We start from the raw sequence: 57671 nt of genomic DNA, 5'->3' as shown, positions 1-57671 counted from the left end.
TCTGAACGGAATCAAAGGAACCCTTGATAATGAACAAAAGCATTATGAAGTGGTCATTACCAAAATTTTGCCGGAAGTGAAGGACGGGCAGTTTCTGATAGAACTTAACTTTACCGGAGAAAAGCCGGAGAACCTGAAGATAGGAATGACTTTCGGCCTGAAATTAAAACTCTCTGCAGATACACAAAGTAGAATGATTCCCAAAGGAAATTTTTTCAAAGAAACCAATGGAAAATGGATCTTTGTAGTCAATGCAAATAAAGCCGGGAAACGAAACATCAGCCTTGGAAGAGAAAATCCGTTGTATTATGAAGTCGTTTCAGGATTAAAGACCGGAGAAAAAGTGATTACATCAGACTATTCTGACCTGAAGAAATATGAAATTCTTGATATTAAAAAGTAAAAAGATGAATATTTTTAACCTTTTATTATTACCATAAAAAAGTATAATCAATGATAACATTCAATAGATATTACCATGATCAATATAGATAAACTTTCAAAAATTTATACAGCAGAAGATGTGCAGACGCACGCACTGCATGAAGTCAGTCTGAGCATTAAAGAAGGAGAGTTCCTGGCCATAATGGGGCCTTCAGGTTGCGGAAAATCCACTTTTCTTAATATTCTGGGACTGCTGGATACCGCTTCAATGGGATCATATCAATTTGAAGAAACCCAAATGATAGGATTAAGTGAAAAAAGGAAATCGGAAATCCGAAAAAAGTATATCGGATTTATTTTTCAGAACTTTAATCTGATTGATGAATTAACCGTTTATGAAAATATTGAACTTCCCCTGATTTACAACGGAATTTCTTCTTCGGAAAGAAAAAGAAGAGTAGGAGAAATCATGGAAAAGATCAATATTGCTCACCGGGCCAAACATTATCCTCAACAACTGTCAGGAGGACAGCAGCAAAGAGCAGCGGTTGCAAGAGCTTTAGTTACAAAACCCAGGCTGATCCTTGCCGATGAACCGACAGGAAATCTGGACAGTTCCAACGGGAATGAAGTCATGAATCTCCTGGCAGAGCTTCACAGAGAAGGTTCCACGATTGTGATGGTGACCCATTCCTCGTACGACGCAGGCTTTGCATCAAGGATTATCAATATGAAAGACGGACAAATTTTTAATGAAGAATATGCTTCCCGGCGAAAAGATGTATTTGCAAAAGCCGATGCGGGAGCATTTGAATAGTTCTGAATCGTTTCGTTACCTATCATTAACTGTAATACTACCATTATGCTGACCAACTGGCTTACAATCGCCTTCATCAATTATAAAAAGAACGGGTTGTCTACCCTGATCAATCTGTTCGGGCTTACCATAGGCCTTACAGGATTTATGCTGATCCTGATGCATTGGAATGATGAGGAATCTTATGAAAAATGGAATCCGAAAAAAGATCAGATCTATGCTTTTCAGTCCTTCTATAAAAGAACAAATTTTTACGGGGATAATATCTCTTACCCACTTGCCTTTAATGCATTGAAGACCATTCCGGAAGTGCAGGATTTTGTTATTTTTAACGGTTCGGACATAGGCGTCAAGATGACCACAAAATATACGACAACCTTTCAGCAGGGAGGTTTTACTTCATCAGAAAGTTTCCTTACCTTCTTTCCTTTTAAAATTATCTCAGGACGTGCAAAAGATGCCTTGAAATCAGATACCTCCATTATCATTTCCAGACAGGCTGCGATAAAATTATTCGGAACAATCAACGCTGTCGGTGAGTCGTTAAAATTTGATGATAAAAATTACATCGTTACCGCGGTCTATGAACTCCCTGAAGGTAACAGTCAGATTAAGCCTCAATTTGTTTTCAAGCCTGTGGAAGGGTTCAAACATGATAAAGAGCAATGGAATAACTTCAACTACGGATGTTTTTTCATGCTTAAAAAAGGAGCTGCCCCTGCGAATTTTGAAAATAAATTTAAGGATATCCTTATGCTGAGATCAAGTATAGATGCCAGGGGAACGGGAATGACTACAGCTCAGTTTTCAGATCTTCACGGGCCGAATAGTGTGCAGTTGATCCCATTGGATCAACTTAAGCTTCATGCAAAAGCATCATGGTTTGGGGCAGGAGATTTCAGAACGATTATGATCCTATTTTCCCTGTCTGTCCTGATTGTTATCCTGTCTGCCATTAATTTTATCAACCTGAAAACGGCTGAAGCTTCACAGAGAGCAAAAGAAGTTGGCGTTAGAAAAGCGATCGGAGGAACAAAACTGTCCCTGATGCTTCAGTTTTTTCTGGAGACGTTTATCATTTGTTTATTGTCCTACTTCCTGTCTCTGGCACTTACAGAACTTTTACTTCCTGCTTTTAATCAATTTTTCAACAAAGAAATAGAGCTGAAAGACTGGCATATTTATCTGTATTCTTTGACCATGGTCATTGTAGTTACTTTATTATCCGGGTTAATTCCTGCTTTCTATCTTTCAAATTTTAAAACCATCGAAACGCTGAAAGGCAATTTCTCCCGAAGCAAACACGGTGTCTGGCTCAGAAACGGAATTCTTACGCTACAGCTCGTTATTTCCTCATTTTTCATCATTGGAGGTCTCATTGTACATACGCAGGTAAAATATATGATGAACAAGGACCTTGGGTTTAACGGAAATCAGATCATGATGATTAATTTCAATGAATCCACTCCAAAAGCCTGGCTGAAATATGAAAGGCTTAAAACTGAAATTTCGAAAATCAATGGAGTAGAAGACGTTTCTTTCGGGGAATCGGTTGCAGGAACCGGACGCAGAAGCAGTTCAAATATGGATTATGAACAACAGAGCATCAATGCAGAAAATAGCGCTATGGATTATAACTACCTCCAGTTTCTGGATGTGAAGTTACTGAAAGGACGCTGGCTCAATCCTCATTTGGCATCAGATACAATGAATACAGTTATTGTCAATGAGGCATTTGTTAAAAAGTTTGGATGGACTGATGAACAGATGTTTCAGCGTGAAATAAAGCCCGGATTTGATGAAGGGAAAAAATATAAGGTTGTGGGAATTGTTAAAGATTTTAATCTAAGAAGTCTTAAATACCAGGTAGAACCTATCATGTTTTTTCATTACAAACAATCTTCCTGGAAGAGATTTAATGTATACAATATTCAGGTTAAAATAAAGGCTGATGATATCGAAGGAACAGTGGCAAAACTAAAAAAATTCTGGCAGACTTCCGCCGAGCCGGGATATCCTATTGATTACTATTTTCTCAATCAGAAGTTTGCAAAGACTTTTGAAATGTACCAAAAACAACAGACTTTGTTTACTATTCTGAATGCCATGGTATTGATGGTGGCTTTATTGGGACTTTTTGCCCTTTCTTCTCTGATGATCGAGCAAAAGCTGAAAGATGTAGCCATTCGAAAAACATTAGGCGCTTCAGATCGTATTCTTGTTTTCGGGCTGACCCGCCAGTTTCTTTGGATCGCTGTAATCGCTGTTTTGATAAGTATCCCGATCAGTTATTTCCTGATGAACGAATGGCTGAAAGATTTTGCCTACAGAATTGATATGCCGGCCTGGCCTTTTGTCATAAGCTTTGTGTTATTACTGGTATTGACATTTGCGGTTGTAAGCATCAAAGCGTATAAAGCCACAAAAGTAGATCTTGTGAAATATCTGAAGTACGAGTAATCGTTCTTCGTAATAAGTATGTTTAAATTTAGCTACAAAATTACAAAGTTTTTGTTTTCTAAACACTTTATCGGTGTATCTCTTTTATGTTTTTATAAGAAGGTTATACAGCAATAATGTAAAATTTTTTAAATCAGAACGTATTCATGAAAAATTTAATTTTTCTGTTGTTTGTTGGCTTCTTTCCGGCCCAGCAAACATGGAACCTGCAACAATGTCTGGACTACGCATCAACCTATCATCCGTTGATTAAACAGGCAACAGTGACCGTTACAAAAAATGATCAGCTGGTCAAAAGCTCAAAAGGAATGCTATTGCCTTCCGCAGAAGCAGGAGTGAGACGTGACTACAGTTTCGGATCTTCCATCAACCAGACCAGTAATCAGAGGGAAGCTTTGAATACACAATATGACCAGTTCTATGCCCAGGCAGATTGGGGGCTTTTCAACTGGAAGAATATCCTGAATATTTCGCTTTCAAGACTGAATAAAGAAACCAGTGCCTATCAGCTTAAACAGGCTCGGAATAAGGTGAAACTAGATGTTGTTCAGAAATTTTTTGCCTACCAGAACAGCAAAAGTTTACTTGAAGTACTGGAAACCCAGATTTCCGGGATAAAAGATCAGATCCTGAGAACCGAAAAGGAAGTAGAGATCGGAAATCGTCCTAAAAGCGATGTATATGATATTAAAGCCAATCTCGGGACATTGCAGGAGCAGTGGGTGTCGGCTAAAAATCAACGTGACCAGACGAAAATTAATCTGATCAACGCGTTGTCAGTTACCCATGATTCTCTGGATTTTATCATGAATGATGAAAGTCTTTCCGACGCAGAATTCAATGATCCTGATTTTACTCAAAAATTACTGCAGAAAAATCCTGCATATCAGGCAGCAATAGCGGAAATGAAAGCACAGGAAAAAAGAGAAGATATTGCAAAAGCAGGTTATCTACCAACCTTAGACGGCAGATACAGATGGTCGACCTTTTACAATAAAGTACTTGGAAAAGACAATGTATCAGACAAAAGCTTCTCGGATCAGTTTGCCCAGAACAAAAATCATTTTTTGTCTTTAGGGATAAGTATTCCTGTTTTTAATAAGCTGCAGGTGAAAACCAATGTGGAAATAGCAAAACTGAATGTTATCAGTTCCCGGTATGACAGGGATCTGATCATAAATTACCTTACGCAAAGCATCAATTCGATCAGGGCACAGTTTTTAAATGCCCGGGAAAAATATAATCTGCTGGATTCCAATTTTGAGAATCAGAGACTCTCATTTCAGAAATCTGAGGAAAAATACAGGGAAGGGCTTATTGATGCCTATGCCTTTTTTGTAGTCCGGAACGGCTGGCTTCAGGCCAATTATAATCTGATCAGCAGCAAAAATGATCTGATCCAGCAGAAAGAACTCCTGAAAATACTGGAATCAGGATTGTAAAGTCAATTTATTCGTACAACTCCAGTGAGTCGTCTTCATTCCGGTGAAGGCGGCTTTTTTATGCTCTGAAACACTGCACGGTTTATCCATAAAAAAGGTTATTTCGGAAAATCCAAAATAACCTTGTATCGTATAGCTTCTACTTTTTTATTGAATCACAAAGCTTTGTACGCTCTGTGTATGAGCCGAGAAATATCCCAAAGCCCCATTGCTGATATTGCTGGGAGGGTTGGCAGGAGTAACCCCACCGCCAGGACCCGACATATCCAACAGAGCACTGTAAAAAGTGAAAATATTATTATCAATGCTTTGCATCTCAACATGGATAGTATCTCCGGCCTTCACTTCATGATCTGCACCGTCATTATCATCATTGGGAAGGATGAGAGGACGCTGGTTAAGCATTCCGTTATTAAGGTTGTCTGAAAACACGTTAATATATTTTTTCGACAGATTATTGATCGTGTAAGAAAACAGATAACGGTTCCCTAATACCGCCGGGTCAGTAAAAATAGGCAAAAGGGTATAACTCGTTTTACTTCCGAACTGGAAAGAATCCTGTGCAAGGCCTTCAAAATCTACAGGCTGTGGCATAGTGCTGTGAGCGGTGTACTGCTGGCCTTCGGCTTGTACTTTCAATGTATAGGTTCTTCCTGCTGCTCCTACAAATGTTGTAGTTTGATACCGGCCATTTCCCATATACTGTAAAATATCGGTCTGGCCGGTATTATCACTTAAAATAACCTGTGCCCCTTCCACGGCAGGATACTGATTCTGTTGTGTAAATGCTACGGATTTGGTAATTCTGACGATGTAAGGACCTGCCTGATCCGTTACATTTCCTTCAATCACTATTTTTCCGCTCTGATCATCAAGATCGAGGTCGATTTCTTTCTGGCATGAGGTCATTAAAAACAGCGATAATATAATATAAAAAGTATTTTTCATGATTTAAAATTTGAAATTGTAAGTGATGTTTGGTACCCAACGGAATAATGAAGTCTGCATAGCACGTGTAGTTCCCGGATTGTTCGGATTATCTTCGAAAGTAATGGTGTATGCATTTTCACGGCCATACAGATTGTAAATTCCGAAAGTCCATGATCCGCGGAAGCGCTTATTGGAAGAAGGTTCGTAGGTAGCACTTAGATCCATTCTGTGGTAAGCCGGCATCCTGTCTGCATTTCGGGTGCTGTATTGGAAAACAGTTTGTCCGTTTAACTGATACTTTCCGGTAGGGAAGGTTACAGCATTTCCTGTACTGTAAACAAATAATCCTGAGAAAGACCATTTGGGATTCAGCTGATAAGTAGCAACAATAGAGAGATCATGGGTTTTGTCCATTCTTGCATTATACCATTGGTTATCATTAATTCCGTTTATTTTTCGCTCAGTTTTGGATAAGGTATAAGAAATCCAGCCGGTTAATTTTCCGCTTTTCTTTTTAGCAATAAGTTCCAGTCCGTAGGCTCTTCCTTTCCCGAAAAGCAATTCACTTTCTACATCTGCAGCCGTATCAAAGGTAATCTGGGCTCCGTTTTTGAAATCAATCTGATTTTGCATTGATTTATAATAGACCTCAGCATTCACCTCATAATTGTTGTTGTTGAAATTTCTGCTGAACCCCAGACTCACCTGGTCTGCGATCTCAGGCTTTACCGTTAAGCTGCTGCCAATCCACTGATCAGTAGGGTTTCCACTGCTTGAGTTGCTCAAAAGATGCAGGTTTTGAGTATTACGGGAATATCCTGCTTTGATGCTGCTTACTTCATTGATTCTGTAGTTAGCGGTAATTCTCGGCTCAATATTCACATAGGTTTTTCCAAATTTTCCTTTTTCAATATACCGGCTGTCGGTAAGAACTCCGTTGTTATAGGTGTTGAAAGTGTCACCACCTAAAACACTAAACATTGAAAGCCTCGCTCCATAATTCACGGTCAGCTTTTCCGTCGCTTTAAAATCATCATTAATATACAGGGCATTTTCCCATGATTTTCTGGTATTTCTAGGAAAACTGCTCACGCTGGTTCCTGATGCGCTGCTTGGTGTAATCGTATGATAAATAGATTGCAGACCAAAACGAACGGAATGTTTATTTCCTGCAAACCATGTGAAATCCTGCTTAAGGTTCCAGTCCTGTATTTTTGAATTTAAACCGAAATTATTGTCATTACTTTTCAGACTGACTTTATAATCGTAGTTGCTGTAAATAAATGAAGTGTTGGAAAACAACTTACTGTTGATAATACTGTTCCATCTCAGAGTGGCTGTTGTATTTCCCCAGTCTGTTGAGAAAGTATTCCCCAATCCCAGTACGTCCCTTCCGAAATATCCTGACAGGTAAAGGCGGTTATTTTCATTGAGCTGGTAATTGGCCTTCAGGTTCAGGTCATAAAAATATAATTTGTTGTCTTTATAATCATTGGAAGTCTTTAAGAACAAGTCAGCATACGTTCTTCTCCCTGAAACAATGAAAGAAGATTTTTCCTTTTGAATAGGACCTTCCACACTTAGCCTGCTGCTGATAAGACCGATTCCTCCATTAATGTTATAATCCTGGTTGTTTCCGTCTTTCATCTTTACATCCAGTACAGACGAAAGACGCCCTCCGTATTGGGCAGGGCTGTTTCCCTTGATGATACTGACATCCTTTAAAGCATCACTGTTGAACGTGCTGAAGAAACCAAGCAAATGCGAAGCATTATATACAGGAGCCTCATCCAGTAAGATCAGGTTCTGATCGGTGGCACCACCTCTTACACTGAAGCCGCTGCTTCCCTCACCATTACTTTTAATACCCGGTAAAAGCTGAATCGTCTTCATCACATCTTTTTCTCCGAATAAAACAGGAAGTTTTTCAATATTTTTAATGCTTAATGTCTCTGTTCCCATTTGGGCAGAGGTTAAATTTTTATCCTTTTTAATGCCGGTTATCACCACTTCATCAATAGATTTTGAAATCTGCTCCTGTGGCAGAAGCGGAAGGTCCATTTTTATATTCTGATCAACTTTGATCTGCTGTTCAAAATCTTTATAACCAGGATTGGAAATGATCAGGGTATAATTGCCTTCCGGCAATGACAAAGAATAAAATCCATATTCATTGGCAACGACATTAATCGAGGGATCTTCACTTACTTTTACAGCAACCCCGATCAGGAGTTCGCCATTTTTTTTATCTTTTATGGTTCCGCTTACAGAATAGGTTTGCTGGGCAAGCACAAAAGTACTGAAACAGAGCGCAGCAGTGGCTGCGGTGATTTTTAAAAAGGATGTTTGCATTAGTTTTGTTTAAAGTAGTAGATCTCTTTTATAATAATTGTAGATTTTATTATCGGATTAGTTGGAAGGATGAATGAGTAGTTACATTAAAAAGCCTTAATAATGAAATAAATAAATGGAATGATTTTTAATAATGGAAAATATTCTTCAAACTTCAGGAAGCAAAGATAATAGAACTTATGCTAATCATATTACTTATTTAGAATATTTGTTCTAAAAATAAATAAAATATTAAAATAGCATCTTTGATTCCTTATTAAGTCATATTTTTGATCCATTAAATTTCAAACCATGAAAGCTACAGCTCGTTTATATATTGCCATGACCTTAGGAATGGCCGGAAATTTTACTTTCGGCCAGTATAATGTGGAAATAACCAAAGAAATTTCCCGGGTGGAATCAGGATTAATGCCCGTTACCCGTTTTGAAGGCAATCCCCTCTGGACCTTAGAGTCGCGGATGAAACATTATAATATTCCCGGTTTAAGCATTGCTGTAATTAAAAACTCGAAAATAATCTGGAGTAAAGCGTATGGGTTGGCAGATGTAGAATCTAAAACTCCTGTAAACACAAAAACTTTGTTTCAGGCTGCCTCGATGAGCAAACCCGTGAGTGCCTATGCTGCACTAAAAGAAGTGGAGAACGGAAAAATAAATCCGGATGCTGATGTAAATTCTTATCTGACTTCCTGGAAGATTCCTGAAAACACATTAACCCAAGAGAAAAAAATCGGGCTTTACAATATACTCAGCCATACTGCGGGCTTTACGGTACACGGATTTGGTGGTTATGAAGCAGGCAAATCACTTCCCACACTGATTCAGGTGCTGAAGGGAGAAGCTCCTGCCAATTCTTCTCCGGTTGTGGTTGACCAGCTTCCGGGAACTTCATTGCGCTATTCCGGTGGTGGATATTCTGTGATGCAGCAGATGCTGATCGATATTGAAAGAAAAAGCTTTCCTGCCATCATGCAGGAAAAAGTGCTCGGACCTCTGGATATGAAAAACAGTACTTTTGCGCAACCTTTACCGGAAAATCAATCACAATGGGCAGCTACAGCCTATACTATGGGCGGAGAAAGAGTGAAGGGGAAGTATCATATCTATCCCGAAATGGCCGCAGCCGGATTGTGGACGACCGCGGAAGATCTGTCTAAATTTGTGATTGATATTCAAAATACTTTAAGCAATAAAAGTCATAGAGTCATCAGTCAAAAAATGGCAGAAAAATTTACAACTTCTTTTATTGATCCGTCAGTAGGACTGGGTATTTTCCTTGAAAAAAAAGGAGAACAGGTTTATTTTAGTCATAACGGGTGGAATGAAGGCTTTTCCAGCAGATTTATTGGCAATAAGACCAACGGCGACGGAATTGTCGTTTTGATCAATACCAATAAACCTGAATTTATTGAAGAACTGATCAGGTCTGTAGCATTGGTCTACCAATGGCCGGATTATGTAGGACCTGCCTTTAAGACATTACCGATGACGGAAGAAGATTTCAGCAACAGTGTAGGGAGATATCAGTTCAATCAGTATGGATTAAATAGAATTTACCGTAAAGATGGTAAACTTTGGTTGACAATTAATGATTTAGACGGACCCATGGAACTTTTGAAGGTTGGAAAAAATACATATGCTTCGGAAAACTGGAGTTTTACATCGGAAATTGTAAAAGATCCTCAAACCGGAAAATCTGAAATGGTCAATCTTTTACCGGACAAAACCATCCGGTCAAAAAACCCAAAGATGAGCGATGAAGAAAAAATACCTTTGGAAATGATTTTAGAAGGTAGTTTTGATCAGGGATTAGAAGCATTCCGTAGTGCAAAACGCAAAAATCCGGACCATTATTTTCTTTCGGAAGATTATCTGAACAATGCCGGGTATGCTTTACTCGGACAAAATAAACTGAACCAGTCGATAGATATTTTCAGAGTGAACAGCCTTTTATATCCGGATAGCCAGAATGTATATGACAGTTTAGGAGAAGCTTATCTGAAAGCAGGACAAAAGGATAAAGCCAGATATTATTATCAGAAAGTACTGGAGATCAATCCGGCCAATGCAGATGCCCTAAGGATTTTAAAAATATTACAATAAAAGCAATAGATTTCATTAGATAAATTTAAAAAAATGATTGATCATGTTGTTGAGAATATGGACGATTGAAGAAATTGAAACTGAAATTTTAAAAGCAAAAAAGGAAAGACAAAATTTTCCAAGAACCCTTGAATTCCCTTTTTCTGAACGCTATAAAAATATAGTAACCCAGATTAAAAGCACAGAAATTTCTTCTGAAACGATTATATATGATTCAGTGGAAGCTGCCAATGAAAATAAAGACTTTCATTGGCCGGATCATTGGTGTTTTGCAGAAAACGGGCAGGGTGACCGTTGGCTTTTGAATGGCAGTAACTTTGTGTTTTTTTATAACCACGATGATGATGAACGCTTAGAGCCTATGTACATCACTTTTGAACAATGGTTACAGATGGCCTTTGTTATCCGTCAGCTGGATGAATATTGTAATGAATCTGAAACTTTAGAAGAGTCTGTCAAGCAAAGATTTTATGAAGTGTTACATACTATCCATCCTCGACTAAGTGAAAACTTTCCGTTTTCAGTACCATAAATCTTTAAAGCTTGTAAAGTCTTCTGAAATGGACTATTTTTGAAGAAACAGCACATTTTAAAACCAAATACTATTTCTCTTTCATCCTGGAATACAGAATGGAACTTTTACAGAAGTTTTCTACGATAAAAAGGGAAAAGCTACATTTGTTCAGAACGTAATAGATAAAATGATCATGAATTTAGAAGAACTGGAACAGAAATATAATTTTAAATATCCCGACCTCTACAAACGTCTGCATAATGATAATATGCTGGATTGGGGAGAATCCGGTCCGGATTGGTATCTGACCACATTACCAACACTGAAGAAAAAACCACCTTTACTCTTATTCGGAAACGATATTGAAATCTGGAAGGATCAACAACTTGTTGAAGCCGCCATACAGGAGATGTCGGAGGAGGATGATTACAGAAACATTCATGAAAATTATAAATTTGTCCCGTTTGCCAAAAATGGAGCAGGGGATTTATATGTTTTTCAGTATGATTTGGAAGATAATGGTGAAGTGCCGGTAAGTTTTATTCCTCACGATGAAGAAGAAGGTGAGGTGCTGGCCAAGAACTTTCAGGATTTTATTTTTCGTCAGCTTCTGGAAGCTGTGACAGAAATTGATGAAGATTCTATGTTTTATGAAGAGGAAGAAGAAGAGCTGAAACAGAATTTATTCAGTCAGTTAAAAACTCACGAGCCTTACCTCAGTTCCGGACAGATAGAGATACTGCATACGATTTATCAGCGTGATATCTTCGAATATACTTACAAAGTTCCGAATGGACATATTTTCGAGGCAGAAGGATTGGTGACTTTTGATGAGGTGGACGATATTATAAACCGTGAAATGGCTTTTGATTATCAGAATAAGAAGTTTAATTATACGACATGCTGGATCAGTTAAGAGCTCATATTGAAAAAATTGTTCCCCTGGACGATCAGGAGTTTGAACTCATGACTGCTTTTTTTACGTATAAAAAGTTTAAAAAACATCAGTTTTTAACACAGGAAGGAGAACCCGTAACCTACAATTATTTTGTGGTGAAAGGTCTTTTAAAGCTCGTCTATACAGATGATACGGGAAAAGAACATATTGTAGCCTTTGCGATGGAAGACTGGTGGGAAACAGATTTTCCGGCCTTTTATCAGCAAACCAAGGCAACAATGTCACTGCTGGCAGTAGAGGATACCGAAGTATTATGCATTTCTCTGCAGGATTATAAAAAATTGTGTGCAGCCCTTCCCAAAATTGAACATTTTTTCCTGGAGAAAGCATATATGGGATTTATTGCCGCGCAACAACGTATCATTTCAACGATGACGACGGGAATTAAAGAAAGATACGAACAGCTGCTTCAAAAATATCCTTCTTTAATTCAACGGGTTCCTAAAACCCTTCTTGCTGCTTACCTCGGAGTTTCAAGAGAAACATTGAGCCGTTTATCCCTGTAAATAGTGACTCCAGTCACTCCATAATCGTGATCCGGATCACATGGGTTTGTTATCCCTGTTCTGCAACTTTGCAGTCTAATGTATAACAAATTCAATACAATGGAAAAAAGAACCATCAACCCATGGCAATGGCAAAATGAGCGAAGTTATTCTCAGGCCGTTGAAGTGAGAAATGTAGAAAGTACCTTATACTGTTCAGGGCAGGCGGCCATTGATCCTGACGGAACCTCAAGCGATAAGGATATGAAGTCTCAGCTGCAACAGGCTATTGCTAACCTTGAAGAAGTAGTCATTACTTCAGGATATGAATGCAAAGAAATTGTACGGCTCAATATCTATACAACCTCAACTCAGGAGCTGTGGCCTCATTTCCCGATTCTTCAGGAATGGATAAAAAAACATCAGATGACACAAGCCGTCACCATGCTTGAAGTAAAAAGTTTATTTGAAACCTTAACGGTAGAATTGGAAGCAACGGTTGTAAAATAAACGGCAGATTCAATAGATAAAAAACCTCCAAATTCCTGGAGGTTTTTTTTATTGCTAAAAATAAATCGATTATTTTGATTTTTATTTAAATTGTTATTTTAACATAATTGCTTCAATATCTATTGTTTTTTAATTTATTAATAAGTAAATTTATTTTTTTAATCATTTTTATTATATTTATTGATTGGTTGTTGCTTATTTTTAATTTTTTATAAATAAATATTTTAATTTACAATAAATTAATTCAGTTTGTAGTGAATTTTATTATATTTGTTAATACATTAATAATTATTTCAAGTAAAATGATGATCATTATTGAAATAATTTAAGCAAAATGCATTTTTATTTTTATGAAATTTCACCAAATTTATTATTATGAAGAGAACTCTTACCTATTTTTTAATGCTTGTAACAGGCAATTTTTTCCTTTCGAACGCGCAAGTTGGTATTCAGACTTCTAACCCTCAGGGAGTCTTTAATATTGATGCAGCCAAAGACAATCCTGCTACCGGAGCACCTTCAGCTGCGCAACAGGCCAATGATGTAGCGGTTACCGCTACAGGAAACATGGGAATTGGTACCACAGTTCCCACCAACAAGCTTCATGTCAATGGTACCGATCCTTTACGTTTACAGGGGGTTGGCACCGGAAATACTACAACAGACCCTCTTGTGGTAATTGATGGTACCGGTGTGATAAAAAGTATTGGAACCTTAGGTGCTCTTTCTATTCCCAATCCTGCTGTATTCCGATTAGAAACTGCACAGGCCAATTTCTTACAGGCACAAGGTGCCGGAGGATCACAGGTCGTACCTATGTCTGTCGTTAAAAATAGTATTCCGGGAATGACTTATAATGCTGTTACAAGTACTATTACTTTTCCGGCAGGAACCTACCAGATTACTTTTGTTTATGAAGCAATTCATAATATAACAGGATGTACCATCAGTTCTTATTTTATAGATTTCCCTCTTAATGCTACGACTACCAGAATTCACAATACAGCGTCACATTCGGAAGGAGCACTTTCTAATCATGGTGGAACAATTACCTACGCCACAACTCTTCCTGCCAACAGGGCTTGGACGATCACTCTTGGAAGAGGGCAATCCGGTAACTGCGGAGGAGCAGGGATGAACCTGGCTGCTATTTCTACCCAATTACTGGTTTTCCGGATCGGAGATTAATTGTATATAACTTTACTTATCAGGCATTTTCATATCTCATCTCAACGAGAAATTCTAATAACACAAATAGTATCAAAACACCGGCATCCGTCGGTGTTTTATGATATATCAATAGCATCGATTGTATTATTCTAAAGAGAAACCTTTTTCAGCATTATGGGTTTTCCTACATTTATACTAATTATTTTGTAATGATTACATCAATGAATATTCAACTTTTTTCAAAAAATGCGCTGGTAGGAGGAGCTACCCAGGGAATAGGTGCCGGAATTGCCGTTGAGCTGGCAAAATGCGGAGCGAATGTTACCGTCATGTCCCGTAACGAAGCTAAGCTTAAGAACTTTACTGCTGAACTTCCCGTTATTCATCCGGAGCAGAAACACAAATACCTTGTGGTCGATTTTTCGGACTTTGACAACTATAAAAAAATTATAAAGGAGTACTTTGAAAGTCATCCGGTTGATATTCTGGTCAACAATACCAATGGCCCCGAACCCGGATTGGCAACAGAAAAAAATGTGGAGGATTATCAAAAAGCATTTGATCTTCTTTTTAAAACCGTGTGCGAAACTACTTTACTGGCCTTACCCCACATGATGGAACAGAATAACGGAAGAGTTATCAACGTTTCTTCATTGTCAGTAAAAGAACCTATCAACAACCTGGCGTTGTCAAACTCCATCCGGTCAGCTGTAATGGCCTGGGCGAAAACTTTATCGAATGAAGTTGCAAAACATAATATTACAGTCAATAATATTTTAACCGGATATTTTGATACGGACCGCATCAAAAAATTAGTGAGTAATGAATCACAGCAGACAGGTACTTCCGAGGAAGATATCAGGAAAGCCAGAGAAAATAAAATTCCGATGAAGCGATTGGGAAAACCTGAAGAATACGGTCATTTGGTGGCCTTTCTGGCCTCAGAATATTCATCCTATCTTACAGGAGCAAGTATTCCGCTGGATGGTGGATTGAATAATACGTACTAAAAGATTCATTGTATTTAAAAGGCTCCCGAATTTCGCCGGGAGCTTTGTCATTTCTTGTACAATTAAGATATTTTATTGTCTTCATGTAATAACTCCGGTCCGTCAGTTGTCTTACGAGTACTATTGGAAAATATTATATGAAAAAATGGTCTTTTAAAAGATGGAACACTGTACTTGGGTGGTTCCTCTTTTTCATTGCTTTGATTACCTATTTCTCTACCATAGAACATTCACTGAGTTTCTGGGATTGTGGAGAGTATATTTCTTCGGCTGTAAAGCTTGAGGTTACGCATGCTCCGGGAGCTGCTTTGTTTCAGATTGTGGGTGCCGCAGCAAGTATCCTTGCGCTGGGAAATAGCGGCAATCATGCCATAGTGATTAATGCGATGTCAGCCCTTTTCAGTGCGTTGACTGTTGTCTTTTTGTTTTGGACGATCACTCATTTTTTAAGGAGGATTTTACATAAGGATTTTGAGGAGCTTACCCGGCAGCAGGAGATTTCAATTCTGTTGGCAGGAGTCATCGGTTCTTTATGCTTTACTTTTTCCGATACTTTCTGGTTCTCAGCAGTAGAAGGAGAGGTGTATTCCATGGCATCCCTGTTTATTGCTATTTTATTATGGCTGATTACCAAATGGGAAAATGAATATCAAGCGGTGGATAATGAAAGATGGATTATTTTAATTTTCTTTATCATCGGGCTTTCTGTAGGGGTGCATATGATGTGTATGCTGGCGATTCCTGCCGTATGTCTGGTGTTTTATGCCCGTAAATATCAGTTTTCATGGAAGTCTTTTATGTGGGCCAATGTGATTACCCTTGGTATATTGGCACTGGTATTTAAAATAATTTTCCCTTTGATCATGACAATGTTCGGGAATCTGGAAATCTTCTTTGTGAACGGATTGGGACTGCCTTTTCATTCAGGAACCATGATGGCGTTTGTACTGATGGCTGTCATTTCCTTCCTTTTGATCAGATATGCGGGAAAAACCAAAAGAAATATTTATCAAACTGTCGTTTTATCAGTGGTATACATGATGATAGGTTTTTCATGCTGGATGGTGATTCCTATCCGGGCTAATGCCAATCCGCCCATGAATCTTAATGATCCTGATACGGCAATCGGTATGAGAGATTATTACAATAGAGTGCAATATGGAGACTGGCCAACAATCTACGGACAGAATTATACTGCATCCCTTGATGCCAAAGGAATTGAGAAAAATGAAGACGGAAGTTATAAGACAGAGAAAACAGGGGATATGTACGAAAAGGATGAAAAAACGGGAACGTACAGAAAGACAGGAGAAAGCTTTAACTATGTATTCAATAAATCTCACATAAGCTTTATGCCCAGGATGTTCAATGAAGATAAAGAGGTGATGGCTAATTATATTGCAATGTACGGAGCTCCTGATTTTACCTTCAATTATGATAACCAGGAAGTGGCGGATAATCCTGAGGCTCAAAAAATATTTAATGAATTAAGGGCAAAGTATGAAGATGATTCTATTACGGTAGCAGATTATCTTAAAGTAAAGCCCTACGATCTGATCAATGTCCAGAAACCTTCGTTCCGTCAGAATATGGATTATTTTATCTCATTCCAGAACGGATATTATTTTGTAAGGTACCTGATGTGGAACTTTGTCGGAAGGCAAAATGATCTTCAGGGCCATATGGAAAATACGCAAGGGAACTGGATTTCCGGATTTTCTTTTATTGATAACGCTTTGTGGGGAAACCAGGAAACTATGCCGTCTAAATTTAAAAACGAAAGTACGGTGAAATTCTTCTTCCTCCCTCTGATTCTGGGACTGATCGGATTCTTTTTCCAATTGAACAGGGATTTTGGGAGATTTTATGCTTTGCTTTCTCTTTTTATTGTAACCAGTGTAGGCATTGTTTTTTATACAGGGGTAAAACCTTTTGAAGTAAGAGAAAGGGATTATGCAATGGTGGGTTCATTTTATGCCTTTGCCATTTGGATCGGTTTGGGTGCAGGAGCCATCCTATGGTTTCTTCAGTCTACAATAAAATCAAATGCAGCCTCCGTCATTTTAGGGCTTGTGCTATTAGGAATTCCCTTTATGATGGGATTCCAGAATTATACTTCACATGACAGAAGCCGTAAGACTGCAGCGTATGATTATGCTTATTCAGTGCTGAAATCTTTACCAAAAAATGATATTATTTTTATTTATGGAGATAACGATACCTTTCCGGTGTGGGGAATCCAGGAGACAGAAAGATTCCGGGATGATGTAAAAACAGTTAATTTTACCTTACTGGCAATGCCCTGGAGTATCGATCAGGTAAAAAGGAGAACGTACAATGCACATGGCATTCCGGGAGAGCTGACCCATGAAGATTACAGAGATGGAATCAATGAGCAGGTGTATTTAATGAAAAAAGAAGATTGGGAAGGTCTTTTTGCAATGGTAAAAGATCAGGGAGCACCCGACACTTCTTTTCAGGACTTCAGGAAATTCCTGACGCAGGATTCTTTAACGCTGAAGGAAGCAATGGATTTTATAAAATTAAAATCTCCTGAGAAAGATGAGTTGCTGAAAATGTACTTCGGAGAAGAAAAATATGAAAGATTTAATATTCTTCCGGTCAGTAAATTTGTACTGCCTGTCAATAAAGAAAATGCTGTAAAGTCAGGGATCATCAGCAGAGCAGACCTTTCGAAGGCTGTAGATCATATCACCATTTCATACAAAGGAAACAGGTTTCTCAAAAATAACCTTATGATGATGGATCTGTTGGCTAATTTTGACTGGAAACGTCCTGTCAGTTTTTCGTCCGGTGGCATGTATGAAGGTGAAAATACCTTTTACCTTGATGAATATCTGCAATTCGACGGTTTCAGCTACAGGCTCGTTCCCATCCATACTCCTCAGGCTCCGGACGGTGACAGGGGAAGGGTAGATGCAAACTCCCTTTATCAGATCGTTAAAAATTTCAGATGGGGCAATTTTAAGGATCAGACTATTTACTATGATGAAACGGCAACATCCAATATCATAGGCTACAGGATGTCTGCGAGCAGAGCTGCTTCAGCATTGGTTGCCAACGGACAGAAAGATAAAGCTGTTGAATTGCTGGATCTTGTGGACAGAGAAATTCCTGCTGAAAAATACAACGATCCGCGCTCATTAAGCATGATTGTTTCCGGATATATTCTGGCAGGTAAGGAGCAAAAGGGGCTTCAGCTGGCAGAAGTTCTTAAAAAAGAGATTTTTAAAGAATATGATTATTATATAATGCTTTCACCTCAATATCAGATGGCTGCCCGAAAACAGATAAGAACATTACCTATGGAATATGCCCTGGTTGTTTCCGCTGTTACTGACTCATATAATAAACTGAATCAAAAAGAGAAAGCCTATACGTATCTTGTACAATCCATAGAACCGATCGATAAAAAATTCAATGTTTTTGTGAAAGGCCTCCAGCAGATGGGAAAAGAGAAAGCCATGAAAGAATCTGAAAATGTGCAGAAAATTGCACCTTTTTATCAGTATTTATTTGATATTATGGAGCCTTTTGATTCTACCTATTCAAGGCAGAAAGAAAATGAGATCACAACCGCCATTATAAAAGCTACACAATGATGGAGTAGTGTTTGTATTAAAAATAAAAAGGTCTTCAGGTATTTGTCTGAAGACCTTTTTCGTATACATCATTTCCAGAATTCATCATCATAAGTATCCGTTTCTTCGGTATGAATGTGGCTGAGCTCTTTTCCGATCCTGCTTAAAGTTTCATGACTTAGTTTTTCCTCCAAATGAGGAAACCAATGGCGTTCTTCAAAACGGATGTGCTGATCAAGAAGATCTGCAAAATCTGAAAAGAGGTTCCGGCCTTCCAAGCTTTCAATCTGAGAAACCAATACTTTCAGTTGGGTATGTTCCGATTGGATACGGGAAGAGTATTCGTCTTTCAGATAGGGAAAGAGAATTTGCTCTTCCTCCCTGAAATGCTCTTCCAGATGGTTTTTCCAAAAGTAAACGATATAATTTTTAATCCTGTCCGGTTTTACTTTGTTCCTGATTCCCTGCCTGATTTTCCAGCTGCAAAGCAACCCGAAGTGGTGATCACGGGAAAGCAGGACTATATTTTCGTTGCGTTTCATGATTTTATGATTTAAAAATTAAAATAGCAAAGCTTTTTGAAGAATCAGTAAACCTTACAGCTTCTGAAAATCTGTAAGGCTTACAATGATGGGTTACCGTTTTTCTTTTAAAGACCATCCCAACTTCAGTCCGATGATAAAGATGACCAGAAGTAATTCTCCGGCGGCTAGTAAAATATCTCCCGGTACCCGCATCCATCTTAAGAAATGCATAATGTCTGTCTGCATAAATTCAGCAGAACGCGCGTACCAATATCCTTCTTTAATAGAGGCAACAGATTGCATAATGCCTATGGGCAGAAGGCTTATAGTGACCATCACCAGTAAACCGATATTAATAAGCCAGAAAGCCCATCCGATAAGTCTGTCATTCCATTGACGGTCAGGATATAATCCCCTTAAAACAAACAGCATCAGTCCGATTCCTAAAATGCCATAGACCCCGAATAAAGCGGCATGGCCATGCACAGCAGTAGTGTTCAGTCCCTGAATATAATATAAGGCAATAGGAGGGTTGATGGCAAATCCGAAGATTCCTGCACCCAGAAAATTCCAGAAGCACATTGCAATAAAGCAGTAAATGGGCCATTTATATGCCTGAATCCATTTTGTAGATTTACTAAGCTGATAATTCTGGTAAGCCTCATATCCAATCAAAACAAGCGGAACAATTTCCAACGCACTGAAGGTTGCACCCAATGCCAGTACAGCGGTGGGGGTGGCGCTGAAATACAAATGATGGAACGTTCCTAAAATACCTCCGCCCAGAAAAATGATCGTAGAGAAAAGAACAGCATGCGTAGCCGATTTTAATCTTAATAATCCTAATCTGGTAAATAAGAAGGCTGCCACTACCGTTGCAAAAACTTCAAAGAAGCCCTCTACCCAAAGGTGAACAACCCACCATCTCCAGTATTCAGCAATCGCCATGTGTGTTTGTCTTCCATACATCAGGCCTGCGCCGTAAAACATCGCAATAGCAACGGAAGAAAGTGTGAACAGGAGAAGTAAATGACGGTCACCATCTCTGCGCTTTAAAGCAGGAAGAAGAGCTCTGACCATTAAAACCAGCCAGAGAATCAGTCCGATAAGCAATAGAATCTGCCAGATTCTCCCCAGTTCCACATATTCATATCCCTGATGTCCCCAAAGGAAATTGTCTACAAGTCCCAGCTTTTGCATTACACCCAGCCACTGGCCCGTCAAAGATCCTAAGACAACAATCAATAAGGCACCGAATAATATATTGACACCGAGCTTCTGGAATTTCGGCTCATATCCTGACACTGCAGGGGCAATGTATAAACCTGTTGCCAGCCATGAAGTGGCGATCCAGAATATAGCCAGCTGCACGTGCCAGCTTCGGGAAACCGATTGCGGAAGAAACTCATCCAAAGTAATTCCGTAAAACCCGCTTCCTTCCACTCCGTAATGTGCCGTGACCACACCGGCCATCATCTGAACCAGGATCAGTAAAGCAACGACCCAGACGTATTTCAGAGTCGCTTTCATCGAAGGAGTAGGTTTCATATTCCGTAACGGGTCTTCAAGGGGAAGTACCTCACTGATTTCTTCTTCTTTATTTCTTGCATGGTAAAAAACCAGAAGGCCAACGCTGGCAAGCAGCAAAAGTATACTGAATCCGGACCATATGTGAAGAGACGGAGGCGGAACATTACCGACAGATTCATCATGAGGCCAGTTATTGGTATAGGTTACATGATCCCCCGGCCGTTCTGTACTACATACCCAGGTGCTCCACGCAAAAAATGCATTCATTTTAACCATCCTTTCCGGATCTTTAATCGTATTCCCGGGAATTGCATACTGATCACGAAGTTCAGCCATGGATGGATCATTCATGAAGAGTTTTGCGTAATATTGAGACAGCTGCTTCTGTACTTCGGCCCTTTCAGGGGAAAACACGATTTCATTATTGCTTTCATTGAAAGTATTGGTACGAAGCTCTCTTTTCAGCAGTACCTGATATTTTGCCTGTTCTTCATCGGGAAGATCCCGGTATATCTTACCCTCTTTTTTGGCCAGTTCCTGAAGCAGAAGAACAGATTCGCGGTGGAGGTAATCTGCAGTCCAGTCAGGAGCAATATAGGCGCCGTGGCCCCATATACTTCCTACGGTTTGCCCTCCGATCGATTGCCATACATTCTGGCCATCTTTTATATCCTGTCCGGTAGCAAGCAGAGTACCGTCAGTACTTACGATTTTTGCGGGGATAGGAGGAACTTTTCTGTAGATTTCAGTGCCATAGAATATAAGGACTGCAAAAGAGCCGATCATGACTACTGCCAGCCATATCCAAAGTTTTTTAGGTGTCATTCTGATCATTTTTTAGGATTCAACAGCCAATTCTTTTTCCAGTCGGATCGCTTTTGGGAACAGGATATTATTCTCAAGATGAATGTGTTTGTGAAGGTCATTTTCAAAATCCTGAAGCATGGCAAAAGCAACTTTGTAGGTGTTGCAGGCGTCTGCAGGAGGAAGATATTCATTGGTGATTTCTGCAATTTTTCTGAAGCGGTCTCCTTCTACGGTATGATCATGTTCCATCATATGAACCGGATTTTCCACTGTTCCGAAAACCGGATGCGGCAAGGGTTGTCCTGATATTTTTGCCGTCACCATATTTTTAATGAAAGGAAACAGGATGAGTTCTTCTTTTTTCATATGGGCAGCCAGATCACTGGCAGATTCATCAAATAAATTTTTAACTTCAAATAATTCAGGATGCCTGCCTCCGTGAACTTTACACAATTTATCCAGAAAAGCCTGTAAAACAGAGGTTTTTTCTTCCACATAACGGTGATGTGTTTTCTCGATATAATCTGTCAGCAGATCCAGCGGCCAGCTGTTGAAGTCTATGAAAGAGCCTTCGTTTTTCGGAAGGGCTTCCAGTTCTTCATAGATTTTTTCAGGATCGGTTTTTTTGTTGTGGCATGCCTCTTCTATTGTTCTTCCGCCTTTACAGCAGAAATCTATACCATGTTTCTTAAAAATAGCAGCGGATCTGAAATCTTCAGCTACCATATTTCCGATAAAGTCTGTTTTTGTGTTCATAATATAATACTTTTTTGTCTTTTATTATTTTAAATTTTTTTATTTACTTTTTAAGTGAAAGAATATATTTTACCATTTGTTGAGCATCGTCTTTACTTAATCCTTCGTGAGGAGTCATGGGAATATCACCCCAATTTCCTTTTCCTCCTTCAATAATTTTTTGTGCCAGCCGTTCAATATCTGCCTTTGTATATTTTGAAGCTACATCCTGATAAGAAGGTCCGATTAATTTGGAATCTATTTTATGACAGGCAAGACAGTCGGCTCCTTCGATGAGCTTGAAACCCGGATCATTAGAAGCATTTGTCGTAACAATAGGCTCAGGATGAGGAGCGGGTTGTTTGACAGGTTGCTCTGTAGAAGGTAGCGGGATGGGAATAGGTGTTGTTTCATTTTTGCCGGAACATGATAAAGCCATCGTCAATACTCCCAATATCATTGCTGTATTTATAAGTTGTGTTTTCATAAGGAATGCAGTTAATGAGTTATATTTTTCGTGTAAGAATGGTTATTTTCAGTATCCGCTATATGTTTTTTGAATTGTGAAATAATAGCAATGAGCACGATAACAGTCTTTGCTGATTCTGCATAAATAAAATAATCATGAACGGGAGTGGGCAGCAGAGTCCTGCCTGAGGAAAGCAAATCAACCCGGTTACCAAGTACGGGCAGCATCCAATACTGTTGTAACGAAAGGAGAATCAGGAATATAATAATGATCAGAAAATCAAATTTTGTATAATTTTTATAGCTGATCATCATAAAAGCTAATATTAAAAACAAAAATAGGTTCTGTATTTTTGTAGAAACTCCGAACATCAGTTTTCCTAGTCCCAAAGCTGTTGTAAGGGCCATTCCCTGCACCTGAAATTTCAACGGTGTTTCTAAAAAACTAACCGTCATCAACATCCCGGCCATGAGGCTTAGCAAGCAAAGGACAATAGGATTTTTGAGAGATAATTTCATTTTTATTTATTTAATATATTAAGACCTTTTTATCTTTTATTTGGTCAAATTTTTTTTAACGCTTCAAATAGGTCAGCTGTAAATCAAGATTATCGACAAATTCCTGAATTTTTGAATTTTCCAACATTTCACGAAGATTATCCCTGATGCTTTTAAACTGATCATGAAGAGGGCACGGGTGGGTTTCAGAGCATTGTTCCAGCCCCAGGCCGCAACCTGAAAATAATTTGTCCCCGTCAACTTCCCTTACAATGTCAGCAATCGATACATTCAGATTGTTCTGATCCATATAAAATCCGCCATTGGGCCCTTTAGCAGACTGTACAAATCCTTTTCTGCTTAAATCCTGTAAAATTTTTGCAATGAAATATTCAGGAGAGCTGATACTTTTTGAAATGTCTTTGATTCCCACTCTGCTGCCGTTTTTAGATTGCTGGGCGATATAAATCAAGGCTCTTAACGCGTATTCGCAAGTTTTGGAAAACATTTTCTATTTATTTAACATGACAAATATATAAACTTTTTTTAATAAAAGATAAAAAACTCTTTTATTTTTTTTGATCTTTGATAAACGTCATATAATAGTTCTGTTCACTGATTTAGTTAACACCGCTATTCTTAAATGCCTTACTGCTTTTCCTCAGATCTGATGGCCTCGACTGGGTAAACTGGCTAAAGGTATCACTGAAAGCACTGATAGAACTATATCCTACGTCATCAGCAATTTCATTGATTGATTTGTCTGTATTTAACAATAGTTCAATAGCTTTTATAATTCTCAATGTTTTTAAATACTGGAGGAAAGAAATATCCATATCAGATTTGAATAAACGGGACAGGGACCTTTCACTTAAACCGAACCTGGCGCTTACATTAGCCAGTGTGTGGATCTCTCCGATATTCCATTCCAGATAAGATACGATTTTCATCATCTGCTTATTGTGGGTGGCAGGAAGAATAATTGGCAGAGGTTGTTGGTGGGTTTTGGGAAGAATTTTCTTTAAAGCAACTAAAAATTCAAAATTTTCATCTTCTGCAGTCACATGTTTTTCATCCCATATTTCTGTATATTTTATCATTTGAATGAGGAGTTCTGAGGCAGGATAAATTCCGAGTCTGCTGTAAAACGGGTCAGAAATATCATCATATGCATAGAAATACAAAGACCTAAGGACGGTTGCAGAATGACCTATTTCCAGAATATGCTCCATTCCCTGTGGAATCCAGAAAAAATGCCTGGCAGGAACTACATAGGTTCGGTTATCAATCGTAATATAAGCGATACCGCCTTCTACATAGCTTAGCTGCCCCTTCGTATGCTTATGAAAAGGAATGAGTTTTTCTGATTTTTCGTGCATGACAAAGACACTTTTATCATGCTGGTCAATATGTGGAAGTGTAGCAATTAATCCCATACAATCATTAAAAATATTACCGGATTGCAAAGATAATCATTTGGCCGGAATCATGTAAAACTTGACTATTTTAGATAAAAATATTTTCGGGATTGAGGATAAATTTGCAGTGCAATAATTCGAAAAATTCAGATGAAAATTTATCTCACCGGACTGCTGCTGCTGGGCACAACCTATAGCATATCAGCTCAGACAGGCAGTCTCCGAAATGATACCATTCGACTCTCCCTAAAAGACGCATGGCAAAGAGCTGAAGAAAACAGCCGTCATATTAAGATCAAAATATTCAGTGCAGACATCGCAGAAGCCGAAGTAAAAGACGCAAAAAGGGAAAGACTGCCGGAAATCGGTGTGAAAGGATCCATAGAAAAAACTTCCAATATCCCGATTTATGAAAACGGAATTTTTTCCAAGCCGGTACAGCACGAGGTCATCCACACCCTTTACAGAGCAGGAGCAGATTTTTACCTGAATATTTATGAAGGGAATAAATTAAATCTTAAAATCAAAGAAAACCAGACCCTGGAAAAAATTAAGACCATTCAAAAAGAGCAATCGGTTTCGGACATTCACTACAAAACAGCAAGCCTATATCTTGAATTGCAGAAAACTTTAATTTTCAGGAACCTTATTCAACAGGATATTGCCGATCAGAAAACGCAGCTCAAGGAAATACAGGCTTTATATAAAAATGGGGTAGTCCTGAAGACCGATGTTTTGAGGGTGGAACTTGAACTTTCTAAACGGAAAATGGCACTGACCACCATTGAAAATGATATTCTCATCGCCATGCAGAAACTGAATATTATCCTGGGGATTCCGGATGATGAAATCGTTATTCCCGAAGCTCCTTATGATCAGTGGGATGAGAATATAACCTATAAAGACTATCTTAAACTGGCTTTGGAACATTCTTTCGATTACCATGTTTCTGAGCAGCAGACCGCGTTGAGTAAAATCAAACTGAAACAGGTGAAGGCAAATGTAAGTCCTAAAATCGGCTTATATGGTGAGTTTTACTATGCCAATCCACAAATCTTCCTGTATCCTTATAATCCGGATTGGTATTCGCTGGGAATCGTAGGACTGAAAGCTTCCTTTTCTATATCCTCACTGTATCACAATACTCAAAAAGTAAAAGCTGCTGCTTTAGAGTTTGAAAAAGAAGAAGAAACTCATAAAGATACTGAGGATAAAGTGAGACAACAGGTGAAGGAAGCGTATCTGCGATACCGCGAAGCACTTGAGCAGATTAAAGTTGCGGAAACCAATGTAGCCCAGGCTAAAGAAAATGCCCGCATCACAAAAAATACCTACTTCAGCCAGACTTCTTTGATTACCGATTTATTGGATGCTGATATACAGCTTCTCCAGACAAAATTTGAATTGGAAGCCGCCAGGATCATGGCTCAAAACAACTATTATTTATTACAGAACATAACAGGTACTTTATAAAACAATGAAAAAAAAATATACTCCAACCGATCGGTTAATTACCAAAATTACAGGATGGATCTCAGTTCTTATCGTTGCTGCATTGGCAGTCTGGGGCGGTTTTAGCCTTAAAAATTATTCAAAATATGAGCAAACCAATGATGCTCAGGTTCAGGAATACGTAAATCCGATCATCTCAAGAGCCGGAGGATTCATTGTGGAGGTTAAATTTGAAGAAAATCAGGAAGTAAAAAAAGGAGATACTCTTTTGATTATTGATAACCGTGAATATGTTCTTCAGCAGAAGCAAACGCAGGCGGCCCTTCAGAAAGCCCGTGCAGAACTAAAAGTCCTGGAAAGTACTACCGGTACTACCGAGAAGCAAGCGGCTTCAGCACAGGCTCAGGTAGCAGCTAATAAAGCAAAGGTCTGGAAACAAAAGCTTGATTATGACAGGTATGAGAAATTATATAATGAAGAATCAGCAACCAAACAAAGACTTGAAGATGTAAAAGCCACATTGGATGTGAACGAGAGTGATTATAGATCTTCCCAGGATACGTACGCAGCATCGGTCTCTAAAATACATGATATACAGGCTGAAAAAACGGTTGTAATGGCTGAAATAGCCAGATTGGAAGCGTTGTTGGACCGTCATAAACTGGATGTAAGTTATACCGCTGTCACGGCAGCATATGATGGAAGAATGGGAAGAAGAACAGTGGAAGTGGGGCAGATGATTGAAGCGGGCGAGACTCTTGCTTTTATCGTGAACAATGAGACGGATAAATGGGTGGTTGCCAATTATAAGGAGACGCAAATCAAAGATATGCATATTGGGGATCGTGTAAAGATTATAGCTGATTCTTACCCGGACAAAGAGTTTCAGGGAACAATTATTTCGCTGTCACCGGCAACAGGATCAAGTTTCTCCTTACTTCCACCTGATAATTCTACCGGAAATTATGTAAAGATTGTACAGCGTATCCCGGTAAGAATAAGAGTAGACGGGAAAAGAAATGAAATTGATGTTCTGAAAGTGGGCATGAATGTCAATGTATATGCGAATAAAAAGCATTCCAATGGCTAGAAAACTTCCGATCTTTAAACGATGGGTTCCTGAGTGGCTGGTCAAGATCATTCTTTTTTCCATGACCTTACCCGGAATTATAATTTTTTTCCTGCCGCTTTCCAATATGAATGCTGCTGCAGGATATTATGGATGTGAACCTGCTGATATTCAGTTTGCAGTAGCATTATTCTATGCAGGTTATGTGGGATTCTACAGCCTGGAAAGAAGATTTTTTAGTTTTCTTGCGGCTAAAGAATATTTTCTCATTTTTACAACGCTCCAGATTGTAGCATGTCTGATCTGTTATTATACCAGCGAAATCTACATCCTTTTTCCTGTACGTTTTCTTCAGGGAATACTGTTTGCAGGGAATGTCAACCTTTCCCTCACACTCATGTTTACGCGGCTAAGCAGTGAAAGGGGACGGGAGATAAGTTTTTCAGTATTCTTCGGGATTCTGCTTTGTGCATTGCCTTTTAATAACCTGATTACAGCAGACCTTATCGATTCGTTTAATTTTAATATTGTATATAAGACCGCTATTTTTTCCTATTTGCCGGGGCTTATTTTTCTTATGCTTACCATGAGTAACTACAGGCCACATGCAAGATTTCCGCTTTATAAACTGGACTGGCAAAGTTTTGTGCTCTATGGTATTATGTTAGTTTTGGTGGGGTACATTACGATTTTTGGACAGGAATATTATTGGTTGGAAGATGTCCGGATTCAGGGGAGCGTGGTCGCGATAATTGTATTGAGTGCTATTTCAGTCATTCGCCAGTATGCACATAAGAGGCCTTATATTGATCTGCGTGTTTTCAGGTACCGGAATTTTAAAGTTGGATTACTGATCCTTTTTATCATGTATATATGTCGTTTTGCTTCAGGAATTACCAATAATTACTTTGCTGGCGAATTGCATCTGGATCCTTTCCATATTTCATATATCAATATTTTTAATATTTCAGGGCTTGTGCTTGGAGTAATTGTAGCCTGTTGTATGGTATTACAAAAGAAGAAGATACAATATATCTGGGTGCCGGGGTTTTTAATGCTGCTTGCATTCCATGCTTTGATGTATTATTCTTTTGATATTCAGGCTAATGAGTTTAATTATTATATTCCGCTATTCGTTCAGGGACTGGGAGTAGGCTTACTCATGGTTCCTACCATTATTTTTATTATTTCATCGGTTCCGGCATCGATCGGACCCTCAGCGGCAGCTACAGCTTTGGCTATACGGTATCTGGGTTTCTGTATCAGTATTGCTCTTATCAATTATTATGAGCTTTTTGAAAAAAGCCGTCACTATAATGCCTTTCAGGATCACCTGACTGCGGCAGATCCGGAAGTAAAAAATTTTCTTCATCAGCAAACCGCGAAACTAATGGCCAAAGGAATGTCTGAAGATCACGCCGTAAAAGCGGCCCATAAAATTTTGGTAGCAAAGATTAATATTCAGGATCATGTACGTTTTGCCATGGATTATTATGAAATGATGGTCTGGCTTCTTTTTGCCTCTCTCTTGTTGATTATTCTTTTTCCGTATCTGAATCGGACAGTTCTTTATTTAAAGTCCAGAAGGTTATCTCCTGCGTAAATTGACTGTACAAAAAGTACAATCATGATACTTACAAACAAAATTAAAAAGTATAGCTGATTCAGCTTGTTTTATAGTTAGAGTGGTGGGGCTGCTTCAGAAGGCAGCCTCTTTTTTTGCTCAGCTATAACAGCAATAATAGAGTTTCAACTATCTTCGTAGAACACAGATTGGAATTCATTCGTTTGTCATCGGAAAAGGGTAGCTTTTAACCTGATGTTCATAACGATCCTGGCCGAAATAGTATAATTTTTGTCATTGCGGACAAATCGCTTTCTCAGTACATTTGTACTTATATGAATCAGGTTATGAAGAATACTGAAAAGAATATGGGTAAAAGAAATATAGTCCTTCTTGTATTGCCTCAGGTACAATTGCTGGATATTGCAGGACCATGTGATGTGTTTACTTCTGCCACCCGTTTTCTTGGTAATGATCAGGCCGGATATAATGTTTTTATGGTATCGGGTACTTCTGAGAAAATACTGTATTCTAGCTCAGGAATGCCCCTACACTGCAGTCATTCCATCTATGATATCGATTTTCCCATCGATACCTTGTTAGTAGGAGGTACAACCCTTGATATATTGGATGAAATACATACTGATCTTTATAATTACCTGCAAAATACTGTAACAGCAGTACGACGTATAGGATCTGTATGCGTCGGGGCTTTTATTCTGGCTAAAGCAGGATTGTTATATGGCAAACAGGTGACTACCCATTGGAAATATGCAGATGCTCTGCAGAAATCTTATCCCGAGCTGGATGTTAATATTAATCCTTTTTTTATTAAAGATCAGAATACATATACTTCGGGAGGAGTATCTTCAGGTATAGACCTGGCCCTGGCATTAGTAAAAGAAGATTTTGGAATATCCCTGGCTTCTGAAATTGCCCGCCATCTTGTTTTACACTTGAAGAGACAGGGATTACAATCCCAGTTTGGTCATCTTTTACCTGATTACGAGATGATGACTTCCTTTACCAGAGAAATCAGGGATCTGCTCAAAGATAAACTCAGCCGGACAATTACGATAGAATACATGGCACAGGCAGTGCATATGAGTGTCCGGAATTTTTCCCGGGTATTTTTAAAAGAATCCGGAATGACACCGGGTAAGTTTCTTGAAAAAATGCGACTGGATCAGGCGAAAGACCTGCTGGAATACACAGATATGGGAATCGATATGATCGCAGGTAAGTGTGGATTGGGAAGTGCCGTTTCCCTTCGACGTCTGTTTTTAAAGCACCTTTCAGTTTCCCCTGCACAATATCGGAAAGCCTTTAACGGAACAGACTAATTACTTTCCCCTTTGACGGACGTTAAAATTGCTGATCACCAATTATCAGCACGGAAAAGTATGGCCTTATACCAGAATTATAAACTTAATAATATAATATATCATGATGAAACACACAGAGAGTAAACAAACAATGAACGTGGCTTTTTTAATTTATAACCAGGTTGAAGTTCTTGATCTGAATGGGCCCCTTGATGTTTTTGTGAAAGCTAATGTATTGTATCCGGACAGTTATACCTGTTATACGGTAGGAAAAACCAAAGATCCTGTTTATGCAGAAGGAAATACGATGTCTATTATCCCTGGTTACGATATAGAATCATCCCCCAGGCCTGATATGGTCGTCATTCCGGGAACTAATCCTGAGCAGGTAATGCAATATCTTCAGGATGATGATTTTCAAAATACGGTTTTGAAGTGGGTGAAAGACCAATACAATGCAGGAACTGTTGTTTTCACTGTCTGTACGGGAAGTATGCTGCTGTCAAAAACAGGAATTCTCAATAATTATAATATTACAACCCATAGTATACTTCTGGATGCCCTGGAAGAGCACAATCCTCAGACTCATGTTCAAAGAGGTGTCCGGTATGTGGATCAGGGACAATTAATTACAACGGCGGGTATTACAGCGGGAATAGATGCTGCCCTTTATTTAATCGGAAAGCACCATGGACAGCAGGTCGCAGATAAAATTGTGGAACTTTTTGAATATCGGCAAGCGTAGATAGGAGGTCTTGACCGCAAGAATCTAGATAATCTGTTGCTCCTGATATATTGTTTCCGGCGGCTGAAAGCCGCCGGAAACAATTATTTTCTGAAATATTACATTACACCATTTTCAAGAATAGAAAAAGACTGATCAACGCAGTTGATTTCTGCTAATTTTCCATAGGGAAGTGTAAAAGTAGGACAGGTATGGCCAAAATCCATGCGGGTAATGACGGGCAGATCATACAATCCTTCCTCATCGAGTACTTTTAAAATTTCCTTTTCATATTCATCTGCATACAAGTTGTCGTAAGGTCTTCCGAAAATAATTCCTTTAGCATTTTTGAGAATGCCTGTTGCAGCATAATTTCGGAGCCAATATCTTACAAAATCCGGTTGCGGCTTTCCTTCCGATGTTTCAAAAAAGAGAATACAACCTTTCCAGATTTCCGGGTCCGGCCAATATTCCGTTCCTTTCAGCATTTCCAGAACCTCCATACATCCTCCGATTAACGGACCCTGCACAATTGAGGTCCCTCTGAGAAAACGCCATCCTGTAGGTGGAGTTAATCTTCTTTTTACTTCCTGTAGCGAAGGGTCAAACCAATCAAGAAATTCAGTTGTCCATCCTTCCTGATTCGGTTGAATCAGTCCAATTACAGAAGATGAAAAAAGTGTCCTTTTAATGTCACTGATCTGATAATCATGCATTGACACATTCTCTGCAAACCCTACTAACAGGGAAGTACCATAAAAAGAGCTTAAGCCTGCTTTTAAACAAATAAAATGAGTAATGGTACTATCAGAAAAGCCCAGAAATATTTTAGGATTATTTCTGATAATATCAAGATCAATATAGGGAAGCATCCGGATGCTGTCATCACCGCCAATATTAGAAATAATTGCTTTTACAGAAGGGTCCGAAAAGGCTTCCATAAGGTCGTTAGCCCTGGCTTCGGGATTATTATATATCCACTGGGCAGGTTGTAAGGCATGTTGGGTTTCGGTAACTTCAAGATTAAAAATCTTATTCAGTCTCTCTTTACCTTTCTGGTATCTGTAGGGTAAATCACCGGCAGCTCCCCAGGACATGGAAATAGTAGCAACTTTATCACCGGATGATAATTTTTTTGGAGTTATAAGCTTCATGTGAACAGAAATGGAAAAATTATAATTAAACTGCTGAAATACTACATCGTGCAAAGTATTTAAGCACCCTTTTTTCAAAAATAGAACATCTTCTGAAAAAATACAATGTTTAATCAATAAAAAGCAAAAATAAATCATCTCCGTTACACTGTAAAAGTCTTTATAGAAGGGAGAAAGTAAAGAATAGCGTTCTTAGAAAAAAAAATATGAAATGTAATTAATTTATAAACAGGCTTTTGCTGGTTTTGTCGAAAAAAATATGATAAAAAAGCCCCGGAAAACTTGGAATTAAAGATGGTTTTACTATCTTTGCTATGCCTTAAACAAAGGGATTTACTTGAAAAAGTAAGTGGCCGACTCGGTAGCTCAGCTGGTAGAGCAATACACTTTTAATGTATGGGTCCTGGGTTCGAATCCCAGCCGGGTCACAGACCAAAAGAATCACTGTAACAGTGGTTCTTTTTTTGTTTTATACCGACTTTTTTAATGCTGTAGTGGTAAGAAAAGCCAGAAAGTCGCTGATAAGACCTATCCTCTAAAATGCAGAAGACAAATACAGCAAAGGATTTTTATTCCGGAATATTAACAACAGTCCTGTATATTTGTCTATCAGATATGAAAATTGAGTTTCCCATGAAGTTTGTACACCAGATTGACCCTCTGAAGTTTGTCTTATTTAATCTTGAAAATTGTCCGGACCATTACTTTCAAAATGCTGAAAGGTCAGGTTTTTTTGAGATCATATGGTTTAAAGATACAAAGGAAGATGGTGAAAATGATTCTATGTATCTCATACCTTTGTATCGCCGGGAAACATTGGAAATTAAGAATAAACAAGGCTGTCTGATTGCTTTTAAAAGAGAGTATCTTGAAGAGGATGATAAAGAATTTGCGTTGGATGTGTTTAACCTCTTTAATATACACGGTCAATCTACTCATTTCCGGATAGCAAATGAAGTAGCAGACTCACTCCGGCATATACAAATATTGATGGAGAAGGAATATAATAATACCAAAGGGACTTATCTGATCCTTAAATCACTCTTGAAAGTCTTTCTGTTAAATCTCATTCGGATGAACCAAAACTATTTTCTTCATCAGGATATTAATCAGAAACGGGTGTATCAGTTTATTATGTTGATGGACGAATATTATACAACAGAACGGAAGGCAAGCTTTTACTCTTCTAAAATGGGAATCAGTGAAAAGAGAATCAACCAGATACTCAAGGAAAAAATGCATAAAACAATTACCCAATTATTGCATGACCGTCTTATTTTAGAGGTTGACAGGATGTTGATGGCCGGCAATATGACCATCAAAGAAATTGCTTTTCGTCTTAATTTTGATGATCCTGCCTATTTTTCCCGTTTTTATAAAAAACAAACAGGACAGACTCCTGAAGACTTTAAAAAACAAATTGCTAATTAACAGCTTATACCTTTACCGGTAAACATTTCCGGATTGTCCAGATCGATTAGCAGATAGTACAACTAAAATGGAAAAGAGGTCATTTAAATTTGTATCAGGATTTATAGACAGATAGCAGGAAATAGAGAGATTAATCTCAAATATTTTTCCTATCGGCCTTTACTTTAAATCCTACAGATAAATAAATGACTCATTATGGAATTGACAAAGGAAATTGAAAAACTGATGTTTAAGGATATAGATGACCTTCTATCCCCTAAACCAATATCTCTTGAAACAGGTATTAAAAGATTAGACAACGGAATGCTGCACGTTGCGATGAGAAATCTCATGCATCAGTGCAATGGAAAAATGCTCGATTGGTGGTTTACCTACTTTGAAACAACGGCAGATTTAAAACTGTGGCATCCCCGTGATCATATAGAACATGGAGGTTGGGACAGCAAATGGATCAAAAACAAAAATTATGTAGGAGCCACAATACATGCCACGGAATCTCTCGGAGATATTCGTCCCGTACCTGCAACGATAAAATTTCATCAGCCTGCAGAAATCTTTGATCCTGTTGTTTTAGAACAGGCATTTATTAATGAAAGTGTAAGCGCGGTTGTGTATGCAAGAATTGGTTTTGGCGAAAACACACCGACAGATCATAATGGTGATCCTCTGGACGGATACATGTTTCACGTCATGAGAGATACCCCACACGGAGGAGTACTGAGAAGCCATTTCTTTCTTGGAGCTCTAACCGCAGGTACTGATCAGCAGCTGCCCGATGAAGTTGGATTTGGATTAATGGAACATTGCTATAGTGAGTTTACCTATCTCTCCCAAATCCTTCCTTCACTTTATTACGCAGAAAACCAAAATGGAGATCAAGCACCTCTTGTCTGGTAATTTTCTTCCTGATTCATTTAACGGTACGCAGACTAATTTGCATACCGTTTTTTAGGAAAATATTTCATAAACAGATACTTAAATATTGCAAAATTGCAAGCTTCCAAATAAAACAGGATAACAGCTTTCTATTCCTCTATAAATAAAGTGGAAAATTTTAAATAAAAATGGAGAAAAAACTTGGAATTAAAAGAATAATTTCTATCTTTGCAGTCCCTTAAACAAAGGGATTTGCTAGAAAAAGTAAGTGGCCGACTCGGTAGCTCAGCTGGTAGAGCAATACACTTTTAATGTATGGGTCCTGGGTTCGAATCCCAGCCGGGTCACAGACAAAAAGAATCACTGTTATAGTGATTCTTTTTTGTTTGTAATAGAATGTAAAGAGGACATAGATCTGTATTTCTGATGTGATAACGTCTTAAAATGTATCCTCTTTTGAATATTGCATCAAAATACCGGTGGAAGCGTCTTTTTTCATAACTTCTTCAAATCCGGTCTTTTTGTAAAAATGATACGCTCTTTCATTATCAGGAGTAACTTCCAGAAAAATAACAATATTATTACATCGCTTTCTGGCCTCTTTGATTGTAGAATGAATCAATTCATATGCAACATTTTTGCCCTGAAATTCTTTTTTAACATACATCTGATAAATTCCTCCGGTATGATCTTCATTCTTAACAAATGTGCATATCCCAATAAGATGGCGGCCTGAAAAGGCTCCGTAAACAAATCTGTCGGTTGCCTGCGTTTCAATATCGTTTTCCAATCTGAATTTTTTGATTTCCAAGGCTTCCTGATAAGTGGCCCCAAAAGCTTCCGGAAATGTTTTCAGACTTTCCAGACGGATTTCTCTATAGATTTTACTTTCAGTAGATAAAAGATGGCGATATTGAAGACTTGCGATCATAATGTTGCGTATACAAAGATGTGACTTTTGATTGAGATAGAAGTATTTGTATGAAAAATTTATATAAGACTAATGCCATAAATTAATTTTATTAAATGCTTTATCTCATAAAGTGGATGTATTGTATTTTTTAAATATTAATACTGTTTTATATCTAATGAGTGCCATATTTATGTATATTTATAACATAAATTATCGGAAAATGTAATTTATTTGGAGATTGTTTTACCAAAAGAATGTCCAGTTTGAGATGGAACAGTACAATGTGACAATTAGTGAAAATAAATATATCAATGCAAGGATCATAAAAAAAATTACAATCTATACACTGTCTATAGGATTGTTCTTATTAGTGATCTCCTGCAATGAAAAATCTCAGGATAAAGAAAGAGAGAGTTTTGATCGTTCTTTAATGAAACAGAGCTCAGATCTGCAGCTTTCGGGGAAATACGAAGAATTTATTCGTCTTAATACCAGATACCTGAAAAAAGCAGTTACAATGAAATATCCGGAGGGAAAGGCTCTTTGTTATCTCAATATAGCCGCAGTAAATGCCTCAACAGGAAATTATGAAAAAGCTTTATTTCTTTTTAATAAGGCCGAAAACGATCTTGTCAATTCAGAAAGCAGGTATCATCGATCCATATTTTTCAACAAATACAGTCTCTATTATTTTCACCTTAAAGCTTATGATAAAGCTATACAATACAATGATAAGGCATTTCATTATTTAGAACAGGCTAAAAAAACTCCGCTTACAACACAACTCCTTCCAAAACTTTACCTCACTAAAGGCTTTTGTTTTACCAAGAAAGGCTGGAGAGGGACTGCCCTGAAAAGCTTTCTTACAGGCAATGCGCTGGAAAACTCTGCATACACCAATTCCACGGTTGCTCAATATTACCTTTTTACCCATCAGCCGGAACTCGCCGGAACGTACATTTCCATAGCAGCTAAAAAAATGCTCGAACAGAAAACATCTGATGTAGAATCTCTGTGGGTATACTTTACCATGGGATGTTATTATAAGGAAGTTAATAAGCTTGATGAAGCAGAAAAAGCTCTCAAAAAGGCATTGGAAATCAATATAAAAACAAGACGTACTTACTCATCCCATACAAGTGGAGTATTTAGAGCTTTATCTGATTTGTATAAAAAGAAAAATGACGACAGCCGGGCCTATTACTATCTGAAGAAATATATGGAAGAGGAGAGTAGGCTTGATAATGAGCGATTTGTTACGATGAATAAAAGTACCGAAGATTTTATTTCAGAAACAAAAAAGGAATCGGACTGGCATAAAAATGAATTGCCACTATTGGTAGCCTTATCTATTTCTGTTCTTACTTTTTCAGGTATATACGTTCAGAAGATCATAAAAAATCTCAGAACAAAAAAAAGAAGTTTAAAAATAGAAACCGAAGTTTTGAAGAACCATGTATTCAATAAAAAGGTAGAAGAGCTTACTGAATTGGGCAGAAAAAATGATTCTTCATTTTTAAAGCAATTCAAAGAAGTATACCCGGATTTCATCAACAGTCTTTTGAATATCAATCCTGGCCTTGAAAACTCAGAGCTTGCTTTTTGTGCTATGCTGAAGCTGGGATTTACTTCAAAGGAAATAGCAGACTATACTTTTGTACAGCATAAATCTGTGCAGCAGAAAAAATACAGGATCAGAAAAAGATTAAATATACAGGGAGAGAAAGATATTTATGTGTTTTTTAATAATATACAAGAACAAAATAATGACTGACCCTCTGCGTATTAAAGAAAAATAATAAAGAGAAAATCAAGTATTATATATGGGTATGACTTTGCAATGTTTAGTATGATAACTTATAATGATAATTTTGTAGATTAAATATAGAAAGCACTATGATACGTATTTTTCTTTCTATGATGGTTGTTATTTTAATCTCGTGTAATCAAGGTTCCACGAAGTATCAAGATACATTTGATGTTCCTTTGCTGACACAGAATGAGAAGTTCCGCCTTTCCGGTGAGTATGATTCCCTTGTTCATCTTAATAAAAGATATTATAAGAAAGCGGAACAGTTAAACTATCAGGATGGTAAAGCACTTTGCTACATCAATTTGGCAGAGTTGAACATTTCATCGGAAAATTATCAGAAATCACAGTTTCTCTTCGATAAAGCAAAAGAAATCTTGGATGATTCAGAGAATAATATTCATAAAGCAAGGTTCTATAACGTATATGGCCGTTTTAACGCAGAACTCAAAAAGATGGATAAAGCTTTTGAATACAATGATGAAGCCCTGAGCCTTGTTAAAAAAAGTCATCCGTCCAAACTGACGACAAGCTTGCTTTTTAATATCTACCTTCGACAGGCTACTTATCTGATTGAAAGAAAAAACTATAAAGAAGCATTACAGAATTTTCAGAAAGCAGGAAAACTTGATACCACAGGATACATCGATTGTGCCATAAGTGATTACATTTATATGTATAAAAATATGGATTCAGCTTACGCTTATATATCAAAAGCATATAGCAAGATGGAAAGGCGGAAAAAAGAAGACGGGATTGCTCTCTATATCAATACAATCCTTGGTGAATATTATCTTGCTGACGGACAATATGATAAAGCTGAAGAAGCATTTAAAAGATCTTTGGAAATAGATAAAAAGACCAGACGTATCTTTGTGTATTATACAAAATATATATATAATGACCTGAGATCGGTCTATGAGAAGAAAGGACAAAAAGAAAAAGCTTATTTCTATTTAAAAGCGTACACTGAAGCAAAAAATAAAACCAATACCGCATTACTGAACACCATCAATCAGGATATGGAGTCTTTTATTTCAGAAACAAAACAAGACGCAGAAAATCATAAGACTAAAATGCAGTGGGTAATCTTTTTATCTCTTGCCACCTTCTCACTGTTAGGAATATACTCATGGAGCATTATCAGCCGGTTAAGGAAAAGGAAGAGAGACCTTAGAATAGAGTCTCAGGAATTGAAAAATAAAATGAATGACAATACTCACGGAACTCTTATGGAACTGGCGAGAAAAAATGATCCCCAGTTCCTCATATACTTTAAAAAGACACACCCGGATTTTATACGGAAACTTTTGAATATCAATCCCAGCCTTGAAGATTCTGAGTTAACTTTCTGTGCGCTATTAAGATTGCATTTTACCTCCAAGGAAATTGCCAGCTATACCCTGATCCAGCACAAGACTGTTCAGCAAAAAAAATACAGGCTCAGAAAGAAATTAAACATTCCTACGGAAGTTGATATTTATCAGTTTTTAGACAGCCTGGATTGAAGCAAAAAAAACTGTCTGACTCATCAGGTCAGACAGTGTTTCGAAATATTCTCTTTTCACCACTCGTTTTTTGGTGGCCTTTTGTCAAATTTGAAAAAAAATACTTAAAACAGAAAAAAAAACTGTACGACACGGGTACTACAGGGCTTATTTATTTTTGTAATAGATTGTTTATCAGTGTTTTGATTTTTGTTTTTTTATTTGCGGGATTTTTTACATACCTCGATATATATGTCTTAGTTTAATCTTTATTTTGATCATCTTAAACAATTAATTCTATTTTTTTATACTATTTCTCTATAATGTATTTTGATTGGCCCATCATTTACCAAATTGGTAATAAAGTATTTTTAAAACAGATGTATTGATTTTGTATTGAATTTTTAACGTTAATTCTGTTTGTTTTTTATTGTGATTATTTTTTGCTTTTCAATGTGTTGTATTAATGTTGTACATGTGTAGTATGTTCTTTTTACTTTTATTGAATTTAAAATATGAATGGATGTCTCAATTTTGAGACAGTTTTTTTATTAAGGGGAATCAGATAAAAGATCAGGAATGTCCATTGAAAAAATCAAGCATATTTTCCAGTGCATATTCTGAATGCATTCTTTCTCCATTCTCAAGTGATTCCTGAATGGCTGTATCCGCTTGCTTACGCATATTTGTCTCGTAAGCGGCAATCGCTTCTTTTAGTGTATTGTATTGACTATTTGTAAAATATTCACTCAGTTTCAAAGCGTCGAGCATTGCCATATTGGCTCCTTCGCCGGCAAACGGAGGCATTACATGGGCTGCATCACCTATTAAAGTCAGGTTAGGTTGGGTCTCCCAAGCCTGATCTAAAGGCATATAATAAATCGGACGAGGAATAAAGGGAGTATAAGCATGCTCAAATAATTCATCCCAAATATTACTCCATTCTGAATACTGTTCTTTAAACCATCGTAGAACTTTGGTAGTATCGGAAAAATCAAGGTTACTTGTTTCCTGCCAATTTTCATCTGCTTTAAAACTGGCATAAAATCCGAGATCACCATTTCCTTTCTGTCCTATCAATATATTTTGAGCATTTCCAAAAGCCATGATTTTACCACTGTTAATTAAGGCATCAATTTGTGGAGCTGCTGTCTTTGAAACGTTTCCTTCCAGCATCAATACTCCTGAATAAACAGGTTTGATGTCTGTAAGGTAAGGACGGATCTTTGAACGGGCTCCATCCGAAGCAATGACAAGATCGGCATAAGCTGAAGTTCCGTTTTTAAAGTGAAGTATCCAACCTTCATTCTGTGGTTCCATGGAAATAAAGTGACTGTCCCATAGTACCGTATCGGGCTGTAAAGACTTCAGCAACATTGTTCTTAAAGGACCGCGATCTATTTCGGGCCGAAAATGTTCATGACCAAAATTTTCTTCGGGTTTTGTTTCATGGTCACTGTAAAGCACTTCTGCTTGTGGATTGAGGATGAGTGTTTTATCGGCTCCGGGGCGGAAGGTCTTTTTAAATTCTTCCATGAGATCGGCCTTCCTTAAAGCAGCCAATCCCGAATCTTCATGCAAGTCAAGAGGGGAACCCTGAACACGGGCATGTTGGTTTATATCTCTTTCGTATACCTTTACATTGGCATTTTTCAATTGTAAAAGTCTGGCCAGGGTAAGTCCCGCAGGACCACCACCTACAATCGCTATCGATTTATGATCTGTCAGCATGTTAATTTAAATTTTACAATGCAAATTTATTCCCCTTTCAATACGGATAATAGTACAAATCGGTCGTTTTTATTTTTGGATAATTCTTTGGGAGCCACTCCCGAAAACTTTTTGATTTCTTTGATGAAATGATTCTGATCGGTATAATTAAGTTCGGGAAAGAGCTTACCGTGGGCAATATGTTCCAATGATGCTCTGAAGCGTAAAATAGTACAGTAAGCTTTTAAAGACAATCCCAGCTGTTTGGTGAAATAACGGTTGATCTGACGGCTGCTCCAGCCCACTTGTTCCGAGAGTTCCTGCACGCTCATTTCACCATTTGATAAATACATCAGCTCAAAAAGCCTCAGTTTTCTTTCATCGGTTTTCACCGGTAACAATTCTTTAATTATTTCTGTCGCTTTTTGAGAACAAAGTTCAAAACTTTGAATGTCATCTGCTGTGAAACCCCAGAAATCGGGAGGAAGTTCTTTTCCTGTGTTTAATAGATCGGCAATAGAAGCTTGTAAAATATATTCAACAGCAATCGGTTTAAAACTTATGATAAAAGCTGTTGTTTTTGGTGGGATCTGTCTTTGTTCGGGATAGGTTTCCAATCCTAAAAGTGTAATGTGAAAAGGTTCCGTGGGAGATTGAGACAAAAACAGATCAATTCTTCCATCGGGAATCACAACAACTTCTTTAGGTTCATTTGAAGCATTATGAAAAGTGCCCAGATTTTCTACAAAATCAGCAATAATATGGTCGGGCTTGATAAATTTGTATTGAAAGTCATTATCCATAGGTAGCAAATTGCAGGAATTATTTCAGCTAATGAAGATACGAAAAATGAAAAGGTATAGAGTAAAAGCAATATTTTAGTAGAGAAAATTTTGAGCACATTAGCAGATTTCCTTGTTAAGATCTGTCTGACTTGCAAAATCTGTAAGATTTGCGGAAGAAGAGAGTTGAGTAAACGATAATTCTATAAAAGATAAAATCCCGGAGCCCTAAATGAGAACAATCTTAAGTCTTCTCAGCTCCATTGCATTTTTCAACAATAATTTTAAAAATAAAAAACCCGGACTATCAATGGCAGCCCGGGTTTTAACAAGATTAAAAAAAATTTAGAATGAATACCCCACAGAAACCATTACGTTTCTTGGAGCGCCCGGGAACGCTCGGGTATAATCAAAACCTCCCAGGAAATAATATTTGTTGAAAACGTTGTTGACATTTACTGCCATTTTCATTTTTCCGATGTGATAATAAACCGCTGCATTTACAGTGGTATAAGAAGGCCATTCTCCCCACAGCGCATTTCCGGTACTGTCTTTTCCAATGCTGTTATCCATACGTCTGGTGTCTACATAATACACTCCCGCTCCAAATCCCAAACCTTTCAAAGCTGAGGTTGAGAAAACATATTTCAGCCACATGCTGGCCATATTTTGGGGAGCTCCCGGTAAAGCTTGATCCACTTCTGAAGCAATAGAAGAGGATTTAACCTCTGTTTGGTTCCAGGTATAATTGGCCATCACCTGAAATTCTTTGGTCAGCTGGCCGCGGATATCAATCTCAACCCCTTTTGACACTGCCTGTCCGGATTGCCTGTAAACCGGAAATCCTGTAGTACTGATTTCACCTGTGGCAATCAACATATTTTTACGTTCAATCCGGAATAAAGACAAATCCATTTGCAATTGGTTCTTAAAAAATCCTGTTTTAAGACCTGTCTCAATCTGGAAACTATGTTCTGCTGTGAAAGGTTTATCAGCTCCATAATCATGATAGTTCTGAATGAAATTGGCACCAACAGGGGCGAATCCCTGTGAGTAGCTTGCGAAATAATTAATCTGATCATTAATCTGGTAGGTCAGTCCAACACGGGGTAGCCATGCATTTTGCGTGGCATGAAAACGATCCGCGGCACTTACGGTTTCTGAATAATAATGCTCATGACGTAATCCGACCACCAATTTTAACCGGTCCGCAAAAGAAATCTGATCCTGTACGTAGATTCCGGTTGTTTTATAAGGACTCAGGAAAGGATAGTTACCTTGTGGCAGCCATACATAATTGCTGAGATCATGAGTGGTATACGTAGGATTGTTGAGGTCAAAGGTCAACGGGACAATCTTTCCGTCTATTTTTTGTTGTCTGGCTTCTCTTTGCCGGTTGTTGCTGTCTCCTTCATACTGGGCATAATCGACTCCCGCAATGATATGATGTTCTGTTTTATGCCCGGTAAGATCCCATTTCAGATAGACTACGGAATTATCTGTGTAGTCTTTTCCGTGACGGTCAAAGAAACGCATATTCATAATCGTATTGGCAGGAGCATTAGCATAACTGTTCAGGGTGCGGTGTTCATTGACATCCTCCTGGTAGATCGATTTCATATAACTGGCATTCAATGACAAATTATGAGTAAGCCGCTGGCTCAGCCTCGCACTGAATGATAATGTTTTCGTATTATAAAAATCAGAAGGTTGACTTAAAGTAAAAGAACGTGGCAAAGCGTAGAAGTCATTATTTCTCAACCCCATTCCCCGGTCAAGATAGCCGTGAAACTGATCATATACCCAATCAATATCCACCTGTGTCCCATCAAAAGGTTTAAAAGTAAATGACGGAGCCACCATAAAGTTTTTCTGTTGATTGACATTACGGAAGGTTTTGCTGTCTTCATAACCGGCATTCAGTCGGTACAGAATTTTCTTTTCTTTGTCTAAAGGGCCTCCAAGATCAATATTGGTACGGAAAGTCTGAAAGCTTCCCACGGAGAAATTAACAGATCCTTTTTGTGTTTCCAATGGTTTTTTAGTCACCATATTAATAGTACCTCCCGGTGTAATATCACCAAATAAAGAAGCTCCCGGTCCTTTTAAAACGGAAACGCTTTCTAAATTAATGGTCAATGGAGAACGATAATAACTATTACCATAGCTATATCCTGAGCGCAGACCATTCACCAGACGAATCCCGGTCTCATAGCCACTTTTGAAACCACGGATAATAAGATCATCATACGAAGAAGCTGTGGTAACTCCTGCCAGATCCTGTGCCACTTCACGGGTCGTATAGGCTTGTTTATCCTCCATGAACTCACTGCTGACGATAGAAACAGATTGAGGAAGATCTTTTAAGTTTCCTGAAAATTTTCCGCCTAATTCAAGAGTATTGGTAAGATAAGAATTGTTTCTTCTCGCGGTAATCAAGACCTCCTGAATATTTGTCTGATTTTCGGCAAGGCGAATGGTGATCCCGTTTTTATCATCATAAGAAAGAGAATCTATAGTGATATGGGATTCTGAATATCCTTTGGCGTCAATCATCAGCTGGGCCGGATACTGAACGGGTGTTTTAAATATAAAACTTCCGTCTTTGCTAGTTGTTGTGGGCGTTCCATGATTGATGGAAACAGTAGCATTCGAAATAATTTTACCTTCCTGATTTAAAACTTTTCCAAAAACAGGATGGGTTTCCTGTGCTGATAAGGCAAAAGGAAGTAGGAGCATTATACCATTGATGTACAATACTTTTTTGGCTATGTGCTTCATTGTATCTTTCTACGTTGTAGTGTATTTATTGTCCTGAAATCATTAATTCCATGTGTAATGTAGGATAGCTGGCTTCGTAACAGGATTTCAGCAGTATAAAACCCTGTTTGAGCCAATATTCATATGCTCCCTGCAGGAAAGGGTGGGTATGCAGGTAGAGCCGTTTTATATTTTTTTGCTGTGCCCTCTTTACCAGTTCCTGAAATAATAAGGTGGCAACACCATTTCTCCGATGTTCTGGGTTTACAAATAACCTTGCAACTTCCACGGTCGTTTCGTCGCCGATATTCAGGTGAGGAAACCGGTAATCATAAGGCATCATTCCAATAACCCCTATCAGTTTTCCGTTGGTTGTGCGGGCCTGTAAAAAAGCTCCGGAACCGGAATGGATGTAATTTTGTTCAAAATTTACCAGATCTTTTGGAACAATCAACGGATCCAGTAACGGATATAGCTGACGTCTGAATTCCATAACATAAGGCAGTACTTCAAACACTTGATAGTCTTCCACCTTCGAAATGGTTATTTCTTCAAGATTTTTCATATATTTTATTTTAATTGAGGTGCAAACATGGGAGTTCCCTGATTATCCAACACGTGTAAAGGAACCTGGTAAGTGTCTTCCAGAAGCTGTTTCAATTCATCTTTTTCCAGAGATTGAACAGGAACCAGCTCATTCTGACGCATGACAAAAAAATCATCGCCAAACTGAAAAGCAAGGTTAGGATCATGCATAACGCATAAAACCGTAGTGCCTTCATTCACCAGCTGGCGGATGACTTCCAGCACGGCAACCTGATAGTGCAGATCCAGATGATTGGTAGGTTCATCCAGCATTAAAATATCAGGTTTCTGAACCAAAACACGGCATAAGAGTACCAGTTGTCTTTCTCCGCCGGAAAGGGAAGTGTAAGATTTATCTTTTAAATGGGTTAAATTGAATTTTTGAAGGATATCTTCTACCGCTTCATAATCTGTTGATTGAGGAGAGAATCTTGAAAAAGAAGCCCGTCCGGTCAATACCACATCCATGACTTTAAACGGAAAAGTAGTCTGATGGAATTGAGTTAAAAAACCAAGACGGACCGGAGACTTTGTTCCTGTTTTTATTTTTCGACGCTCTTTACCGGCAATCCTGATGTTTCCTTTGTAATTTTTTTCAAGACCGGCTATGATTTTAAACAAAGTGGATTTACCGCTGCCGTTCCTGCCAAGGATCACAGAGAGTTTCCCTTTCTGAAATCCTGCATTTACATTTTTTAATACCTTATCTTTTCCGTAATCAAAAGAAAGCTGTTCTATACTAATCAGATGGGTCATGAGTTCCAGTTTATAGCGTTTTTTCGCATGAGATACATAAAAATCGGGGCACCGATGATCATCGTGAATACACCGATGGGAATTTCAAAAGGCATTACAGTTCGTGAGAAGTCATCAATCAGCAGTAAGAATGTTCCACCAATGCTGATATTAGCCCAAACTGTAATCGAATTATCAGGTCCGAAAATCATTCTGCTGATATGAGGAACAATCAACCCAAACAAACTGATCACTCCAACAGCTGCGACGGACGAAGCTGTAATCATAGTGGTAACGGCCATCAGGATAAGTTTCAAAAGGGTAGGATTCACCCCTACTGCCATCGCCTCATGATCTCCCAATGCCAGAAGGTTCAGCTTCCACCGAAGAATTACAATCACCAATAAACCAATGATAACAGGAAATATCGCAGTTTGGACTTTCTGCCAGGAGGCCGTATGGAGGTTTCCCATTGTCCATTGTACAATAGCCTGCAGTTTGTAAGGATCACTGAGATATTGCAATACCGTCAGCAATGCCGTAAATACTCCTGAAACGATCATCCCTGCCAGAACCATACTGACAATAGAAGTTTTAGCCCCCGCATAAGAAACCAGATAGGTGATGGCAACCGCAGCTACTCCGAAAATGAAGGCTGAAGCATTAACCGCCAAAACAGGGAATAACATCGCCAATGCAGCTCCAAAAGCTGAACCTGAGGAAATGCCCAACGTAAAAGGATCAACGATAGGATTTCTGAATACCGCCTGAAGAACACCTCCGGAGGAAGCCAGCGAAGCACCTACCAGAAAAGTAAGAACAATCCGCGGTAAGCGTACCTGCCATAAAATAGTAGGCAAACTTCCCTGCAAAACAGTTGTATCTTTGGACATTCCCAATTCTAAGGCTATGTGATGAAACAATTCCCCAAAACCTATATTCTGGCTGGAACCTATTACAAGGGAAATGCATACCAGAAGAACAGGAAACAGAATCAGTAATATGATATTTTTACTATATCGCTTCATCAGATCAATCCTTTTTTGCCGTAGATGACTTCAAAGGCTTTTTTAACATCCTGATCAAGCTGTTCTTGTGTGTATTCAGGCATGCACCAGTGACGGAGCTGCTTGGCAAACAACATAAATTTCACCGTGTGCGGATCATACGGAAAGGAAGGAGACATCGCAAATACCTGTTTGTTTTTAACAGCCGGAAGAGCAGCCAGTTCCTTAAGATCATACACATCAGATAATCTGGAATTCCATAAAATAATTAAGTCAGGGTTCCATTTATACATGGTTTCTGCACTGATATTAGGTGCTTCTATCGGAACGGGACAGACATTCTGGGCCCCCGATAAGGTAATCGCCATATCGATCAGGCTTCCTTTCCCTGATGTGGACATGATGCGTCCTTTTGACCACGCATAGTAGATTTTTTTAGGAGATGATTCTTGGGAAGCTCTCATTTTTTTGACTTCTTCAGAAACATATCCTGTGATTTCTTCTGCACGTTTTTCTTTACCTAACAGTTTTCCTACATTTTTCAACTCATCAAGAATCTTCGCATCATTTAGAGATGAAAACGTAAATACTGGAATTCCCAGGTTTTCAAGCTGATTGATGTTATCCTGATCGGTATTAAAGGTGAGAACTAAGTCCGGTTTTAAACCGACAATACTTTCTGCATTGCTGGATTGTCCTCCAAAAGTGGGGGTGGCAATAGTTTTATTTTTGATACGGTCATCCAGTTTTGAAAGAAAACTGTATGTATCTTCCATTTCATAGATCTGCTGCGGGATCCCTACAATTTTTTTTCCTGCCTGAAGCATATACACATCATCCACCAATGCGTTGTACAATACGACAATCCGCATCGCTTCATGGGGAAGAGTAATGGCCTTGCCCCTGCTGTCCGTAGCAGTGACTTGTTGATCTGAAGATGCTGTATAGACAGAGTCTTTCGTTTTTTGACAGCTTTGTAAAAGGAGTATCACTGCAAAAAGACATGTGATCAGGCTGTTTTTAATGTTCATATGCTTTATTTTTTGCCAGATGGCGTAGAGATTGGGTGGATAATAACTGCGAGTCTTTAAGCTTAATACGACCGCCATATCTTGTGGAGAGTTGTTCATAGAGACGTCCGTCGTAAGGAACGGCAAATTGTTGACCTGAGACGAGAAATACAGGCAGATGCTGATTTCCTATAAAATAACAGAAGTCTGCAGCTTCTCTATCATTTTTTACCGGAAAACATATAGTAAGACATGTTTTGATCGTAATAGCAGCCGTTAATTGACCATTACTATATAAAGCATCTCCTTGCTGCCATTCTTTTTTGAGCGGCAATCTCAGCTCTAAAACCAACCCGGACCTGGTAGCCCGGGTGAGTTTTTGTTTTTGAGTTTCAAACCATTCGATTTCCAGAACGTCAGGGTGTTGAGCGATGAGGTCAAGTCCTGTTTTTACTTCATCGATTACGACTGGTTGCACTGTATTCATATTAAGCTTCTTTAGCCGCATTTTCCTTTTTCAGTTGTACCTTTTCTTTCAGCCACTCGCACCATTGATCAATTCCCTCGCCGTTTAAAGTGCTGATCGTCATTACTTCTAAGTTTGGATTCACCTCATGAGCATCTTTTGTTACTGCCTCTACAGAGAACGGAACATAAGGAAGGAGGTCTGCTTTGGAAACGAGCATCAATTCACTGGTTAAGAACATACGAGGGTATTTTTTAGGCTTGTCATCACCTTCTGTGGAGGCAAGGAGTGTTACACGGTAATCTTCACCCAGATCAAAGGCAGAAGGGCAAAGCAGGTTTCCTACGTTTTCAATAAATAATAAATCTACCCCTTCCAGATCAATGTGATCCAAAGCCTGCAGAATCATCTGAGCTTCGATATGACACATTCCGCCGGTTACAATTTGCAGTGCGTTAATCCCCACTTCACGCATACGGATAGCGTCACGCTCTGTCTCAGGATCTCCCACCAGGATTGAGATATTAAGATCTCTGGCAAGACGCTTTCCTGTTTCCTGCATTAAAGTTGTTTTTCCTGATCCAGGAGAAGAGCACACATTGATGACACAAATACCTTTTAAATGCTCTCTGATAGCTTTAGCTACAAAATCATTGGCTTTTAATAAATGAAGGGTTGTATTATCACATTGAACCGACCCTACGCGGTTTCCTAGACTTTTTGGATTCGCTGTTGACATATTAATGGTCTTTTTGTTTAAAAATTACTTTTGAGATAAAGAGTTCATTTCCCTGAACAATATGGGCGGACGGCGTGCCACAGTCCTGACATACAAACTTGTGATACCGGACAGGAAAGTCTTTATGACACTGCTCACAACGGGCGATAATATCATTGACAAAAACTTCCAGTTCCATTTCCCGGTACACAGGATGGTCGGTAATAAATGCATCAAATGCATTCTGAATCAGGACGGGCTGTACATTGGACAGGAGTCCCGCCGTTACCTGAACTTGCTGAATATCTTCAACTTTGGCGTTATAATGCTCTTCCAAGGTGTCAAAAATATCCTTCACTATACTTAATTCATGCATAGCTTATAGGTTTATAGGTGAGGTGACTATCCGAAATATTCGGATAATCAAATTCGAAATTGTTTGTAGGAAATCCCTTTGAATAAGGGTTTCAGAGATAAGTTAAAGAGAAAATCCTAAAATTTGGATCTTTAAATTATGAAACAAAAGATATCTGGGAACATGATAGGGATGTGTATGCTGTGAAGCAGAGCTTATAATAGCCCCTGATCCCGATTGTAATCCACTGAAAAGAATATTTTTTACCAATAGAATAAAAGGCAGATCAAAAAAAGCTTTGTCAAGGTCAATATCATTTTCAGCCATGGAAGCCAGAAATAAGATATCGTGCTGTTGAATATCGGAAGCTTTTAAACCCATCTGATCCTGAGAAGAACTTACATGAATACTTTTTCTGTTATTTGTGAATCCTGTTATAGCCGTTAGAAACAGGATCAGTAGAAAGGTAAGTGATATGTAGAAAGACTTCTTCATCGATACTGCAAATTTAGACCTTTTGTGTGCCTTCATTCTTACCAAAAACCTTTTAAAAATGTTCAAAATCAGGATTAAAATTTAATGCCAAAGAATGAATGTAAAGGCTGTATTTCGTTATGTTTTAATTTGTACTTTAATGATATTCAGGTTGTTGTTTGTGATGTTTGATCTTTCTTTAGCCTTTTTACATTCGCTGTAAATGTTGAAAAAAATGACTTTTGTAATCAGGTAAAGAATGTATTTAATAGATCCAGGGTATAATTATTTTCATCCCTTTTCATGAAAACAGCTAGTCTTTCCATTATTCATGATCACAAACTTACTATATTTGAATGCTGTAACGCATTGTAAATGTTTTATAATGCCAATGAAAAAGGTAATATTATGCAAGAACAGAACATTGATTTTTTACATCATAATGAATCTGCCTGGAACCAACAGGCAACGGAGCAAAACGAATGGTCTCAACCCATAAGTGCAGAGCTTATTAAAGAGGCTAAAGAAGGAAAATGGGAGTTACATCTTACTCCTAAGCCTTTGAATAAAGAATGGTTGGGCGATGTGAAAGGCAAGAAAATCCTATGCCTGGCTTCAGCCGGGGGACAGCAGGCTCCGGTACTTGCAGCAGCGGGAGCTTCTGTGGTCGTTTATGATATTTCGGAAGAACAACTAAAGCAGGACCAAAAGGTTGCGGAACGTGACGGTTTATCTTTAAAAACCGTGCAAGGGGATATGAGAGATTTGAGCGTTTTCGAAGATGAATCTTTTGATCTTATTTTTCATCCTATTTCCAATCATTATGTGGAAAATGTAAATCCAGTATGGGAGGAAGCCTATAGAGTTTTAAAGAAAGGAGGAACACTATTAGCCAGTTTTTTTAATCCTGTGGTTTTCGTAGCCGATAGGAATCCTCAGGATATGGCAGAAGGAATTATCAGGCCTAAATATACTGTACCTTATGCTGATATCAAAGATCTTAGTCAGGAGCAGATAGCAAAAAAGCTTAAAAATAATGAAGCTCTGGTTTTTGGGCATAGTCTGTCAGATCTTATCGGCGGACAATTGAAAGCAGGTTTTTTAATGGAGGATTTTGTAGAAGAAATGCAACCGCATCCGAGATTTCTAATTGATAAATACCTGCCCACCTTTCTGGCTACAAAAGCTGTAAAATTGGAATAGAAGATCATGATAATGTCAAGTCCCCACAAAGACTACAACTAATGTTAGCATAATTCCCCTCTCCGGAGGGGTGTCAAATCTTTGATTTGACGGGGTGGTTTTATGTTCACAAAAATAACTTTATGTCCTAATCTCTATGCTTAACGTATTATTTTTATCTTTGGCTACAGAGACCTTGTATTAAGGTTTTATTGACATGGACAAATCATCGATAAACAATTATTTTCATTCTTTATTCACCATTAAAGACGAGGTGGTGGAAAAGATTACCAGAACGTTCACTTCTTTTGAATTGAAAGCCAATGATATATTGCTGAATCAGAATGTTATCAGTACAAAGACCTATTTTCTGGAGAAAGGCTATGTGCGCTCTTATATTCTGAATGAGGATAATGAAGAAATTACCACCAATATTTATTCAGCACCTTGTTTTGTGAATGACTTTCTTTCGTTTTTCAGGCAACAGCCAACGAAAGAAATATATCAGACCGTGACGGATTGTGTGTTTTGGGAAACGGGGCTGGAAAATGTACAGGATAACTTTCATAATGTCCCAGAATTCAGAGAGTTCAGCAGGCTTTTGTTTGTTTTGAATTATTACAATATTCACGACAGGTTAATAGAAATGGCCAGTCAGAAAGCCTTAACCCGTTATTCCAATCTGATGAAAAAAGATCCCGATATTTTTCAGCATGTACCTTTGAAAATCATTGCTTCTTACCTGGGAATTAAGGACAGTTCGTTGAGCAGAATCAGAAGAGAGATTAATAAATAACAGGCTTCCATACTATTTGTTATTTCTTTTCATTTGTCAAGTGATCAATTCAATCCTGTCGCTGATCTTTGCTAAAAAATAATTTCATGAATAAAAAACATATTGTCGTTGTAGGATTGGGAGGAGTAGGCGGATATTTTGGGTTTAAAATCAACCAGGCGAATGAAACCTCCGGAAAATATAAAGTGTCTTTTATCGCTCGTGGACAAACCTATGAGAAGGTTAAAGAGAACGGACTCGTTCTTTTGTCTTCCGAACATCCCAATAACAGAACTTATCCTAATGGTATTGAAGAGCACATCAGTGAAATTAAAAATCCTGACCTGGTTTTAATTGCAGTAAAAGAGTATGACCTTGAGAATGTGTGCCGACAACTTTTACCCGTTATTCATCAGAATACCATCCTGCTTCCGATGATGAACGGAGCTGATATTTACGACAGAATAAAAAAGATCATTCCTGATCATATTATATTACCAACGTGTATTTATGTTGCTTCTCATATTAAAGAAAGAGGAACAGTAGAGCACAAAGGGAAAGCAGGAAAAATGATTGTCGGAAGAGATCCGGATCATTTTTCAGCTGATATAAACTGGATTTCGGATTTGCTCGCAGAAAGTAAAATTGATTTTGATTGTAAAGAGAATGCAATAACGGATATCTGGACGAAATTCTTCTTTATTGCAAGTTTCGGATTGGTAACAGCTAAGCACAATTCATCAATAGGAGCCGTTTGCAGTGATAGTGAACAGAAAAAAGAAGCCACTGAAATCATGAAGGAAATGAAGCAGATTACAGATCGGAAAGGCATTGAACTTCCGGAACATAGTATTGAAAAAACATATGAAAAAGCTGCAACTTTTCCTTATGAAACACCCACTTCTTTGCAGCTGGACGTACATTCCGGGAAAAAAGAGAATGAACTGGAATTGTTTGCCGGAGCAATCCTTCAATATGGCAGGGAATTGAATATTGAAACACCTTTTACTCAAAAAATATACAATGAGATAAAAGCAAAACAGCTCAACTAATGGATCAACCACATAGATTCATAGAAATTTATCAGTGCTTTAAAAACTATGCGTCGATGTGGTTGATTTAAAAAATTAAGAATATATAATTTGTATTGAATAGATTAATCTCCATGCATGAATTTCTGACGGTCCAGCAAAACTTCCTCAGTCTCCCGGTGATCAGGATCATCAATACAACAGTCTACGGGGCACACAGCTTTACATTGTGGCTCCTCATGAAAGCCTTTACATTCCGTACATTTTCCGGATACAATATAATAAACTTCATCTGAATACGCTTCCTGATAGGCGCCTGCGTCGGCTTCTGTTCCATCCGGAAAAGTCACTTTCCCTGAAAGTTTTGTTTTATCCTGCCAACGCCAGTCGATGGCACCTTCATAAATGGCTGAATTGGGACATTCGGGTTCACAGGCCCCGCAGTTGATGCAGTCATCAGTTATTTTAATAGCCATATTGTTTTAGTTTTTTTGGTTTGAAAAAGGGACTCCCTCAACATGGTTTCGGAAATCCCTGCTCAACTTAATTAAAGCAGTTCAAACAATTTATACATCATAAACTGTGCAAACTTTTATTTTAAATCTGTTAAACTGCTGGAATCTCTACAGCAAGCCCATCCATTTGGGCGGTCAGATAAATCTGGCAGGCTAATCTGCTGGTTGCCTGGGTGTTGAATAGCTCTGAAAGAAGGGCGTCTTCAATATCACTTTTTTCAGGCAGAGTTATCGTTTCACTTAGAATAAAACAATGGCAGGTCGCACACATGGCCATGCCACCGCACATTGCCTCCATAGGAAGTTCATAGGCTTTACAGATATCTTTAAGACTAAGTCCCATATCAAGTGGACAGATCAGGGTATGTTTGGTACCTTCCTGATCTGTTACGGTAATTGTAATATCTTCTTTCATAGGAATTAGTCAATAGTGGCTACTACCTGCTTTTCGGCCTGTTTTTTAGTACCGTCAAAACCTTCAATACCGCTTACCGTAGTATATTTTAATACAAATTTTTTCCCCGGATTAAGACGTTGATAGATGCTTTGGCAGGCAATTGAAGCTTCATGGAATCCGCATAAGATCAACTTCATTTTATAAGGATATGTATTGATATCTCCCACAGCATACACCCCCGGAATATTGGTTTGAAAATCTTTGCTGTTATCTACTTTTATAGCATTTTTTTCCAGTTCCAGTCCCCAATCGGCAAGTGGCCCGAGTTTAGGAACCAGCCCAAATAAAGGAATGAAATAATCTGTTTCTATAGTTTGAAGTACACCTTCTTTTTCAACAATAATCTTCTCCAGGCGGTCGTTTCCTTCAAGGGCAATGACTTCCGCTGGGGTAATCAGGTTGATTTTTCCTTCTTGTTTTAGCTTTTTCACCTTTTCAACTGAATCCAATGCTCCTCTGAATTCATTTCTCCTATGGATCAAAGTCAGTGAAGAGGTTATTTCAGCAAGATGCACCGTCCAATCCAGCGCCGAATCGCCACCACCGGCTATGACGACTTGTTTTCCCGTATAGTCTTCAGGATGTTTTACAAAATAGTTAACTCCACCATCCTCGAAATGGGCAATGTTTTCAATAGGAGGTTTTTTAGGTTCAAAACTTCCGAGACCTCCGGCAATAATAACTGCTTTAGCTCTGTATTTGGTTCCTTTATCTGTAATGACTTCAAAGAGGTTTTCCTCTAATTTAAGAAGATGGATGACGGTTTCGTTAAACGTAAAGCCCGGTTCAAACTGCCTGATCTGCTCATAAAGATTGTCTATAAGCTCTCCTGCAAGAACACTTGGAAATCCGGGAATATCAAAAATGGGCTTCTTCGGATATAATTCTGATAACTGGCCTCCCATCTGCGGTAATGCATCAATAATATGGCAACGCATTTTGAGAAGGCCGGCTTCAAATACCGTAAATAACCCTGCAGGGCCGGCACCAATGATCAGTATATCTGTTTCTATCATGTTATGATTGATTTATAATGGTTTTTTCAATTTTTTTTGTTGTGGCAATGTTGATTAATTTATCAAACTTACCGGAGTAGAGCTCTGAAATTTCTGTAGGTTGCTCACCATCAAATAAAGCCGATCTCACAATAGGTACACTGAAAGGAAGTGGCCATGCCCGCAATGATTTGGCAATGGCGTCCATCGCATTGATTCCCTGCATGGCCTGCAACCCGTCAGCCCAACACACCAATCCTACAGTTTTGTCTGTAAGATAGGGCTCATACCTGTTGGCCGTGACCTCCAGCCAATCCAGACAGTTTTTCATCACCCCCGGAATGCTTCCGTGGTAGAGTGGTGCCAGCCAGATATGCAGATCAGCGTCCGTAAACATCTGGGTCATACGCTCTACGGCTAAAGGAGTTTTGGTAAGTGTCACATCGAATAACGGAATTCCGGAATCGGCAAGGGTAAAAATATCAGTGCGGATACCCGCGGCTGTAAGACGTTCAGCAAAGTAGCCGGAGATAAATCCCGAGGTAGACTCAGCTCTTCTTTCCAGTGATCCGTTGAATATGATTGCTTTCATTATATTATTGTTTGAAAATTACTTTGGGTAAACCTATTTCTCCATACATCAGGGTCTTGACCAACGGTTTCAGAAGTCCCGCTGCCAATAAGTAAAGAGCGGGATCATGACTTGCCTGTGCCCTGATCACTACTTTCTGATTTTTATAACATCTCAGATCTGCATAGGTAAGGCGACGTTTCCATAAGTCTAGTAGTATGTTTTCTGCGTTATTTAAGTCAACATGCACAGCATAAGGTGATAATTTCTCCATGAGGAGCATATAAGCCCATGGCGGGATAATGGCATCGGTAGAGCAAACAATTCCTACTGCTTTATCTTTGTACACGGAAAAATCCACCGCGGCAATAGATTCTTTAAAATCCTTCTCCTTCACAATCATTCCCATAAAAAGATGATCCTTGATATCCAGTTCTACAATTTCTGTAGTAGGCTTATAGTCTAAAAGGTCAAGGGCAATAATGCCTGAAGCTTTTGCTTTATTAATGAACGTTTCCTGATTCATCATAATTTAATCAATGTTTTTATCTGATTTTTGAAAGGGCTTCTTCATAATTTCTTTCCACCACAGACCAGTCCAGAACCGACCAGAAAGAATCTAAGTAATCTGCTCTTTTATTTTGGTAAGCCAGATAATAAGCGTGTTCCCAAACATCGATTCCAAGGATAGGAAAACCTCTGTTCATCGTAAGAACATCCATCATAGGATTGTCCTGGTTAGGAGTTGAACTAATGGCAATCGAACCGTTGAATTTGACAAACAACCAAACCCATCCGGAGCCAAATTGTCCCAGGCCTGCCTTTTTCATTTCCGCTTTTAGATTTTCAAGGCTTCCAAAAGTAGTGTTGATAGCATCATGTAATTGACCTTCAGGGGTCAGTTTAGGTTGTGGCGATAAAATTTCCCAGAATAATGAGTGGTTAAAGTGACCACCTCCGTTATTTCTCACAGCCGGACTGTATTCGCTTATTCTTTGCAGTAACGAATCCAGATCAGGATTAGTCTCATTGGTTTGTTCCAATGCTGCATTCAGGTTATCAACGTAAGCCTGATGATGTCGCTGATGATGAATGGTCATTGTATTCTGATCAATAAACGGTTCCAGTGCATCATAAGCGTAGGGTAATTGTGGTAGTGTAAACGGTTTCATTCTGTTTATTTTTTTGATTAATATGTGACAAAGGTAATAATATATTCGAATAAAACAACTTTTTAGTTGTTTTATTTAATTTAATTTTTATTGCTTTAATGTGTTGTATATTAATGTTTTATCAGTTTATTATTGAGATTATAGAAAATGACTATATTTGTTGTTGGAAAATAAAACAACTAAATAATTGTCAAATGAAGAGACCTGCAGCAGACCGTATTCTGATGTTTATCAAGATGAGAGGAGAAGTGACGTCACTTGCCATCTCTGAAGAGCTGTCTATTACCAAGGAGGGCGCAAGAAAGCATTTACTGAATCTGGCTCAGGAAGGGTTGATTGAATCTTCTGTGAAAAGCGAAGGAGTAGGGCGGCCTTCCACGTATTACAGTCTTACTGAAAAGGGAATATCTCAGTTTCCGGATAGTCATGCAGAAGTTACCGTTCAGTTGTTAAAATCGGTAAAAAATCTTTTGGGAGAAAATGCATTGGACTTATTAATCACTGATCGGGAAAAGAATACTTATGAGCGGTATGAACAAGCACTTTCCAAAGCAAAATCTATAGAAGAGCGTCTTGAAGGCTTGGCCCAGGCCCGCAGTAAAGAAGGGTACGTGGCGGAATGGAAAAAAGAAGGTGAAGAATATTTTCTTATCGAAAATCATTGTCCGATATGTGCTGCAGCAACCGAATGCCAGGGATTTTGTCGTGCTGAACTATCAAATTTTCAGTCTTTGATAGGAAGAGATTATAAAGTGGAAAGGGTAGACCATATTATCTCGGGAGGGCAAAGGTGTGTTTATAAAATCACACAATAATCCATTATTTGCAGCTTTTATCATTCATAATATACCTGTAATTTAAATATATATAGAAAAATTTCCAACAATCAGGTAAACAAATTGTTTTCTCTTACAATCTTTCTCTTAAACAACTATATTGACGAAGTGTAGCTTCGGATATAAAATCAACTTTATTTTAATCATATTTTATTACAAAATAAGTGATAAAATACGACAAGTTCTGTCGTTCCCTTGTAATACTTTTGCCAAAAAGTAATTTGCTGTGAAAATCTCATTATTGCGTGATAAAATTCATGTTAATTCACCGTAATATGAGCTTTTTAACGTGTTAAAAAATGTTAAATTAGCAGACGGAAATAACAATTAAAATTTCACACGGGAATGAAGAAACTTTATCTCGGCGCATCTGTAGTATGCGCATTCTTACGGGTGTCTGCCCAAGAAGTTCTCTGGCAGAAAGACATCAGGTCTTCCACTCAGGATTTTCTCAGCCAGGTCACTACGACAATTGACCAGCAGTATCTTATCACAGGCAGTTCTATCCGGTCAGCAAGCACGAAGCCGGAGGTTGGAAAACAACAGAATAACGGTTACGATTTCCATGCAGTCAAACTCAACCAACAGGGAGAGCAGGCTTGGGAAAAGTATTTCTCAGGATCAAATCACGATTATCTATCCTCTACAGTAACCACTCAGGATGGTGGTTTTCTGTTGGCCGGAACTTCTTATTCCGGGAAAGGCTTGGACAAGAAAGATGATTCTAAGGGTGGCTCGGATATCTGGCTGATCCGTATCAATGAGTTTGGAGATGAATTATGGCAGAAAACGCTTGGAACCTCGGCGGATGAAGAAGCCAGGGCAGTTATTCAGACTACCGATTTAGGATTTTTTGTAGCCGGAAATGTACAAAATTCATCAAAAGGATATGGCTCCAAAGATGTCCTGATCACCCGATTGGACAAAGACGGAAAAGAATTGTCACAATTGATTGTAGGGGGAAAAGGTCTGGATGAAGTTGAGAAGATGATTCCGACCAGGGATGGAGGAGC

53 protein-coding genes, 2 tRNA genes and 2 pseudogenes (1 of these 57 running past the window's edge) are annotated in these 57671 nt (G+C 38.4%); 29 read left to right on the top strand and 28 right to left on the bottom strand.

Annotated elements, in window-relative coordinates; genetic code table 11:
- From M030_RS0106040 to M030_RS0106025, 4 genes are all read left to right on the top strand, one after another.
- Positions 1–403, top strand: the 3' end of a protein-coding gene (locus M030_RS0106040; protein WP_027372672.1) for an efflux RND transporter periplasmic adaptor subunit. The gene continues 839 nt to the left of window position 1, outside the view; 403 of the gene's 1242 nt are visible here — the last part of the coding sequence; the start codon falls outside the window, past its left edge; it ends in the stop codon at positions 401–403.
- A gap of 75 nt (positions 404–478) precedes the next feature.
- Positions 479–1201 (top strand): ABC transporter ATP-binding protein, encoded by a 723-nt coding sequence (locus M030_RS0106035; protein WP_027372671.1) that lies wholly within the window; start codon positions 479–481, stop codon positions 1199–1201.
- A 45-nt stretch (positions 1202–1246) separates the two neighbouring features.
- Positions 1247–3661, top strand: coding sequence for an ABC transporter permease (locus M030_RS0106030; RefSeq protein ID WP_027372670.1), 2415 nt, complete (start codon positions 1247–1249; stop codon positions 3659–3661).
- A 146-nt stretch (positions 3662–3807) separates the two neighbouring features.
- On the top strand, positions 3808–5103 hold the full coding sequence (locus tag M030_RS0106025) for a TolC family protein (RefSeq protein WP_027372669.1): 1296 nt from the start codon (positions 3808–3810) through the stop codon (positions 5101–5103).
- Between the two features lie 147 nt (positions 5104–5250).
- Here the strand turns inward: M030_RS0106025 and M030_RS0106020 are convergent, their stop codons facing one another.
- Positions 5251–6051, bottom strand: a complete 801-nt coding sequence (locus M030_RS0106020; protein ID WP_027372668.1) for a DUF4249 domain-containing protein — start codon at positions 6049–6051, stop codon at positions 5251–5253.
- Positions 6052–6054: 3 nt separating this feature from the next.
- A complete protein-coding gene (locus M030_RS0106015; RefSeq protein WP_027372667.1) occupies positions 6055–8385 on the bottom strand; it encodes a TonB-dependent receptor in 2331 nt (776 codons plus the stop codon).
- Between the two features lie 291 nt (positions 8386–8676).
- Between M030_RS0106015 and M030_RS24890 the strand changes: the two genes are divergently transcribed.
- From M030_RS24890 to M030_RS26050, 9 genes and pseudogenes are all read left to right on the top strand, one after another.
- Positions 8677–10488 (top strand): serine hydrolase, encoded by a 1812-nt coding sequence (locus M030_RS24890; RefSeq protein WP_051584917.1) that lies wholly within the window; start codon positions 8677–8679, stop codon positions 10486–10488.
- A 43-nt stretch (positions 10489–10531) separates the two neighbouring features.
- Positions 10532–11020, top strand: coding sequence for an SMI1/KNR4 family protein (locus M030_RS0106005; RefSeq protein ID WP_027372666.1), 489 nt, complete (start codon positions 10532–10534; stop codon positions 11018–11020).
- A gap of 175 nt (positions 11021–11195) precedes the next feature.
- On the top strand, positions 11196–11918 hold the full coding sequence (locus M030_RS0106000) for an SMI1/KNR4 family protein (protein ID WP_027372665.1): 723 nt from the start codon (positions 11196–11198) through the stop codon (positions 11916–11918).
- On the top strand, positions 11903–12466 hold the full coding sequence (locus tag M030_RS0105995; protein ID WP_027372664.1) for a Crp/Fnr family transcriptional regulator: 564 nt from the start codon (positions 11903–11905) through the stop codon (positions 12464–12466). The genes M030_RS0106000 and M030_RS0105995 overlap by 16 nt, the downstream gene beginning before the upstream one ends.
- Before the next feature lie 99 nt (positions 12467–12565).
- The gene (locus tag M030_RS0105990; protein ID WP_027372663.1) at positions 12566–12955 is read left to right on the top strand and encodes a RidA family protein; all 390 of its coding nucleotides are present in this window, start codon (positions 12566–12568) and stop codon (positions 12953–12955) included.
- Between the two features lie 375 nt (positions 12956–13330).
- Entirely contained in the window at positions 13331–14143 is an 813-nt protein-coding gene (locus tag M030_RS0105985) for a hypothetical protein (RefSeq protein ID WP_027372662.1), read from the top strand.
- Between the two features lie 203 nt (positions 14144–14346).
- Positions 14347–15135, top strand: coding sequence for an SDR family oxidoreductase (locus tag M030_RS0105980; protein WP_027372661.1), 789 nt, complete (start codon positions 14347–14349; stop codon positions 15133–15135).
- A gap of 137 nt (positions 15136–15272) precedes the next feature.
- Positions 15273–15902: pseudogene (locus M030_RS26055) on the top strand (DUF2723 domain-containing protein); the annotation flags it as partial.
- 137 nt (positions 15903–16039) lie between these two features.
- Positions 16040–16219, top strand: a complete 180-nt coding sequence (locus tag M030_RS26050; RefSeq protein WP_394363891.1) for a Kazal-type serine protease inhibitor domain-containing protein — start codon at positions 16040–16042, stop codon at positions 16217–16219.
- Between the two features lie 2607 nt (positions 16220–18826).
- On the opposite strand, the gene M030_RS0105970 is transcribed toward M030_RS26050, so the two are convergent.
- The 7 genes from M030_RS0105970 to M030_RS0105940 all read right to left on the bottom strand — a co-directional run bounded on the left by M030_RS0105970 (position 18827) and on the right by M030_RS0105940 (position 24735).
- The gene (locus M030_RS0105970; protein WP_027372659.1) at positions 18827–19279 is read right to left on the bottom strand and encodes a hemerythrin domain-containing protein; all 453 of its coding nucleotides are present in this window, start codon (positions 19277–19279) and stop codon (positions 18827–18829) included.
- Between the two features lie 93 nt (positions 19280–19372).
- Positions 19373–21616, bottom strand: a complete 2244-nt coding sequence (locus M030_RS0105965) for a nitric-oxide reductase large subunit (RefSeq protein WP_027372658.1) — start codon at positions 21614–21616, stop codon at positions 19373–19375.
- 12 nt (positions 21617–21628) lie between these two features.
- Entirely contained in the window at positions 21629–22354 is a 726-nt protein-coding gene (gene ric / locus M030_RS0105960) for an iron-sulfur cluster repair di-iron protein (RefSeq protein ID WP_027372657.1), read from the bottom strand.
- Positions 22355–22397: 43 nt separating this feature from the next.
- Entirely contained in the window at positions 22398–22820 is a 423-nt protein-coding gene (locus tag M030_RS0105955; protein ID WP_027372656.1) for a c-type cytochrome, read from the bottom strand.
- Positions 22821–22831: 11 nt separating this feature from the next.
- Positions 22832–23320, bottom strand: a complete 489-nt coding sequence (locus M030_RS23795) for a hypothetical protein (protein WP_228375188.1) — start codon at positions 23318–23320, stop codon at positions 22832–22834.
- Positions 23321–23375: 55 nt separating this feature from the next.
- The gene (locus M030_RS0105945) at positions 23376–23807 is read right to left on the bottom strand and encodes an RrF2 family transcriptional regulator (protein ID WP_027372655.1); all 432 of its coding nucleotides are present in this window, start codon (positions 23805–23807) and stop codon (positions 23376–23378) included.
- Between the two features lie 112 nt (positions 23808–23919).
- Positions 23920–24735 (bottom strand): AraC family transcriptional regulator, encoded by an 816-nt coding sequence (locus tag M030_RS0105940; protein ID WP_027372654.1) that lies wholly within the window; start codon positions 24733–24735, stop codon positions 23920–23922.
- 132 nt (positions 24736–24867) lie between these two features.
- Here M030_RS0105940 and M030_RS0105935 point away from each other — a divergent pair, with 132 nt between their 5' ends.
- From M030_RS0105935 to M030_RS0105915, 5 genes are all read left to right on the top strand, one after another.
- Complete coding sequence (locus tag M030_RS0105935) at positions 24868–26190, top strand: TolC family protein (RefSeq protein ID WP_027372653.1); 1323 nt, start codon at positions 24868–24870, stop codon at positions 26188–26190.
- A gap of 4 nt (positions 26191–26194) precedes the next feature.
- Positions 26195–27259 carry an HlyD family secretion protein gene (locus M030_RS0105930; protein ID WP_027372652.1) on the top strand — a complete coding sequence of 355 codons (1065 nt, stop codon included), beginning with the start codon at positions 26195–26197 and terminating at the stop codon, positions 27257–27259.
- Complete coding sequence (locus M030_RS0105925; RefSeq protein WP_027372651.1) at positions 27252–28841, top strand: beta-carotene 15,15'-monooxygenase; 1590 nt, start codon at positions 27252–27254, stop codon at positions 28839–28841. Before M030_RS0105930 ends, M030_RS0105925 begins: the two co-directional genes overlap by 8 nt.
- 308 nt (positions 28842–29149) lie before the next feature.
- The gene (locus M030_RS0105920) at positions 29150–30145 is read left to right on the top strand and encodes a GlxA family transcriptional regulator (protein WP_027372650.1); all 996 of its coding nucleotides are present in this window, start codon (positions 29150–29152) and stop codon (positions 30143–30145) included.
- 103 nt (positions 30146–30248) lie between these two features.
- Complete coding sequence (locus tag M030_RS0105915) at positions 30249–30872, top strand: DJ-1/PfpI family protein (RefSeq protein ID WP_228375187.1); 624 nt, start codon at positions 30249–30251, stop codon at positions 30870–30872.
- 98 nt (positions 30873–30970) lie between these two features.
- Here M030_RS0105915 and M030_RS0105910 read toward each other — a convergent pair whose 3' ends face one another.
- Positions 30971–32005, bottom strand: a complete 1035-nt coding sequence (locus M030_RS0105910; RefSeq protein WP_027372648.1) for a S66 peptidase family protein — start codon at positions 32003–32005, stop codon at positions 30971–30973.
- Positions 32006–32360: 355 nt separating this feature from the next.
- Here M030_RS0105910 and M030_RS0105905 point away from each other — a divergent pair.
- From M030_RS0105905 to M030_RS0105885, 4 genes are all read left to right on the top strand, one after another.
- Positions 32361–32433: transfer RNA gene (locus M030_RS0105905), tRNA-Lys, on the top strand.
- A gap of 205 nt (positions 32434–32638) precedes the next feature.
- Entirely contained in the window at positions 32639–33436 is a 798-nt protein-coding gene (locus tag M030_RS0105895; RefSeq protein WP_051584928.1) for a helix-turn-helix domain-containing protein, read from the top strand.
- Positions 33437–33631: 195 nt separating this feature from the next.
- The gene (locus M030_RS0105890) at positions 33632–34333 is read left to right on the top strand and encodes a DAPG hydrolase family protein (protein ID WP_185097382.1); all 702 of its coding nucleotides are present in this window, start codon (positions 33632–33634) and stop codon (positions 34331–34333) included.
- A 253-nt stretch (positions 34334–34586) separates the two neighbouring features.
- Positions 34587–34659 (top strand) — tRNA-Lys (locus M030_RS0105885).
- Positions 34660–34751: 92 nt separating this feature from the next.
- Here the strand turns inward: M030_RS0105885 and M030_RS0105880 are convergent.
- Positions 34752–35243: a GNAT family N-acetyltransferase gene (locus M030_RS0105880; protein WP_034722192.1), complete on the bottom strand. Its 492-nt coding sequence runs from the start codon at positions 35241–35243 to the stop codon at positions 34752–34754.
- A gap of 250 nt (positions 35244–35493) precedes the next feature.
- Here M030_RS0105880 and M030_RS24885 point away from each other — a divergent pair, with 250 nt between their 5' ends.
- Both M030_RS24885 and M030_RS24880 read left to right on the top strand, forming a co-directional pair.
- Positions 35494–36999 (top strand): tetratricopeptide repeat protein, encoded by a 1506-nt coding sequence (locus tag M030_RS24885; protein WP_051584915.1) that lies wholly within the window; start codon positions 35494–35496, stop codon positions 36997–36999.
- Positions 37000–37121: 122 nt separating this feature from the next.
- A complete protein-coding gene (locus M030_RS24880) occupies positions 37122–38543 on the top strand; it encodes a tetratricopeptide repeat protein (protein WP_051584914.1) in 1422 nt (473 codons plus the stop codon).
- 552 nt (positions 38544–39095) lie between these two features.
- Here the strand turns inward: M030_RS24880 and M030_RS0105860 are convergent.
- The 11 genes from M030_RS0105860 to M030_RS0105805 form a co-directional block, all read right to left on the bottom strand.
- Positions 39096–40253 (bottom strand): FAD-dependent oxidoreductase, encoded by a 1158-nt coding sequence (locus tag M030_RS0105860; protein ID WP_027372643.1) that lies wholly within the window; start codon positions 40251–40253, stop codon positions 39096–39098.
- A 26-nt stretch (positions 40254–40279) separates the two neighbouring features.
- On the bottom strand, positions 40280–41035 hold the full coding sequence (locus M030_RS0105855) for a helix-turn-helix domain-containing protein (RefSeq protein ID WP_027372642.1): 756 nt from the start codon (positions 41033–41035) through the stop codon (positions 40280–40282).
- Between the two features lie 324 nt (positions 41036–41359).
- Positions 41360–43795, bottom strand: coding sequence for a TonB-dependent receptor (locus M030_RS0105845; RefSeq protein WP_027372641.1), 2436 nt, complete (start codon positions 43793–43795; stop codon positions 41360–41362).
- Positions 43796–43820: 25 nt separating this feature from the next.
- Complete coding sequence (locus tag M030_RS0105840; protein WP_034722189.1) at positions 43821–44339, bottom strand: GNAT family N-acetyltransferase; 519 nt, start codon at positions 44337–44339, stop codon at positions 43821–43823.
- 5 nt (positions 44340–44344) lie between these two features.
- Positions 44345–45115 carry an ABC transporter ATP-binding protein gene (locus M030_RS0105835; RefSeq protein WP_034722186.1) on the bottom strand — a complete coding sequence of 257 codons (771 nt, stop codon included), beginning with the start codon at positions 45113–45115 and terminating at the stop codon, positions 44345–44347.
- Complete coding sequence (locus M030_RS0105830) at positions 45112–46122, bottom strand: FecCD family ABC transporter permease (protein WP_034722185.1); 1011 nt, start codon at positions 46120–46122, stop codon at positions 45112–45114. The genes M030_RS0105835 and M030_RS0105830 overlap by 4 nt, the downstream gene beginning before the upstream one ends.
- Positions 46122–47132 carry an ABC transporter substrate-binding protein gene (locus tag M030_RS0105825; protein WP_027372637.1) on the bottom strand — a complete coding sequence of 337 codons (1011 nt, stop codon included), beginning with the start codon at positions 47130–47132 and terminating at the stop codon, positions 46122–46124. Before M030_RS0105825 ends, M030_RS0105830 begins: the two co-directional genes overlap by 1 nt.
- Entirely contained in the window at positions 47122–47598 is a 477-nt protein-coding gene (locus M030_RS0105820; protein WP_034722184.1) for a hypothetical protein, read from the bottom strand. The genes M030_RS0105825 and M030_RS0105820 overlap by 11 nt, the downstream gene beginning before the upstream one ends.
- A gap of 1 nt (position 47599) precedes the next feature.
- Positions 47600–48316, bottom strand: coding sequence for a hydrogenase nickel incorporation protein HypB (gene hypB, locus M030_RS23780; protein WP_051584913.1), 717 nt, complete (start codon positions 48314–48316; stop codon positions 47600–47602).
- A gap of 1 nt (position 48317) precedes the next feature.
- Entirely contained in the window at positions 48318–48671 is a 354-nt protein-coding gene (locus M030_RS0105810) for a hydrogenase maturation nickel metallochaperone HypA (RefSeq protein WP_027372635.1), read from the bottom strand.
- A 102-nt stretch (positions 48672–48773) separates the two neighbouring features.
- The gene (locus tag M030_RS0105805; protein ID WP_027372634.1) at positions 48774–49181 is read right to left on the bottom strand and encodes a hypothetical protein; all 408 of its coding nucleotides are present in this window, start codon (positions 49179–49181) and stop codon (positions 48774–48776) included.
- 351 nt (positions 49182–49532) lie between these two features.
- On the opposite strand from M030_RS0105805, the gene M030_RS0105800 reads away from it, so the two are divergent.
- The 3 genes from M030_RS0105800 to M030_RS0105790 all read left to right on the top strand — a co-directional run bounded on the left by M030_RS0105800 (position 49533) and on the right by M030_RS0105790 (position 52133).
- Complete coding sequence (locus M030_RS0105800; RefSeq protein WP_027372633.1) at positions 49533–50327, top strand: class I SAM-dependent methyltransferase; 795 nt, start codon at positions 49533–49535, stop codon at positions 50325–50327.
- Between the two features lie 196 nt (positions 50328–50523).
- Entirely contained in the window at positions 50524–51102 is a 579-nt protein-coding gene (locus tag M030_RS0105795) for a Crp/Fnr family transcriptional regulator (protein ID WP_027372632.1), read from the top strand.
- Positions 51103–51188: 86 nt separating this feature from the next.
- A complete protein-coding gene (locus M030_RS0105790; RefSeq protein WP_027372631.1) occupies positions 51189–52133 on the top strand; it encodes a ketopantoate reductase family protein in 945 nt (314 codons plus the stop codon).
- Between the two features lie 104 nt (positions 52134–52237).
- Here the strand turns inward: M030_RS0105790 and M030_RS0105785 are convergent, their stop codons facing one another.
- The 6 genes from M030_RS0105785 to M030_RS0105760 all read right to left on the bottom strand — a co-directional run bounded on the left by M030_RS0105785 (position 52238) and on the right by M030_RS0105760 (position 55822).
- Entirely contained in the window at positions 52238–52588 is a 351-nt protein-coding gene (locus tag M030_RS0105785; RefSeq protein WP_027372630.1) for a 4Fe-4S dicluster domain-containing protein, read from the bottom strand.
- 130 nt (positions 52589–52718) lie between these two features.
- The gene (locus tag M030_RS0105780) at positions 52719–53042 is read right to left on the bottom strand and encodes a 2Fe-2S iron-sulfur cluster-binding protein (RefSeq protein WP_027372629.1); all 324 of its coding nucleotides are present in this window, start codon (positions 53040–53042) and stop codon (positions 52719–52721) included.
- 5 nt (positions 53043–53047) lie between these two features.
- Positions 53048–54100 carry an NAD(P)/FAD-dependent oxidoreductase gene (locus M030_RS0105775; protein ID WP_027372628.1) on the bottom strand — a complete coding sequence of 351 codons (1053 nt, stop codon included), beginning with the start codon at positions 54098–54100 and terminating at the stop codon, positions 53048–53050.
- Between the two features lies 1 nt (position 54101).
- Positions 54102–54671 carry an NADPH-dependent FMN reductase gene (locus tag M030_RS0105770; protein ID WP_027372627.1) on the bottom strand — a complete coding sequence of 190 codons (570 nt, stop codon included), beginning with the start codon at positions 54669–54671 and terminating at the stop codon, positions 54102–54104.
- Between the two features lie 4 nt (positions 54672–54675).
- Complete coding sequence (locus tag M030_RS0105765) at positions 54676–55179, bottom strand: DUF2480 family protein (RefSeq protein WP_227533119.1); 504 nt, start codon at positions 55177–55179, stop codon at positions 54676–54678.
- 16 nt (positions 55180–55195) lie between these two features.
- Entirely contained in the window at positions 55196–55822 is a 627-nt protein-coding gene (locus M030_RS0105760) for a superoxide dismutase (protein ID WP_027372625.1), read from the bottom strand.
- A gap of 194 nt (positions 55823–56016) precedes the next feature.
- On the opposite strand from M030_RS0105760, the gene M030_RS0105755 reads away from it, so the two are divergent.
- Positions 56017–56637 (top strand): helix-turn-helix transcriptional regulator, encoded by a 621-nt coding sequence (locus M030_RS0105755; protein WP_027372624.1) that lies wholly within the window; start codon positions 56017–56019, stop codon positions 56635–56637.
- A gap of 366 nt (positions 56638–57003) precedes the next feature.
- Positions 57004–57671 (top strand): annotated as a pseudogene (locus tag M030_RS0105750) (T9SS C-terminal target domain-containing protein); the annotation flags it as partial.

Source organism: Chryseobacterium sp. UNC8MFCol, from assembly GCF_000482305.1.
In the GTDB taxonomy this organism is placed as follows: domain Bacteria; phylum Bacteroidota; class Bacteroidia; order Flavobacteriales; family Weeksellaceae; genus Chryseobacterium; species Chryseobacterium indologenes.
This window is presented reverse-complemented; position numbering and strand designations above follow the sequence as displayed.

Bases quoted from the DNA above. Each gene is read 5' to 3' on its own strand.
- M030_RS0105840 (WP_034722189.1), bottom strand. From the start codon at position 44,339: ATGAAAAATCTTGAAGAAATAACCATTTCGAAGGTGGAAGACTATCAA.
- M030_RS0105880 (WP_034722192.1), bottom strand. From the start codon at position 35,243: ATGATCGCAAGTCTTCAATATCGCCATCTTTTATCTACTGAAAGTAAA.
- M030_RS0105930 (WP_027372652.1), top strand. From the start codon at position 26,195: ATGAAAAAAAAATATACTCCAACCGATCGGTTAATTACCAAAATTACA.
- M030_RS0105935 (WP_027372653.1), top strand. From the start codon at position 24,868: ATGAAAATTTATCTCACCGGACTGCTGCTGCTGGGCACAACCTATAGC.
- M030_RS0105970 (WP_027372659.1), bottom strand. From the start codon at position 19,279: ATGAAACGCAACGAAAATATAGTCCTGCTTTCCCGTGATCACCACTTC.
- M030_RS0106025 (WP_027372669.1), top strand. From the start codon at position 3,808: ATGAAAAATTTAATTTTTCTGTTGTTTGTTGGCTTCTTTCCGGCCCAG.
- M030_RS0105780 (WP_027372629.1), bottom strand. From the start codon at position 53,042: ATGAAAGAAGATATTACAATTACCGTAACAGATCAGGAAGGTACCAAA.
- M030_RS0105890 (WP_185097382.1), top strand. From the start codon at position 33,632: ATGGAATTGACAAAGGAAATTGAAAAACTGATGTTTAAGGATATAGAT.
- M030_RS0105895 (WP_051584928.1), top strand. From the start codon at position 32,639: ATGAAGTTTGTACACCAGATTGACCCTCTGAAGTTTGTCTTATTTAAT.
- M030_RS0105790 (WP_027372631.1), top strand. From the start codon at position 51,189: ATGAATAAAAAACATATTGTCGTTGTAGGATTGGGAGGAGTAGGCGGA.
- M030_RS0105825 (WP_027372637.1), bottom strand. From the start codon at position 47,132: ATGAACATTAAAAACAGCCTGATCACATGTCTTTTTGCAGTGATACTC.
- M030_RS0105995 (WP_027372664.1), top strand. From the start codon at position 11,903: ATGCTGGATCAGTTAAGAGCTCATATTGAAAAAATTGTTCCCCTGGAC.
- M030_RS24885 (WP_051584915.1), top strand. From the start codon at position 35,494: ATGGAACAGTACAATGTGACAATTAGTGAAAATAAATATATCAATGCA.
- M030_RS0105965 (WP_027372658.1), bottom strand. From the start codon at position 21,616: ATGACACCTAAAAAACTTTGGATATGGCTGGCAGTAGTCATGATCGGC.
- M030_RS0105980 (WP_027372661.1), top strand. From the start codon at position 14,347: ATGAATATTCAACTTTTTTCAAAAAATGCGCTGGTAGGAGGAGCTACC.
- M030_RS0105940 (WP_027372654.1), bottom strand. From the start codon at position 24,735: ATGGGATTAATTGCTACACTTCCACATATTGACCAGCATGATAAAAGT.
- M030_RS0105835 (WP_034722186.1), bottom strand. From the start codon at position 45,115: ATGACCCATCTGATTAGTATAGAACAGCTTTCTTTTGATTACGGAAAA.
- M030_RS24880 (WP_051584914.1), top strand. From the start codon at position 37,122: ATGATACGTATTTTTCTTTCTATGATGGTTGTTATTTTAATCTCGTGT.
- ric (WP_027372657.1), bottom strand. From the start codon at position 22,354: ATGAACACAAAAACAGACTTTATCGGAAATATGGTAGCTGAAGATTTC.
- M030_RS0106005 (WP_027372666.1), top strand. From the start codon at position 10,532: ATGTTGTTGAGAATATGGACGATTGAAGAAATTGAAACTGAAATTTTA.
- M030_RS0105785 (WP_027372630.1), bottom strand. From the start codon at position 52,588: ATGGCTATTAAAATAACTGATGACTGCATCAACTGCGGGGCCTGTGAA.
- M030_RS0106015 (WP_027372667.1), bottom strand. From the start codon at position 8,385: ATGCAAACATCCTTTTTAAAAATCACCGCAGCCACTGCTGCGCTCTGT.
- M030_RS0105920 (WP_027372650.1), top strand. From the start codon at position 29,150: ATGAAGAATACTGAAAAGAATATGGGTAAAAGAAATATAGTCCTTCTT.
- M030_RS0105845 (WP_027372641.1), bottom strand. From the start codon at position 43,795: ATGAAGCACATAGCCAAAAAAGTATTGTACATCAATGGTATAATGCTC.
- M030_RS0105855 (WP_027372642.1), bottom strand. From the start codon at position 41,035: ATGGATAATGACTTTCAATACAAATTTATCAAGCCCGACCATATTATT.
- M030_RS0105955 (WP_027372656.1), bottom strand. From the start codon at position 22,820: ATGAAAACACAACTTATAAATACAGCAATGATATTGGGAGTATTGACG.
- M030_RS0105820 (WP_034722184.1), bottom strand. From the start codon at position 47,598: ATGAATACAGTGCAACCAGTCGTAATCGATGAAGTAAAAACAGGACTT.
- hypB (WP_051584913.1), bottom strand. From the start codon at position 48,316: ATGTCAACAGCGAATCCAAAAAGTCTAGGAAACCGCGTAGGGTCGGTT.
- M030_RS0105925 (WP_027372651.1), top strand. From the start codon at position 27,252: ATGGCTAGAAAACTTCCGATCTTTAAACGATGGGTTCCTGAGTGGCTG.
- M030_RS0105990 (WP_027372663.1), top strand. From the start codon at position 12,566: ATGGAAAAAAGAACCATCAACCCATGGCAATGGCAAAATGAGCGAAGT.
- M030_RS24890 (WP_051584917.1), top strand. From the start codon at position 8,677: ATGAAAGCTACAGCTCGTTTATATATTGCCATGACCTTAGGAATGGCC.
- M030_RS0105945 (WP_027372655.1), bottom strand. From the start codon at position 23,807: ATGTTTTCCAAAACTTGCGAATACGCGTTAAGAGCCTTGATTTATATC.
- M030_RS0105760 (WP_027372625.1), bottom strand. From the start codon at position 55,822: ATGAAACCGTTTACACTACCACAATTACCCTACGCTTATGATGCACTG.
- M030_RS0105755 (WP_027372624.1), top strand. From the start codon at position 56,017: ATGAAGAGACCTGCAGCAGACCGTATTCTGATGTTTATCAAGATGAGA.
- M030_RS0105795 (WP_027372632.1), top strand. From the start codon at position 50,524: ATGGACAAATCATCGATAAACAATTATTTTCATTCTTTATTCACCATT.
- M030_RS0105910 (WP_027372648.1), bottom strand. From the start codon at position 32,005: ATGAAGCTTATAACTCCAAAAAAATTATCATCCGGTGATAAAGTTGCT.
- M030_RS0106000 (WP_027372665.1), top strand. From the start codon at position 11,196: ATGAATTTAGAAGAACTGGAACAGAAATATAATTTTAAATATCCCGAC.
- M030_RS0106020 (WP_027372668.1), bottom strand. From the start codon at position 6,051: ATGAAAAATACTTTTTATATTATATTATCGCTGTTTTTAATGACCTCA.
- M030_RS0106030 (WP_027372670.1), top strand. From the start codon at position 1,247: ATGCTGACCAACTGGCTTACAATCGCCTTCATCAATTATAAAAAGAAC.
- M030_RS0105830 (WP_034722185.1), bottom strand. From the start codon at position 46,122: ATGAAGCGATATAGTAAAAATATCATATTACTGATTCTGTTTCCTGTT.
- M030_RS0105805 (WP_027372634.1), bottom strand. From the start codon at position 49,181: ATGAAGGCACACAAAAGGTCTAAATTTGCAGTATCGATGAAGAAGTCT.
- M030_RS0105800 (WP_027372633.1), top strand. From the start codon at position 49,533: ATGCAAGAACAGAACATTGATTTTTTACATCATAATGAATCTGCCTGG.
- M030_RS0105915 (WP_228375187.1), top strand. From the start codon at position 30,249: ATGATGAAACACACAGAGAGTAAACAAACAATGAACGTGGCTTTTTTA.
- M030_RS0105770 (WP_027372627.1), bottom strand. From the start codon at position 54,671: ATGAAAGCAATCATATTCAACGGATCACTGGAAAGAAGAGCTGAGTCT.
- M030_RS0105810 (WP_027372635.1), bottom strand. From the start codon at position 48,671: ATGCATGAATTAAGTATAGTGAAGGATATTTTTGACACCTTGGAAGAG.
- M030_RS0105860 (WP_027372643.1), bottom strand. From the start codon at position 40,253: ATGCTGACAGATCATAAATCGATAGCGATTGTAGGTGGTGGTCCTGCG.
- M030_RS0105985 (WP_027372662.1), top strand. From the start codon at position 13,331: ATGAAGAGAACTCTTACCTATTTTTTAATGCTTGTAACAGGCAATTTT.
- M030_RS0106035 (WP_027372671.1), top strand. From the start codon at position 479: ATGATCAATATAGATAAACTTTCAAAAATTTATACAGCAGAAGATGTG.
- M030_RS23795 (WP_228375188.1), bottom strand. From the start codon at position 23,320: ATGAAATTATCTCTCAAAAATCCTATTGTCCTTTGCTTGCTAAGCCTC.
- M030_RS0105765 (WP_227533119.1), bottom strand. From the start codon at position 55,179: ATGATGAATCAGGAAACGTTCATTAATAAAGCAAAAGCTTCAGGCATT.
- M030_RS0105775 (WP_027372628.1), bottom strand. From the start codon at position 54,100: ATGATAGAAACAGATATACTGATCATTGGTGCCGGCCCTGCAGGGTTA.